52 protein-coding genes and 1 tRNA gene are annotated in these 57,406 nt (G+C 56.9%); 26 read left to right on the forward strand and 27 right to left on the reverse strand.

What is annotated here, in order from left to right; all coding sequences use genetic code 11:
- A partial coding sequence (locus tag IEX44_RS21070; RefSeq protein ID WP_229679060.1) for a hypothetical protein occupies positions 1–204 on the reverse strand: 204 nt, incomplete at its 3' end.
- 554 nt (positions 205–758) lie between these two features.
- Positions 759–3,176, reverse strand: a complete 2,418-nt coding sequence (locus IEX44_RS12890) for an arylsulfatase (protein WP_229679063.1) — start codon at positions 3,174–3,176, stop codon at positions 759–761.
- 523 nt (positions 3,177–3,699) lie between these two features.
- Between IEX44_RS12890 and IEX44_RS12895 the strand changes: the two genes are divergently transcribed.
- Positions 3,700–6,057, forward strand: a complete 2,358-nt coding sequence (locus tag IEX44_RS12895) for a tetratricopeptide repeat protein (protein WP_188694355.1) — start codon at positions 3,700–3,702, stop codon at positions 6,055–6,057.
- A 330-nt stretch (positions 6,058–6,387) separates the two neighbouring features.
- Here the strand turns inward: IEX44_RS12895 and IEX44_RS12900 are convergent, their stop codons facing one another.
- The 10 genes from IEX44_RS12900 to uxuA form a co-directional block, all read right to left on the reverse strand.
- Positions 6,388–6,834: a hypothetical protein gene (locus IEX44_RS12900; RefSeq protein WP_188694357.1), complete on the reverse strand. Its 447-nt coding sequence runs from the start codon at positions 6,832–6,834 to the stop codon at positions 6,388–6,390.
- The gene (locus tag IEX44_RS12905) at positions 6,834–8,894 is read right to left on the reverse strand and encodes an integrase (RefSeq protein ID WP_188694360.1); all 2,061 of its coding nucleotides are present in this window, start codon (positions 8,892–8,894) and stop codon (positions 6,834–6,836) included. Before IEX44_RS12905 ends, IEX44_RS12900 begins: the two co-directional genes overlap by 1 nt.
- Positions 8,884–10,446: a site-specific integrase gene (locus tag IEX44_RS12910; protein ID WP_188694363.1), complete on the reverse strand. Its 1,563-nt coding sequence runs from the start codon at positions 10,444–10,446 to the stop codon at positions 8,884–8,886. Before IEX44_RS12910 ends, IEX44_RS12905 begins: the two co-directional genes overlap by 11 nt.
- Positions 10,439–11,611, reverse strand: a complete 1,173-nt coding sequence (locus IEX44_RS12915; RefSeq protein WP_229679067.1) for a tyrosine-type recombinase/integrase — start codon at positions 11,609–11,611, stop codon at positions 10,439–10,441. The genes IEX44_RS12910 and IEX44_RS12915 overlap by 8 nt, the downstream gene beginning before the upstream one ends.
- 246 nt (positions 11,612–11,857) lie before the next feature.
- A complete protein-coding gene (gene ssb / locus IEX44_RS12920; protein WP_188694368.1) occupies positions 11,858–12,376 on the reverse strand; it encodes a single-stranded DNA-binding protein in 519 nt (172 codons plus the stop codon).
- A gap of 225 nt (positions 12,377–12,601) precedes the next feature.
- A complete protein-coding gene (locus tag IEX44_RS12925; protein WP_188694371.1) occupies positions 12,602–15,010 on the reverse strand; it encodes a glycoside hydrolase family 31 protein in 2,409 nt (802 codons plus the stop codon).
- Positions 15,011–15,058: 48 nt separating this feature from the next.
- Positions 15,059–16,336 (reverse strand): MFS transporter, encoded by a 1,278-nt coding sequence (locus IEX44_RS12930; protein ID WP_229679069.1) that lies wholly within the window; start codon positions 16,334–16,336, stop codon positions 15,059–15,061.
- Between the two features lie 159 nt (positions 16,337–16,495).
- Positions 16,496–18,004 carry a carbohydrate porin gene (locus IEX44_RS12935; RefSeq protein WP_188694377.1) on the reverse strand — a complete coding sequence of 503 codons (1,509 nt, stop codon included), beginning with the start codon at positions 18,002–18,004 and terminating at the stop codon, positions 16,496–16,498.
- Between the two features lie 306 nt (positions 18,005–18,310).
- A complete protein-coding gene (locus IEX44_RS12940; protein ID WP_229679071.1) occupies positions 18,311–19,201 on the reverse strand; it encodes an SDR family oxidoreductase in 891 nt (296 codons plus the stop codon).
- Positions 19,198–20,271 (reverse strand): mannonate dehydratase, encoded by a 1,074-nt coding sequence (gene uxuA, locus IEX44_RS12945; RefSeq protein ID WP_188694380.1) that lies wholly within the window; start codon positions 20,269–20,271, stop codon positions 19,198–19,200. Before uxuA ends, IEX44_RS12940 begins: the two co-directional genes overlap by 4 nt.
- Before the next feature lie 209 nt (positions 20,272–20,480).
- On the opposite strand from uxuA, the gene IEX44_RS12950 reads away from it, so the two are divergent.
- Positions 20,481–21,170: a FadR/GntR family transcriptional regulator gene (locus IEX44_RS12950; protein WP_188694384.1), complete on the forward strand. Its 690-nt coding sequence runs from the start codon at positions 20,481–20,483 to the stop codon at positions 21,168–21,170.
- Here the strand turns inward: IEX44_RS12950 and IEX44_RS12955 are convergent, their stop codons facing one another.
- On the reverse strand, positions 21,171–22,541 hold the full coding sequence (locus IEX44_RS12955) for an MFS transporter (RefSeq protein WP_188694387.1): 1,371 nt from the start codon (positions 22,539–22,541) through the stop codon (positions 21,171–21,173).
- 40 nt (positions 22,542–22,581) lie between these two features.
- On the reverse strand, positions 22,582–23,799 hold the full coding sequence (locus tag IEX44_RS12960; RefSeq protein WP_188694390.1) for an MFS transporter: 1,218 nt from the start codon (positions 23,797–23,799) through the stop codon (positions 22,582–22,584).
- 220 nt (positions 23,800–24,019) lie between these two features.
- Between IEX44_RS12960 and uvrA the strand changes: the two genes are divergently transcribed.
- The gene (uvrA, locus tag IEX44_RS12965; RefSeq protein ID WP_188694392.1) at positions 24,020–26,875 is read left to right on the forward strand and encodes an excinuclease ABC subunit UvrA; all 2,856 of its coding nucleotides are present in this window, start codon (positions 24,020–24,022) and stop codon (positions 26,873–26,875) included.
- 74 nt (positions 26,876–26,949) lie between these two features.
- Here uvrA and IEX44_RS12970 read toward each other — a convergent pair whose 3' ends face one another.
- Together IEX44_RS12970 and gloB are read right to left on the reverse strand one after the other, a co-directional pair.
- Positions 26,950–28,587, reverse strand: a complete 1,638-nt coding sequence (locus tag IEX44_RS12970; protein ID WP_188694395.1) for a lytic transglycosylase — start codon at positions 28,585–28,587, stop codon at positions 26,950–26,952.
- Positions 28,588–28,686: 99 nt separating this feature from the next.
- Positions 28,687–29,448 carry a hydroxyacylglutathione hydrolase gene (gene gloB / locus IEX44_RS12975; protein ID WP_229679073.1) on the reverse strand — a complete coding sequence of 254 codons (762 nt, stop codon included), beginning with the start codon at positions 29,446–29,448 and terminating at the stop codon, positions 28,687–28,689.
- On the opposite strand from gloB, the gene IEX44_RS12980 reads away from it, so the two are divergent.
- Positions 29,441–30,202: a class I SAM-dependent methyltransferase gene (locus IEX44_RS12980; protein ID WP_188694401.1), complete on the forward strand. Its 762-nt coding sequence runs from the start codon at positions 29,441–29,443 to the stop codon at positions 30,200–30,202. The genes gloB and IEX44_RS12980 overlap by 8 nt on opposite strands.
- Positions 30,203–30,207: 5 nt before the next feature.
- Here IEX44_RS12980 and IEX44_RS12985 read toward each other — a convergent pair whose 3' ends face one another.
- A complete protein-coding gene (locus tag IEX44_RS12985) occupies positions 30,208–30,522 on the reverse strand; it encodes a hypothetical protein (protein ID WP_188694404.1) in 315 nt (104 codons plus the stop codon).
- Positions 30,523–30,678: 156 nt separating this feature from the next.
- On the opposite strand from IEX44_RS12985, the gene rnhA reads away from it, so the two are divergent.
- The 6 genes from rnhA to IEX44_RS13015 are packed head-to-tail and all read left to right on the forward strand — an operon-like array spanning position 30,679 to position 34,499.
- Entirely contained in the window at positions 30,679–31,122 is a 444-nt protein-coding gene (rnhA, locus tag IEX44_RS12990) for a ribonuclease HI (protein WP_188694409.1), read from the forward strand.
- Positions 31,123–31,142: 20 nt separating this feature from the next.
- Complete coding sequence (dnaQ, locus tag IEX44_RS12995; RefSeq protein ID WP_188694412.1) at positions 31,143–31,886, forward strand: DNA polymerase III subunit epsilon; 744 nt, start codon at positions 31,143–31,145, stop codon at positions 31,884–31,886.
- On the forward strand, positions 31,883–32,584 hold the full coding sequence (ispD, locus tag IEX44_RS13000; RefSeq protein ID WP_188694413.1) for a 2-C-methyl-D-erythritol 4-phosphate cytidylyltransferase: 702 nt from the start codon (positions 31,883–31,885) through the stop codon (positions 32,582–32,584). The genes dnaQ and ispD overlap by 4 nt, the downstream gene beginning before the upstream one ends.
- An 8-nt stretch (positions 32,585–32,592) precedes the next feature.
- Positions 32,593–33,084: a free L-methionine (R)-S-oxide reductase MsrC gene (gene msrC / locus IEX44_RS13005; protein WP_188694416.1), complete on the forward strand. Its 492-nt coding sequence runs from the start codon at positions 32,593–32,595 to the stop codon at positions 33,082–33,084.
- On the forward strand, positions 33,081–33,557 hold the full coding sequence (ispF, locus tag IEX44_RS13010) for a 2-C-methyl-D-erythritol 2,4-cyclodiphosphate synthase (protein ID WP_188694419.1): 477 nt from the start codon (positions 33,081–33,083) through the stop codon (positions 33,555–33,557). The genes msrC and ispF overlap by 4 nt, the downstream gene beginning before the upstream one ends.
- A 9-nt stretch (positions 33,558–33,566) precedes the next feature.
- A complete protein-coding gene (locus IEX44_RS13015; protein ID WP_229679075.1) occupies positions 33,567–34,499 on the forward strand; it encodes a homocysteine S-methyltransferase family protein in 933 nt (310 codons plus the stop codon).
- Positions 34,500–34,516: 17 nt separating this feature from the next.
- On the opposite strand, the gene IEX44_RS13020 is transcribed toward IEX44_RS13015, so the two are convergent.
- From IEX44_RS13020 to IEX44_RS13030, 3 genes are all read right to left on the reverse strand, one after another.
- The gene (locus tag IEX44_RS13020) at positions 34,517–35,308 is read right to left on the reverse strand and encodes a UDP-2,3-diacylglucosamine diphosphatase (protein ID WP_229679077.1); all 792 of its coding nucleotides are present in this window, start codon (positions 35,306–35,308) and stop codon (positions 34,517–34,519) included.
- Between the two features lie 88 nt (positions 35,309–35,396).
- Entirely contained in the window at positions 35,397–35,900 is a 504-nt protein-coding gene (locus tag IEX44_RS13025) for a peptidylprolyl isomerase (protein ID WP_188694422.1), read from the reverse strand.
- 48 nt (positions 35,901–35,948) lie between these two features.
- Positions 35,949–36,509 carry a peptidylprolyl isomerase gene (locus IEX44_RS13030; protein ID WP_188694425.1) on the reverse strand — a complete coding sequence of 187 codons (561 nt, stop codon included), beginning with the start codon at positions 36,507–36,509 and terminating at the stop codon, positions 35,949–35,951.
- A gap of 113 nt (positions 36,510–36,622) precedes the next feature.
- Between IEX44_RS13030 and coq7 the strand changes: the two genes are divergently transcribed.
- Together coq7 and IEX44_RS13040 are read left to right on the forward strand one after the other, a co-directional pair.
- Entirely contained in the window at positions 36,623–37,276 is a 654-nt protein-coding gene (gene coq7 / locus IEX44_RS13035; protein WP_188694428.1) for a 2-polyprenyl-3-methyl-6-methoxy-1,4-benzoquinone monooxygenase, read from the forward strand.
- 166 nt (positions 37,277–37,442) lie between these two features.
- Positions 37,443–38,300 carry a formate/nitrite transporter family protein gene (locus IEX44_RS13040; protein WP_188694431.1) on the forward strand — a complete coding sequence of 286 codons (858 nt, stop codon included), beginning with the start codon at positions 37,443–37,445 and terminating at the stop codon, positions 38,298–38,300.
- Positions 38,301–38,376: 76 nt separating this feature from the next.
- Here the strand turns inward: IEX44_RS13040 and IEX44_RS13045 are convergent, their stop codons facing one another.
- On the reverse strand, positions 38,377–38,796 hold the full coding sequence (locus IEX44_RS13045; protein ID WP_188695170.1) for an OsmC family protein: 420 nt from the start codon (positions 38,794–38,796) through the stop codon (positions 38,377–38,379).
- A gap of 361 nt (positions 38,797–39,157) precedes the next feature.
- Here IEX44_RS13045 and rplM point away from each other — a divergent pair, with 361 nt between their 5' ends.
- The 10 genes from rplM (at position 39,158) to recQ (ending at position 48,262) form a co-directional block, all read left to right on the forward strand.
- Entirely contained in the window at positions 39,158–39,586 is a 429-nt protein-coding gene (gene rplM, locus IEX44_RS13050; RefSeq protein ID WP_184099901.1) for a 50S ribosomal protein L13, read from the forward strand.
- Positions 39,587–39,597: 11 nt separating this feature from the next.
- On the forward strand, positions 39,598–39,990 hold the full coding sequence (rpsI, locus tag IEX44_RS13055; RefSeq protein WP_188694433.1) for a 30S ribosomal protein S9: 393 nt from the start codon (positions 39,598–39,600) through the stop codon (positions 39,988–39,990).
- Positions 39,991–40,231: 241 nt separating this feature from the next.
- A complete protein-coding gene (gene argC, locus IEX44_RS13060) occupies positions 40,232–41,275 on the forward strand; it encodes an N-acetyl-gamma-glutamyl-phosphate reductase (protein WP_188694436.1) in 1,044 nt (347 codons plus the stop codon).
- A 13-nt stretch (positions 41,276–41,288) separates the two neighbouring features.
- A complete protein-coding gene (locus IEX44_RS13065; protein WP_188694440.1) occupies positions 41,289–41,999 on the forward strand; it encodes a DUF6776 family protein in 711 nt (236 codons plus the stop codon).
- Entirely contained in the window at positions 41,999–42,424 is a 426-nt protein-coding gene (locus IEX44_RS13070; protein WP_188694443.1) for a bactofilin family protein, read from the forward strand. The genes IEX44_RS13065 and IEX44_RS13070 overlap by 1 nt, the downstream gene beginning before the upstream one ends.
- Positions 42,425–42,532: 108 nt before the next feature.
- Positions 42,533–42,883 carry an iron-sulfur cluster insertion protein ErpA gene (erpA, locus tag IEX44_RS13075; protein WP_188694446.1) on the forward strand — a complete coding sequence of 117 codons (351 nt, stop codon included), beginning with the start codon at positions 42,533–42,535 and terminating at the stop codon, positions 42,881–42,883.
- Positions 42,884–42,983: 100 nt separating this feature from the next.
- A complete protein-coding gene (gene pap / locus IEX44_RS13080) occupies positions 42,984–44,501 on the forward strand; it encodes a polyphosphate:AMP phosphotransferase (protein ID WP_188694449.1) in 1,518 nt (505 codons plus the stop codon).
- A 71-nt stretch (positions 44,502–44,572) separates the two neighbouring features.
- On the forward strand, positions 44,573–45,163 hold the full coding sequence (locus IEX44_RS13085; RefSeq protein ID WP_188694451.1) for a malonic semialdehyde reductase: 591 nt from the start codon (positions 44,573–44,575) through the stop codon (positions 45,161–45,163).
- Between the two features lie 151 nt (positions 45,164–45,314).
- Positions 45,315–46,391, forward strand: a complete 1,077-nt coding sequence (locus IEX44_RS13090; protein WP_188694455.1) for a hypothetical protein — start codon at positions 45,315–45,317, stop codon at positions 46,389–46,391.
- Between the two features lie 74 nt (positions 46,392–46,465).
- Complete coding sequence (recQ, locus tag IEX44_RS13095; protein ID WP_188694458.1) at positions 46,466–48,262, forward strand: DNA helicase RecQ; 1,797 nt, start codon at positions 46,466–46,468, stop codon at positions 48,260–48,262.
- Between the two features lie 19 nt (positions 48,263–48,281).
- Here recQ and IEX44_RS13100 read toward each other — a convergent pair whose 3' ends face one another.
- On the reverse strand, positions 48,282–50,747 hold the full coding sequence (locus tag IEX44_RS13100) for an ABC transporter permease (RefSeq protein WP_188694461.1): 2,466 nt from the start codon (positions 50,745–50,747) through the stop codon (positions 48,282–48,284).
- The gene (locus IEX44_RS13105; protein WP_229679079.1) at positions 50,744–51,460 is read right to left on the reverse strand and encodes an ABC transporter ATP-binding protein; all 717 of its coding nucleotides are present in this window, start codon (positions 51,458–51,460) and stop codon (positions 50,744–50,746) included. Before IEX44_RS13105 ends, IEX44_RS13100 begins: the two co-directional genes overlap by 4 nt.
- Between IEX44_RS13105 and IEX44_RS13110 the strand changes: the two genes are divergently transcribed.
- The gene (locus IEX44_RS13110) at positions 51,444–52,058 is read left to right on the forward strand and encodes an arylesterase (RefSeq protein ID WP_229679080.1); all 615 of its coding nucleotides are present in this window, start codon (positions 51,444–51,446) and stop codon (positions 52,056–52,058) included. The genes IEX44_RS13105 and IEX44_RS13110 overlap by 17 nt on opposite strands.
- 69 nt (positions 52,059–52,127) lie before the next feature.
- Here the strand turns inward: IEX44_RS13110 and IEX44_RS13115 are convergent, their stop codons facing one another.
- The 4 genes from IEX44_RS13115 to IEX44_RS13130 are packed head-to-tail and all read right to left on the reverse strand — an operon-like array spanning position 52,128 to position 54,842.
- A complete protein-coding gene (locus IEX44_RS13115; protein ID WP_188694467.1) occupies positions 52,128–52,739 on the reverse strand; it encodes a BON domain-containing protein in 612 nt (203 codons plus the stop codon).
- 3 nt (positions 52,740–52,742) lie between these two features.
- Positions 52,743–53,333, reverse strand: a complete 591-nt coding sequence (locus tag IEX44_RS13120) for a phosphoheptose isomerase (RefSeq protein WP_188694470.1) — start codon at positions 53,331–53,333, stop codon at positions 52,743–52,745.
- A 4-nt stretch (positions 53,334–53,337) separates the two neighbouring features.
- The gene (locus IEX44_RS13125) at positions 53,338–53,685 is read right to left on the reverse strand and encodes a YraN family protein (RefSeq protein WP_188694473.1); all 348 of its coding nucleotides are present in this window, start codon (positions 53,683–53,685) and stop codon (positions 53,338–53,340) included.
- Positions 53,682–54,842 carry a penicillin-binding protein activator gene (locus IEX44_RS13130; RefSeq protein ID WP_229679082.1) on the reverse strand — a complete coding sequence of 387 codons (1,161 nt, stop codon included), beginning with the start codon at positions 54,840–54,842 and terminating at the stop codon, positions 53,682–53,684. Before IEX44_RS13130 ends, IEX44_RS13125 begins: the two co-directional genes overlap by 4 nt.
- 99 nt (positions 54,843–54,941) lie before the next feature.
- Between IEX44_RS13130 and rsmI the strand changes: the two genes are divergently transcribed.
- The 3 genes from rsmI to IEX44_RS13145 all read left to right on the forward strand — a co-directional run bounded on the left by rsmI (position 54,942) and on the right by IEX44_RS13145 (position 57,381).
- On the forward strand, positions 54,942–55,769 hold the full coding sequence (rsmI, locus tag IEX44_RS13135) for a 16S rRNA (cytidine(1402)-2'-O)-methyltransferase (RefSeq protein ID WP_268238907.1): 828 nt from the start codon (positions 54,942–54,944) through the stop codon (positions 55,767–55,769).
- Positions 55,770–55,816: 47 nt separating this feature from the next.
- Positions 55,817–55,901 (forward strand) — tRNA-Leu (locus tag IEX44_RS13140).
- A gap of 175 nt (positions 55,902–56,076) precedes the next feature.
- Positions 56,077–57,381: a tyrosine-type recombinase/integrase gene (locus IEX44_RS13145; protein ID WP_188694478.1), complete on the forward strand. Its 1,305-nt coding sequence runs from the start codon at positions 56,077–56,079 to the stop codon at positions 57,379–57,381.
- Positions 57,382–57,406: the final 25 nt, after the last annotated feature.

Consider the following 57,406-nt stretch of genomic DNA (forward strand, 5'->3'; position numbering starts at 1 on the left):
ATTCAGCAGATATTTGTCGCCATCCCGCGATGGGCCGATGTCATCGTCGTAGTTGAACTGAAGGGGCACGCTGATCAATGCGGCCACCGGGTTGCTCAGTTTCTGGGCGAGGTCTGAATCACTGTCAGACCAGGCCTGGGCAGAAGATAGCGCCAGTACCATGCCGCTCAGGGCAGGCAAGGCAAGTTGAATGCGTGTACGCATCGGTTTCTCCAGAATTTGACAGGGAAGGTGTGCGCAAAACCGGCGACACGACCTGGACTACCGTGTGGGCAGTCCAGGGTGTCCGGTCAGGCAAAAGGCAGGGTGGCCCGCATTCGTGGCGAGCCACTCAAGGGATAAAACGCGAGAGCGCTTTATCCCTGGAACAACGGCAACAACTCAGCTCACCAGTTCAAAATCCGGCATCTCGAAGGCTAGCCCGTGGTGCCGGCGAACCTGAACGCAACAGCAAAGGGCGCTTAATTGTGCCAGGCACTGGCGTTGGTGTACCCGCCAGCAAAAACTTGCGTCTGTCCAATTCGGTCTCCCCGATAGTCATTTGCAAGAAAGTCAAACTCCGCGCCTATGGCGAGGTCGTAAAAGCAATGAGTTATCTTAGGCAGACAAGCTGGGTTATGCCTAAGAGCCAGAGGAGCTGATCGGTAGCGAATGCGCTTAAGTACAAATCAACAACCTCTGCAAGTCCTTGAACGAAAGAAGCACCCAAAGGTGCTTCTTTCGTTTCTGGGGGGGCTAACGGCAGCCTCCCACGTCGATCAATCCGTCAACGACACCGCCGTGGCGGCATCCTTTTTAGCGTTATCGACGGCCTTCTTGTCATTGCCGGGTACTGGGGCCAGTTCAATCACCACCTTTTCCAGTTTGCCGGTATAGGCATAGGGCATCTTGTCCTGGTAATCCGGGAACACCGGGGTGCCTGTGTCTTCACCGACGTCCATGGTTTCATCGAACGAGAAGCGATTCTGGACGGTCTTCTCGATATGACCTTCCGCGACTTTCTTGTCATTGATGAACAAGGTGCCAGTGCCGCCCTTACCTACACCACCGCCGTCGTAGGCAAATTCAAACCGGATCTGCGCCTTGCCTGACGGGAGCTTCTCACTGGATTTGATGGTCGTGAACTGCTCCTTCATCCAGTTGTAGATGAACTGGGGTTGACCATCGACCACCCGCAGCGCCCAGCCAGAGAACAGGCCGCCCTGGGTAATCAGAATGCCGCTAGGGTCGCCATCTTTGGTATCGACGTAGGCCGTGATCTTGAAGGAGCGGTTCTTCATTTCAGGCGCACTCCCTTCCGGCAGACGAACCATACCCGGATAGAACGTGATCTTGTTGATGCCATCCAGCCCGCCGCTTGGGCGACCAGTGAGTTTGGTACTGAACCGTTCTACCGTCCGGTCATCCAGCGGCAGCACCTTGTACTTTTTGGCCTCAACCATGAACGCCGCTTGCAACTCTTTCAGCTTCTTCGGGTTCTGGGCAGAAAGATCATCGTGCTCGGTAAAGTCGTTCTTCAGGTCGTACAGCTCCCATGTGTCCTTATCAAAATTGCCTTTGGATGCAGCATCAGCCCACGGTTTCAGTCCGTGTGTGGTTGCAGCAATCCAGCCGTCTTTGTAAATCGCGCGCGCGCCGCCCATTTCAAAATACTGGACATGGCGGTGACTTGGCGCGTTGGCATTGGCGGGGTTGAAGGTGTACAGCATGCTGATACCAGACATGGGGATCTGCTTGACCCCGTTCACCACCTTGGGCTGCGGGATATGTGCAGCCTCCAGGATGGTCGGCACAATGTCGCTGACATAATGGAACTGCGTGCGGATTTCACCGCCCTGAGGAATACCCTTGGGCCAGGAGATCACAAGGCCATTGCGGGTCCCCCCGAAGTGGGAGGCCTGGCGTTTGGCATACTTGAACGGCGCGTTAGTCGCCAACGCCCAGCCTACAGGGAAGTGGTTGTAGGTGGTCGGTCCGCCAATGGCATCCAGGTCTTTCAAGGCCTCCGGAACCGCATCCGGGCGATAGCTGTTCAGGTCCGCGGCGACTTCATTCAACGTGCCGGAGAACCCGCCTTCCGCGCTGGCACCGTTGTCACCCACGGCGAAAATCACCAGCGTGTTGTCTCTGACGCCCAGTTCATCAATGGCAGCCAGCAAACGCCCAGCTTCTTCATCTGCAAAGGCCAGGTAGGCCGCATAAACCTCCATCATGCGGGCATACACTTTTTTCTGGTCAGCCGTCAGGCTGTCCCAATCACCCACCTCGCCGGGCAGCGGGTTGTATTTGGAGTTGGCAGGAATGATGCCGGCCTTCTTCATCCGCTCAAAGGTTTCTTCGCTGACCTTGTTCCAGCCCTGATCAAACTGGCCTTTGAACTTGGCGATCCATTCTTTGGGCGCGTGATGCGGAGCGTGGGTGGCCCCTGGTGCGTAATAGATAAAGAACGGCTTGTTGGGCGCAATGGTCTTCTGGTTACGAACCCAGGTAATGGCGTGGTCCGTCATATCCGTGAGGAAGTGATAGTTTTTCTGTCCGGCAGGTGGCTCGATCGGGGTCGTGTTTTCGATCAGCGCGGGTGCCCACTGGTTGGTATCACCACCGTTGAAACCGTAGAAATACTCAAACCCCATGCCGGTTGGCCACTGCGTGAACGGGCCAGACTGGCTGGTTTCCGAATCAGGTGTGTTGTGGTTTTTGCCAAACCAGGCCGTGTTGTAACCATTGTCCTTGAGGATCTCGCCAATGGTGACGGAGGTGTCTGGCAGGATGGCATCGTAACCAGGAAAACCAGTCGACATTTCGGCGACGACACCAAAGCCTTCCTCGTGGTGGTTATGCCCGGTCAGCAAGGCTGAACGCGTGGGAGAGCACAACGATGTCGTGTTCCACTGGGTATAGCGCAAGCCGGTTTTGGCAATGCTATCGATGGTGGGGGTTGGAATCGGCCCGCCAAATGTAGAGGCGGCACCAAAACCGACATCATCCAGCAAGATCAGCAGCACGTTGGGCGCGCCGGCTGGTGCTTTTCTGTTGTGCGGAAAATCCGGTTTGGAGTCAGCGAATGACATGCCGATCGTCCCCTTGAATGGCGCAGGGCGACGGTCTGGCAAAACGGTACCCGGTGGAGAAGCATCCTGCGCATAGGCACCCGCAGAGCCTAGCAAGGCAGCCACGATGGCCACTGCAATCAAACCGGACCACCCACGGTGGGTCTGGCCTCTATTTGGCCGCGTACGCTGCAGTATGAGGTTTTTCAATGCCCTGAATTGCAGGCACGCATACTCGGGGAACCGCTTCACGATGAACTCTCCTTGGGCAACACCTGGGACATGACAATTTTCCGACACTGGCAAATACCGCTCCGATGTCGCGCAAATAATGGGACGCCATTTGTTGTGGGCCGCTTTCTTCATTCGCACGCTAACTGTGCCCGGGCAGACAGGTACTACCTGAAAAGAAGAAAGGGTTGCGCAAAAGAAAGGTTAGAATCTGCGACGGGCAATATCAACCAGGCTTGCGGCTTGCGTTTATAGGCCTTGAAAGATCAAGCGCTTGATTAGCACACTCCGTGAACAGACATTTGTTGCGGGCGCTTGGGAATACCGGACAAAAGAACGGGCGTGCCAGGGCGGTTTTGCATTTGCTCAAGGCATTGCCTAGCCTGCAACCACTATAAAATCAGCCTCCCCACCGCTCATGGGTAAAGCCTCTCGCCGAAAGCAGCAACCGCCTGCCGCCGTTGCCGCTGCGCCTGCCGTACCGTCATCACACCCCATTTTCCATAGCCGGCGCTGGTTCATTGCCGCTGCCGTGATGCTGGTTGTGGTGCTGGGGGTGTTCTTGCTGTACCAGTTCCAGGTGCTGGGGCGTCCTGCACCGGCCCGGCTCTCTGCCGTGCATGCCAGGTTTGTCGACGAACAGCGCTGCGTGTCCTGTCATTCTGCCGAGTTTGCCTCCTGGAAAAACTCGCATCACGCCAAAGCCATGGAGACCCCGGCCCCCGATACCGTACTGGGCAATTTCAACAATGCCACCTTCAATTACGCCGGCACCACCAGCCGGTTTTACCGCAAGGGCACCGAGTACTGGGTGGATACCGATGGTGCGGACGGCAAGTTGGGTAGCTACAAGGTGGCCTTCACCTTTGGTGTCGCCCCATTGCAGCAGTATCTGATCGCCATGCCGGGCGGCCATTTGCAGGCACTGGGCATTGCGTGGGATGTCGAGCGCAAAACCTGGTTTCATCTGCACCCCAAGGATCACGTTACGGCCACGGATGAGTTGCACTGGACGAAACTGGCGCAGAACGCCAACTTCATGTGCGCGGAGTGCCATGTCACCGACATGAAGCGGAACTACAGCCCGGCCGACAATTCATTCAAATCCACGTGGCAAGCATTGGGCGTAGGCTGTCAGGCTTGTCATGGGCCAGCATCAGCGCATCTGGAGTGGGCAACCGGGGACAAAAAGCCGTTGACGGGCGCCGGCTTTGAGGTGCCCCTCAAAGGCGCAAGCCAGACCACGGTGCTGGAAACCTGCGCGCGTTGTCACAGCCGCAGAGCACCACTGGCGGATGGCTTTGTCCACACCCACCGGCTGGCAGATGATTACTCGCTCAATCTGCTGACCCAGGCGGCTTATGAAGTGGACGGACACTTCAAGGAAGAGGACTTTGAGTACGGCTCATTTGCGCAGAGCAAGATGTTCATGAAAGGCGTGACCTGCCTGGATTGCCACAATCCGCACACCGGGGAGGTTCGTCTGCAGGGGAATGCGTTATGTCTGCAATGCCACAATGCCACTGCGCCGATTCAGCGGGTGGGGCTGAATACGCAAACGCTCAAGCGCAAAGACTACGACACGCCGGAACACACACATCACCCGCAAGGAAGCCCTGGATCATCCTGCGTGGCCTGCCATATGCCGGGCAAGTACTACATGGAAGTGGATTTCCGCCACGATCACTCGCTGACCATTCCCCGGCCAGACCTGGCGCGGGAACTGGGTACACCGGATGCCTGCACGACCTGCCACAAAGATAAAACGCCAGAATGGGCAGCCTCGAAACTGGAGGCATGGTTTGGCAAACACACCCGCCCGGTCAGCTATGGCCAAATGATGCATAGCCTGCGTACCGGGGGGATTGGTGCCGCCGATATTCTGAATGTGCTGGTGCTGGACCCGTCGATTCCACCTATCCGACGGGCGACGGCACTGGAAGAGGCCGCGCGCTATCCCAGCGAACAGACGGTGAAGACCGTAGTTGTAGCACTCAAAGACACTGACCCGGCCGTGCGCATTGCCGCGATTCATGCCCTGGGCATGCTGCCCCCGGATGCCCGCAAACCCTTGCTGACACCATTGCTGGCCGATGCGGTGCGTGGGGTGCGGATTGAAGCCGCGCGCCAGCTGGTCGATGCCCGTGACCAACTGGGAACAGACCGGGGCCGCTGGGATCAAGCTATCGCGGAGTATCGGCAAGTGCAGCAAGACCTGGCAGAACGGCCAGAATCGCACGTGAATCTGGCCGGTTTGTATCGCGACCTGGATCAGCAAGCGGATGCACAGCGCGAAGTCGATCTTGCGCTGGCACGCGACCCGGATTTCCTGCCGGCCGTGACCATGAAAGCCGACGAGCTTGCTGCCGCAGGCAATGGTGATGACGGCATCAAATTGTTACGTGAAGCGATCGCCCGGCACCCCGATTCCGGCTTGCTCTACCATGCGCTAGGGTTGGCGCAGGTGCGGGCTGGTGACCGTACAGCCGCCGTACAGTCACTCAAGAGCGCCTGGCAAAAAACGCCAGATGATGCGGGCTTTGGGTATGTTTATGCCGTGGCGCTTCATGACACGGGCGACCCCAAAGCCGCGTTGAAAGTACTGGATGCAGTGATGAAGGCGCACCCGGAACACCGCGAGAGTGCCTTGACGGCAGTGCGATATCACACGGAAGCCGGTGACATTGCAGGCGCGCAGATCATCGCAGGCCGATGGTTGAAAATCAGCCCCTCAGAACCGGCGTTGCAACGCGGCCAGACCAGTGGGGCGCAATGACTTTCTTGTATTGCGAAGATGCGAGCGCTCTGGAATTTGCTGGCATGTCTCATAGGGATATCGGAGGGCGATGACACTGGGCAATCTGTTCTGGATTGGGCCTGTTGTTGTAGCCATTACAATGCCCGCTTCACTTCTCATACCAGCCATTTGCTTGCGCAGGTTCTAGTGTGTTGCATCGACCGGTTGAATCCACACCGATAAGCAGTCGAATCACCTCATATGCAGTTGAACCGCATATTGCGCATGTTTGCCCTGCGACGTGATCAGGCTTCGTCAGCAACAGGGCACAAAACACGTGTGCGTGGCCTGTTGAGTTCGGCTAAACGGTCAAGACTTTGTTGTTGGTAGCCTGGTCACCGAACGGTCGATCGATGGAAGCGGCCGACCGAGAAATTCCTTAGTCAGGCCTTTCAAGTGAGCGTTGTATACCCAAGTCACAAACTGCTCCAGAAGCCGTTCATTTTCCAGCTGAAGTCGTCGGTTCTCGGCTTCCAGTCGCTTTAACCGCTCTGTTTGAGCTACTACTTCCGCCTCCGACAGTTTGAGAGGCTCTGCCACTTTGGGGCTATCTGCTAGCCGATCTTTGGTGGTTTGGTAAGCCAACTTGATTCTGGCGTGAGCGTGTAGCGCTTGCCGGGTGTAACGTGTGCGTAGACGGACTTCAATGGCATCAATCAGAAGATCCCAGGTGATCTTCCCGGACCAACCATCAAGGAGTCCGGTTACGAGGTTGATGATTTCGTCATTGAGATTTTTGGCGCGGCGCTTGGACATCATTCACCTTTTGGTAAACGAGGCTGATCAGGCTGCATGAGTAGTGCCCGTAATTCACCATCCCAGTCACTCCTATCCTCAATAGCTTGCTGGGTTTGAGAAATGGTGGGAATGTCAGAAAGCTGAATCATTGCTCCACTTGGCACTGAGTCATCGTCGAGAATTGCTGCCAGCTGGCTCAATCGCGTTACGGTTTTCTCGTGGTGGTCCAGCCATCGATTGGCTCCGTAGTATCCTTCGTCAGATGCGATCTTGGCCCGAGAAAGCAGGTCTTGCGCTTCCTCAAGTCTGCGTCGGACCATCGCTGCTTTGTGAGCATCCCCCTTCACGCAGATATGCTCGTTGCAGTTGATGCAGTCGGCAAACTGCTCACAGGGGGTCATCGTGTAGTCATGAACGCAGAAGCCAAAATCTGTGGTGTGGGCGGTTGGTATTTTAAGGCGGGCGAACTCATCTCTTGAAATGGGGATGTTCTTCGGGAGTTTTGCTAGCGGACCGAACATTTGTGAATCATCCCCTATAGACCGGCGAATCTGCGCCACCATCTGATCTGCGCTCACATGATCGTAGGCATTGTTCTCGCGGATGTTGGTGCGGCCAGACCATTTGGCGATATCCAGCTGGCTCATGCCACCCGCTTGGGCCAGCGTATTCAAATAGTGCCGGAACTGATGAGTTGTAACCTGGATAGGGCTGCCGTCGGGCTCCGTGAATCCAAGCCTTCCAAAAAGCGATACAAACCCGTGCTCCGCTCGTGCTCCCAGCTCGGTATTTACCTGGTTAATGTCGATGGCATTAATGACGGAACGGAAGGTTGCTTTGTTTGGGTGGAGCTCATTTCTTCGCGTGATAAATAGTGCTTCGGAATATCTGATCCCGATTTCCCGGTTCAAATAGGGGAACCCGGGAGGAAGTTGAGTCAACAGCTCTTTCTCAACATCTGCGAATCCGACCTTGGTGGCACGTTGACCGGGCTCTACCCGGGTGGGGATATTGTTGGCTCGGCACCAGGCGAGAGCGGATGTCCTATTTGTACAATCAGTCCAGATGATCTCGTTGAGCTCTTCCATAGACAGCAGATCCTGAGTTCTAAAGTGTTCCTGGTCCTGAGGCAGGAAGAGTTTGTTGGGATTTGAGTCATACCACAGGGCGATTTCACGTGTGTTTGCGGTAACTCGCCTTATTCTCTCGATTGCTTCGGAAATAACCCTGGCCATCGAAGGGATGATCCATTTCACCATTGGATCCGCTCCCTTTGCGGGCCACCATCTCAAGCCATAGGCATCCTGGCCGGAAGCTGTCTTGTCGTGGACTTCGCAGTTTTCGGAAAGCAGTAGCACTTCATTGATGCGGTCGGGGGCAGAACAAAGAATGGCCGCTATCGATGAAAACAGTAAATCCTTTGGATCTTTTGCTATGTAAAACGCTCTAGGCAGTGCCTCCAATGCAGCTTGCGATGGCATTTTCTCGGCGCGGCGTAAGTCGAACTCTTGGCCGACTCGGACGGTGTCGATAGGGCGTTTGATGTGGCTGTGCCAGGCGGGTGGCGTTATCGTCAATCGATGGTCTGCGAGGAACGTTGCGATCAGCTCCAATTGGGCCCCCACACGATAGGCTGTGGCTGGGCTTAGGCGATTAATAAGATGGTTGGCGGCTCGATTCAGGATATCTCCATCGATCTTTGCCGGGTTCGTCTGTTCGCATTCTCTAAGTGCTGCGTCGAGTGCGCGTAGTGCGGTTACACGGAATGCTGGATTCTTTGTTGGGCGCATACCCTGCAGGTAACGAACGCAGGCTTTTGCAAAGGAACAAAATGGTTCTTGCATAGGTGCCGGATTTACTGAGTCTGCAGTTTCAAGTGTGGAAAAAGAAATGCGGACTCGCATGCTTCCATGCCCTTTGAGTTGCACTGCTTCGGTGATATCCCAGACGAACTCATCAAATGGCAAGTCTGCGCCAAAGACCGTAAGCTGCTCTTTGCAGATGGCAATGAAGGCAAAGAGATTTACTGAGGCGTCGACCTCTGCTTTGGGGGTAAACACCAGAATGTTAGAGGTCATCGGTAGGCCCCTCTTTTGTTTCTCGAACGTGTTTCACTACTTCGGCAACAGCGAGAATAGTCCGGTCGTTGATCGTCGCAATACGGGTATCTGTTTTCTTCAAGAGACGTTCACGCTCCGCTAATAAGTATGAGAGAACTTCTTCGTGGGGTCCTTCCACCCATGCTTGAAAACTGGGGCAGGTGTAACAGGCAATGGGGGCAAGGAACCCACATGCACCGTGGCGGCCGCAATTGCCCATTGGTTTTAGTTTGGTGTCAAAGCGCGGATCTGCGATTCGGTATGCATGATCATTGTTGAATACGGCATCGGATTGGTCCTCGATGAAAGTACCCGCAAACGCGCGAGCAAGCGGGGCCATTCGCAGTGCGATTGCTTTGTCAATACGCTCAATAATTTCGGGAGTTGCTTTGACGTAAATTCCAACGTTCTGGGTGTCCGAATGATCCAATAGTTCTGCAATAATTAGTTCGCCGTGTCCCTCACGAGCTGCAACTGTCGCAACGGTATGTCTGAGTCGCTTGGAAGTGATTTCAATTGGTTCACCTGTTCGCTCCGAAATGACCTTTAGATCTTCGAAAATAGAGCTGATTCTATTTCCAATTTCGCGTGGTGATGTATGGTATTGAAAAGCATGGCGATAACTTCGGTTTTTTTTCCTTTGAGGAAATAGTGGAGCATCTGAAGCGGCCCCGACGAAGTTTTTGATTTTCTCGAAGCGAAGTCTAACTTGAGCGGCATATGCAAAAAGCATTGCACCTATTGTCTCTGTTATAAGCCGATCGGTGAATTGCTCCCGGCGCATCATAGCGTTTGCTTGTTTGACACGTGGCACTCTCAAAACGTATTCGTGGCTTCCATCCGCTTTTTGTATTTTCTGTATATCGCAAACCTTTAGCATTGCAATTTGAATATTTCTCTGTCCTAAAAGGAGGCTAAGCCAGGCTAATAGATAATCATCTAGGGCTACCTCTCCATTTGAAAAAAAATGATTTAATGCTCTTTGAATCGCCGACCGTTCAGTGTCTGTCAATGGGCCCAAAGTGGGATTCATTGTGAGTACGGCGGTACCTTTTCTGTTTCCTTTCAGGCGAATTTTACTTAGATATTTTGCTGCATCATCTGTTATTCCGGGGATTCCAAGCTGGTGCCATTTTTTTAAAAATGCCCTCAATGACCCTAATTTCCATTCGGTTTCAGCGTTGAGTGTATTGTGGTAATTTATTAATAAGTATGAATCAATGATGTTCACGGGATTTCCGGTCGTCGTAGCCATTGTCGTTATCATTCGAAGTAGGTGATTGAACGCTCCGACAGATGTTGCGCTTTCCGTATTCTCCAAATACCAGATCAAGGCCGGTTTTGCTTGTTCAATTATATTTTTTGTGCAATACGGTATTAGTCGATCAAAATTTAAGCTAATTGACGCAAGCCCATCATGAAACTTCCAGCATTTTTTATTTGGATCGAATACCGCTCCGCTAAATGTTTCCACGCTTGAAGGTAAGGTCCAAGTGTTTCTTTGGACTAGTTTAGGCGCTTGGCTACTCATCCGTAGTGCCCCCACTAATTTGCTTGCTCTGCATTTCAAGCGAAACCCGTTGTGCTTTGATGCGAATATGCCTTCGGGTATAGCCCGCTGCGGTTTGCGAGGTTGGCGACCAGCCCATCAAGAAAGATCGCATACGCTGTTCATCGGGTTCGGAAATGCGTTGGGTATCCATCGTCTCGGAAAATCGATCATTCCAGGTGTGACGCAGTGCGTGCGGAGTGACCTGTTCGAACCATTCTGGAAAGGCTAACCGCAGTTCAATGAATATGTCGTTTACGGCGCTCAGCGAAAGCGGGGCCCCTGTACCTGAGGCGACGAACAGAAATGGGTGGCGTCTCGCTTTTTCAATTCCCCGACGTGTCTTGGCAATATAGTCGTGGGTGAGCTTGCATAAAGCAGAAGATAGAGGCAATTTCCGATCCCTGGTTTTGACTCGGGGCTCTGTTTTTCTGGGGTCCTCAGGATCATCGGCTCGCCTCGCAATGATGACTTCCTCGGCCTGGAAGTTAATATCGGAAATCTTGATATTAAGAAGCTCGCCCCGCCTCAGCCCAAGGTCATGGAGCCAACGAATAATCAGGTGGTTTCGTAGTCGAACCCCTTCGCTAAGCCAAGGGTTCTCGGTCGACTCGGGCGCGGTCACGGCCAGTAGCCGTTCGCGCACCACGTTGGCCAGTCCTTCACGTTGGCCGACCCGGTTCCAGCTTTTATGCCTTGGGATTCGAGCGCTCAGCCCATCCTTGCACCGTACCCAGGCAGCCCAAAGAACGGATTCTTCATCCCTGCTTGGAGAGGTATGTCCTATGTGATAGCGAACAAGCCAGTCTAGATAATCGCGGATTGCACGGATGCGGTTGGCTGCGGTGTGCCCCTTAACCCCCGGAACTATCGTTTGCGACTGAACAAGGCGGATCGACTCGGATTTGCCCCGCCGTGGGGAGCGAGCTTGGGAGGGGAAATGATCTGTGGATAATTGTTCAACGATTCTCTGCTTGCAATATCGGACAAGATCATCAAGTTCGTTCAGTGAAAGAATGGTGTTCTGACGGAGTCTTTCGTCGAGTTCGATGTTTCGGGCGTGGAGAAATAGATGAAGATGCATGATTGATCTGAGCGTTTGATCAATCGTATTACTGGCTTTGTTGGTGGCACGGAGTTCGCTCAACGAATACACCGTGGGTTCGAACAGGGGTTCGCCCGAAGTGCGTTCAATCAGGACAGGCAGTCGTTCGCCAGAACGGAGAACGAGGGTCCGGACGGAGTATGGATTGACGTACATTTGTTTACACCCATAAGAGGTGAACACTAATACGTCATAGCAGGTCTGCTGGAAAAAACTGTAAACAACAAAAAAGCGGAATCAAATCAATGACTCCGCTCTTGTTGTTAACATTTATGAAAAAGGTACGTCTCAAAACGGGATGTCATCCTCAAAATCATCAAAGCTGCGGGCCGGGGCCGGCTTTTTCGGGGCTGCTGCGGCCGGGGCCGGAGCGGCCATTTGCGGGCGAGCGGCTGGCGCTGGTGCGGCTGCGTATTCCTGGTTGAAGTCTTCGTAACCGCTACCGCCTTGATCACCACCCATGCCGCTACCACCACGGCCAGACAGCATTTGCATCTGGTCGGCGATGATTTCGGTGGTGTAACGATCAGCACCGGTTTGCTTGTCTTGCCACTTGCGCGTCTGGATACGACCCTCGATATACACCGAGCTACCTTTTTTCAGGTACTGACCGGCGATTTCTGCAAGACGGTTGTACATGGTGATGTTATGCCACTCGGTCTTTTCTTGTTGCTGACCTTGTTTGTCCTTGAAGCGTTCCGTAGTGGCAATGCTGAAATTGCATACGGCGCCGCCAGAGGGCAGATAGCGGGTTTCCGGGTCGCGGCCCAGGTTGCCGATCAACAGCACTTTGTTGAGCGATGCCATAGAGTGGTATTTCCTTGAAGATGAATGACAGACGGCGCTGCAAAAGCGCCTGGATAACGGGTGAGTATAACGGGGTAGGCGCGCGGGCGCGAGCCAGGTTTACGCCTTTGATGCGATATATCGGGCTAGCGCGCTGACCGGCTTCTCTAGCGGATTGGGCTGCCGCAAAAAACCGGCACATCAGTGGGGATGTGCCGGTTGGTGCAGACAAGGCGAGGTGCTCAATCACGCATTCAGCGTGATCTGCCGACCCATTGCGCTTTGCCGGTCAGCGCTGATCGTCCAGCCGGCGCAACGCAACGGCCGCATCTCTTTGGCAGGCAGCACGATTGTGACCGCGCGGGTTGGTTTGGCGGCCGGGCAGCGCAAGTGCAGGTCAATTGCGGTGGCGGTGCTTTCCAGACGGACTTGCCACAGGTGCTGGTCTGCATCGTCCATGGCGACCAGTTGTTCGCCGTCGTCATCAAAGCATTGGGTAGAAACTACGCCTGGACCTTGATGCGGGAACAGGGCGAAGCCACGGGCATCCGCAGGACGGTTGAAATGCTGTTCGGCCACGTTCAGGGCAAGTACGGCGCCTTCCCGTACAAACAGCGGCGGCAATTCCTTCAGTGTGGCGGATACAGTCACTTCCTGACCGCCGGTATACAAATTGCCGTCGCGCAGGTCATACCACGCGGTACCTGCAGGCAGGTATACACGCCGCGTGGTCTGGTTTTCTTCAACCACAGCGGCCACGAGCAAGTGATCACCCAGCAAGAACTCATCGTTTTCTTCATAGCAACGCGGGTCATCCGGGAATGCCAGGAACGTTGCCCGGATCACCGGCTCGCATGCCACGTGCGAGCGCCATAACAAGTGGTACAGATGCGGCAGCAGACGATAACGGAAACGGATCAGGTCACGAATCTGCGGCGTCGCTTCCGGGTACATCCATGGTTCGTTGACGATTTCGCCAGGTTTCCAGGAGTGGATAGAGAAACGTGGTAGCAACAGTCCGGCCTGAATCCAGCGGACAAACAATTCTGGCGATGGCACCGGGCCTTCAAAACCACCAATGTCGTGACCGGTATTGGAGACGCCAGACAAAGCCAGGCCTACACCCATCTTGATGTTGTATTTGAGTGTTTCCCAACTGGTGTAGTTATCACCAGACCAGGTCTGGACATAACGCTGCATACCGGTAAACCCGGCGCGCGTGACCAGGAACGGGCGGCGTGCAGGGTCGTGTGCTACTTGTGCGCGGCGGGAAGATTGCACCATCAGCATGGTTTGCAGTGGCTTGGCCTGCGCAGCTGGGCGGGGCGTACCAAACTGATGTGCGCGAGCATGCGAATTCCAGATTTCGTATTCGTTGTTGTCGTTCCACATGGCGGCCATGCCGAAATCCAGCAGCGTGGATTTGATATTGCTTTCCCACCAGGTTGCGGCTTCGGGATTGGTGAAGTCCAGATAAGAGCCAAAGCCGCCCCAGAATTGCGCCATGTTGGGGGTGCCATCCGGATCTTTGACAAACAGCCCGCGCGCTGCCGCTTCTGCGTAGCGGGGATGGTCGTGCAGCAGACAAGGTTTGATGTTGGGAATCAGGCGGATGCCATGGTCCCGGTAGTGTTTTACAAAACGGGCCGGGTCCGGGAACTTGCTCTTGTTCCAGTTAAACACATAGCGTTTGTCGCCAATGGAGGTGTAACCAGAAGAAAGATGGAATGAGTCGCACAGGATGTCGTGCTCTTCGCAATGTGCCAGGAATTCATTCATGCGCTCCTGTGCATCGGGTGCATCGGTATAGGCCATGGTCGAGCCGGAATACCCCAGACCCCAGCGCGGCATCAGCGCCGGGCGACCCGTGAGCCAGGTGTAGCGCTGGACGATATGCAGCAGGCTGGCGCCGCCAATGATGTAGTAATCCAGATCGCCATGTTCAGCCACAAAGGAGCGGAACAAGCCGTTGTAGGCATCAATGGTGCAGCCCATGTCAAAGTGGCAATCTGCCGAGGTATCGTAAAAGATGCCCAGCGGGACTTTGTTGGTGCGGTGCCAGCTCAGATGAAACGGGATGTGTTTATAGAGCGGGTCGGTCGTGCGGGCGTTATAGCTAGGGCAATCTACGTTGATCATGCTGAAGCGACGGCCATGGCGATTGGTATCGCCGGTCCGTTCGCCCAGGCCAAAGTACATATCGTCTGGCGTGCGTTGCAGATAGTGATAGACGCGCTGATCCCACCAGCCGAAGTTGACGGCTTCGGTGACACGATCGGCTGCGGCTGGCAGCCATTGGCTATTCAGGCAGGTTTCCCAGCTGCATTTGAAGCCAGTACGGGTGATGGTCAGGCGCAATTGTGCGGTGGTCAGGACAAATGTGTCTTCACCCTGGCTGAGTGTAAAACCGGGCAGGTTAAATCCTGACAGATCAAACCGGTCACGACCTTGCGGTGGCACGTCGTCCAGCCCCGGCGCAACGGCCCACGTGGCCGGGTGATTGAGTTTGCCGTCGGGCAATACCATGACGCGAATAATGTCTTCTTCCAGCACAAAGACGTGGGCGATATGGTTTTCTGAGGTTGCCGCAAAAGTCAGATGGGCCCCTTCCTGGCGTGCCAGCTCAAAAACAGGGGGGTTGGCAATGGAACTCATTGGTGTCTCCGTTGAACTATGAAAAACAGATGCAATAAACCGTGGTGCTCACGCCATGACCGGCACAGCGGGAGGCATTGAAGGGCGACGATCCCAGATAAAGATGAACATCAGCAGCGCGCCAACCAGATCAAACAGGCCGAGGCAAATAAACACGCCAAAGAAACCGCCTGCGCCATACAGCGTGGTGACGTGGCCAATAACCAGCGTGGAGATCGCCGCCGCCACCCAGGCGAAGGAGCCGCGCAAACCGTTGGCAGTCGCCACTTGCTGGGCCGGGATGGTTTCCATGACCAGTACGCCCAGCATGCTGGAGACCAACTGGTGGCCAAAGCCGCCCATCGAAATCAGCAATACCGCGATATAAGGGTTTTGGGAGAAAGCGGCGGCGGTCAGGCACAACATGCAAAACGCACCTGTTGTTGACGTTAGTACTGCGGCGTTAATCCGGCTCAGGTTGAAGCGTTTGCTCAGCAGCGGCACCATGTAACCACCCAGAACGTTGGAAATATCTGCCAGCAAGAACGGTAGCCAGGCGAACATCGCAATGTCTTTGAGCTTGAACCCATGCACCTGGGCCATATACAGCGGCACCCAGAAACCCAGTGCTTGCCATGCCGGCTCTGACAGAAAGGCGGGCAGGGCAATGCCATAAAAGCGGCGGATTTTCAGTAACTGGCCCAGCGAGGTCCACAGTGCCGGTTTCTTGCCGGTGAACGGCGGGTCTTGATCGGCCAGAATATGCTCGCGCTCTGCCGGGTTGATCAGCTTGCTCTCCCGCGGCGGTGCGTACACCTTCCACCAGATCAGCGCCCAGACAATACCCAGCGCGCCCGGCACGACAAAGGCGGCCTGCCAGCCAAAAACAGAATGCAAGCCATAGATCAGCGGCGGGGCCAGCATGCCCCCCAATGAAAACCCGACACCGCCCCATCCGTTGGCAATGGTGCGTTCTTTCTTGGGAAACCATTCGGTCATGACCTTGGCGTTGGCCGGCGCAGCCGCCGCCTCGGTGGTGCCCATGAAAAAGCGCAGGATGGCCAGGTGAATCCAGTTGGCTGCGCCTGAATGGAAAATACAGGTTATCGACCACAAAACGGCACAAACAGCAAAGCCGATTTTTAATCCGATGACGTCAATCAGCCAGCCGCAAATGGGCTGGGCAATGGTATAGGCTGCCTGAAAAGCGGTGGTGATGTAGCCGTATTGCTCATTGCTCATATTGAACAATGTTTTCAATTCAGGCGCCATAATGCCAAGTGAATTCCGGGTGACGTAATTGAGCGTCACACCTGAAATAAACAAGACAATAATCACCCACCGCATATTTCTGAAACCGGTACTTTTTTGAGATAAAGACGGCGAATCCATATAACACTCCAGCGATGACCCCGGGCAAACCTTGGGCTTGCCCGGGAAAAACGGACGGTGTTGAAAGACAGAACGAAAAGAAATTAAAAAAGGGCGATGATCAGGCGTTATGCCTTACCACCAGGACTCCACCTGGACCCCGAATGAACTGCCGTTGGTGGCGTTTGCATCCACGCTTTGCGTCTTGCCATTGGCTTGATTCATGAAGTTGTTACGATCGTTGCGGGCAGCGTCGTTCCAGCGTGCGTAGGTGTAGAACACACGCATTTCCGGTCTGGCCAGGGCGCTTCTACCCGCCGCGGCGGTCAAGGCAACGGTGGCTTTGCCCAGCGTTTCGGTTTTACCGGTGCTGTCGGGCTTGTAACTCTGGTATCCGAAATCCGTTGCCAGGCCGAACATGTCGTTAAAGTGATATTGCGGATGCAAGCCCGCCGAGAACCACTTGTCGTCACCGTTGTTAGCGTATTTGTACTGATCCTGGCGGTAGACGACGGCGGCCAGTGCAGTCCATTTGCTGTTCGGGATGTCCAGCGCAGCCGTACTGAAGATCTGGAAGGTGGCATCGCTGGCCGTTGCGTTCTGCAACACCTGGCCAAAGTTGCCGTTGGCATTGGCGCCCCGTCCGTACTGGATGCCGACGGTGTTATTGCCCCAGTCTGCAACCGGATGCTTGTACAGGGCGGATAGATACCAGCCACTGGCGGTGGACTTGGTCGGCGTAGTCGTTAAGACGGTGTTTCCGGACGCATCCGTTTGCGCCATGGTCGTGTCATCAGACTTCCAGCCGGCAGTCAGACCCGCGTTGAAAGTAAAGGCGCCGGGGCCTGCTTTCAGTCCGGACAATTTGAACAGGTTTTCCAGCCAGGTCCGGCCATTGTTGTTGCCATCGCGCGGGCGGATCAGGGCGTAGCTGAATTTCGAACCAGCCCAGCCGGTATCTACGTTCTCGATACCGCCGCCGTCACCATCACCTTGTTGATACTTGTAATCCAGCAGATAGATGTCGGGACGATCGTAGTAGCGGCGGCCAACCCACAGCGAGGCGCCCTTGAGCGGGCCGTCGCCCCAACGGGCAACGTCGGTATACATCTCTGCAAAACTGATCTTGTTACCACCCCAATCTGAATAAGGGGCGGTCGCCAGTAATGAGGCGTGGGCGGACCACACTGCGCCGTTTGACTGGTTGTAGATAGGTGAATGAAGACCAATCCGGGCATAGGCATCGCACTCGTTGCCGAAACGGAATTTGGCGTAGCCGACACCAAAACATTCCATGGAGCCGCCTTTGCCTGCCTCGCCAAAGCCCGCACGGAAATAGCCGTTGCTGGTGACCGTCCCCACCGCGCTCTGGTTCGCCGCGCTGGTATTGGCCGGTCCAGCAGCGGGCACTGCGCTGGCTTGGGCCTGGACAGCGGCGGCTTGCGCTTGTGCTGCCGCCTCCTGCGCTTGTGCCGCTGCGGTCTGGGCTTGCGCCAGCGCTTGCTTCAGGGCTTCAACTTGCGTTGCGGCATCCTGGGCTTGCCGGGCTGCTGAATTGGCCTGCGTGGTGGCGTCTGCAGCCCAGGACTGCGTGCCGTATATCAGGCAAATCAATGCGGCAATTCGGGTTGTTTTCAATTTCATCATTATCTCCCCCTCGTTTGTGCAGATCAGGAAATCTGATCAATGCGAAAATCTGTGCAGGAGCTAATGAATCGGGTATTGGGTGGCGGTTTTTTTAATTTTTTTTATTACATTTAGTATTTCTATTTTTTTGTCAATTATCTGGATTTAAATTAAATGGCCAGAAAAAATACCTGAACAAGGTTTTCCTGGATTTGCGACGGCAATATTTCTCCCTCTGGTTAAAAACCAGATCGCATGGATTCACAACATATCTGTGGCTGTAAATGCCGTGCCGGTTTACCCGGCACGGCCTGGGTTGGAGGGTTAGACGCCAGAATAAGCGGAGAAACCGCCATCCACTGGCACGACGACGCCGTTTACAAAGCCGGAGGCTGCGCTGCTGGCTAACCACAACATCGTGCCGGTCAGTTCAGCTGCTTCGCCAAAGCGCCCCATCGGGGTATGGGCCAGAATCTTGCCGGCCCGCGCGGTGGGTTCTCCGCTGGCTTCATCAAACAAGAGTTTGTGGTTTTGCGCAGTCAGAAAGAACCCTGGCGCCAGTGCGTTAACGCGAATACCTACTTTGCAAAAGTGTACGGCCAGCCATTGCGTGAAATTGCTCACGGCCGCTTTGGCTGCGCTGTAGGCCGGAATTTTGGTGAGCGGGCAGAACGCATTCATGGAAGAGACGTTGATCACGCTGCAACCGGGCCTGGCCGTACCGTCTGCTGTGAGCATCTGCTGAGCAAATACTTGTGTGGGCAATAGGGTGCCCAGGAAATTGAGGTTGAACACAAAGCCAATCCCGGCCGGGTCCAGATCAAAAAAACTGGTCAGGGTTTTATCGGTCAGATCGGCGGGTTCCAGCCATTCTTTGGTGGTCGTTCCCTTGGGGTGATTACCGCCCGCGCCGTTCAGCAACACGGAGCACGGCCCCAGTTGTTGCAATACAGCTGCCGCTGCGGTTTCCAGTGATGCGCGTTCAAGTACATCTGCGGCAAGACCAATGGCGTGGCAGCCCTCGTCACGTAAACGCGCGGCCACGGCTTCGGCTGCAGCCAGATTCAAATCCAGTAGGGCGACCTTCATGCCGGCATGGGCCAGTGCCCGGGCCAGTTCACTGCACAACACCCCACCCGCGCCGGTAATAACGGCGACCTGGCCTGCCAGGTCAGCAGGGACAAAGGGCAAGTTCATCGGGGATGCGTGATTCATTGTGTTTGTCCTTGGGTTGCGGTGAGTGCGGCGGCTTCTTTGGCGATGCCCTCCCATAAGCCGTTGAGATACACCGCGCCCAGTGCGCGATCGTACAAACCGTAGCCAGGCTTGCCGGTTTCGCCCCAGATCATGCGGCCATGGTCAGGGCGGATATAACCTTCAAACCCGGCGTCGAAATACGCACGCATGATGTCCGCCATATCCAGCGAGCCATCGGCAGAGCGGTGGCTGGTTTCGTAAAAATCTCCCGCCTCGTTGTTGCGGACATTGCGCATGTGGGCGAAGTGAATCCGGCCCTGACCGGCAAATTCTCGCACCATGGCCACAATATCGTTGTGGCAATCCGCCCCCAGAGAACCTGAACACAAGGTCAGCCCATTGGCCGGGCTATCGACGATTTTCAACAGTCGTGCCAGATCTTCGCGGTTCTTGACGATGCGCGGCAGACCAAAAATCGGACGGGGTGGATCGTCCGGGTGGATCGCCATGTTGATACCGGCTGCTTGCGCCACCGGAATAACGCGCTCCAGGAACCAGGTCAAATTGGCCCAGAGTTGCGCTTCGCCAATGGCGTTGTATTCGGCGAGTAGTGCTTTCAGGGCTTCGGGCTGATAGCTGGCATCCCAACCAGGCAGCTGGATGCCCTGGGATGGATCAATGCGGTTCACCGCCTCTACATCAAATGCGAGGGTGGTCGAACCGTCTTCGAGTTTTTTTTCCAGCGTGGTGCGGGTCCAGTCGAAGACAGGCATGAAGTTGTAACACACCACCTTAAGGCCACACTGCGCCAGGTTCTTCAGCGTCTGGCAATAGTTGGCGACGAGGCGCTCACGTCCTGGTTTGCCCAGCTTGATGTCCTCATGCACGGGCACGCTTTCAATCACGTCAAAGGCCAGCCCATGGGATTCAATCTTCTGTTTGAGCGCCATGATATTGGCGAGGGGCCAGACCTCCCCGACGGGGACGTCATAGACCGCGCTGACGATGCCGTACATGCCTGGAATCTGGCGGATGTGCTCCAGCTTGATGGGGTCACTTTCACCGTACCAGCGAAAAGTCATTTTCATGGGTTACTCCAGTCACGAATGTGGTCATGTGGTATGGTGGTCAGGCCACCTGAAAAGTGATTGAAGTATCAACATGCAAATCAACCTTCGCAAGGTGGTCAGATTGACGTATCGCAAAAGATCCTCAGCAAGCCCGCCCAGTCTTTGACATGACCCCAAAGGGCGCGGCACATTTCGCGATGCAACGCTGATTAACTCAGGAAAACCGTATGGATTTACCCACCCTCAAGGTCGAGCGTCTTTACCGCCAGATCTCCAGTCTGATCATCCAGTACATCAAGGATGGCCGTTTCAAAGTCGGCGAAGCCTTGCCGGCAGAACGTGATCTGGCACGACAGTTGGGAGTAGGGCGCTCATCGGTACGCGAAGCGCTGATTGCGCTGGAGATTGCAGGGTGGGTGGAAATCCGCACGGGGACCGGCGTGTTTGTGCTGGCAGCAGAAGAACCCGTGGTCGCCGTGCAAGGTGCGGATGTCACCAGTGCGACGGCGCTGCTGGAGGCACGCAGCCTGTTTGAGGGTGATCTGGCCGCACTGGCTGCAGAACGCGCCAGCCCGGCGCAAATTGCCGCGCTGGGTCTGCTACTGGATGAAATGGCCCGTGAAGACGAGGAAAACGCGGCATTTCACGATAGTGATCGCCGCTTTCACTGGCTGATTGCCGAAATGACCGGCAATGAGGTTTTGCAGGAAATGTCACAGACGCTGTGGAACAAGCGCTATTCGCCCTTGTTCCAGCAACTGGAAAACCACTATGGCGTGGTGCCGTGGGCGTCGCATGTTGTTGAGGAGCACCGTGCCATTCATGCCGCCATCGCGGCCCACGATCCAGGGGCGGCAAGGGCAGCCATGCAACGACATCTGGATCAGGTGCTGGAAAAGCTGTTCCGCCAGAGTTGATCAGCTCGCATTACGGGTGGCGTCGATGAGGGTTTTGACGCCAGCCTCATCCCAGCCGCTTTGCAGTACCTTCAGCAGCGCAACGCGTTCATCAATCAGCACGACCGCTTCTTTTACACCTGCCAGCGCGGACAATTCGGCCGTGAGATGCGCCGCATCGCCGCGCCAGTGCTCACCGATATGGAACATCTGCGTCTTGACCGGCAAAGGGGGCTGTAACCCGAAGGTGACAATCAGCCAGAACGCCATGAGTACCGCGCACAACCAGAAAACTGGCGCGGCACCGCCATGCTGAAACAGCCAGCCAGCTGCCGCAGAGCCGACGAACATGGCGAGCGACTGGCAGGTGTTGTACACGCCCATGGCCGTACCTTTAGCTGCAGTCGGTGCAATCTTGCTGATCAGGCTGGGCTGGGTGGCCTCAAGAATGTTGAACGCGATGAAATATACGCCCAGCCAGATGCAGATCATGGTCAGATTGGGCATGTACAGTGCCATGCCGGTTTGCGCGATCAACATCAGTGCAATGGCCAGCAGGAACACGCTTTTGAGCTTGTTGCGTTTTTCCGCCACGATCACGGCCGGCACCATGAAAATGAAACCAACAATGACGACCGGCAGGTACACCATCCAGTGATTGGCGACGGGCACGTGGCCTGTGCTGGCCAGCAGCAGCGGCATGACGGTGAACATGGCCATTTGCGCGGCATGAAGCGCAAAGACACCATAGTTGAGACGGCGCAACTGCGGGTGTTTCAGTACGGTGGGCAGGCGTGCCGCGCTGGCCTCAGCGTCTGAATGAAAACGCGACAGGGCCGGGCTGGGAATGATTTTCCAGACCCCAATGATGGCCGCGACGGTCAACCCGGCGGTGAGCAAGAAAATACCGGGCAGGCCAATCCAGTTGGTCAGCTTGGGCGCAGCAACCAGTGAGATCGCAAAGGTCATGGCAATGCTGGCACCAATCATGGCCATAGCCTTGGTGCGGTGTTCTTCACGCGTCAGATCAGCCAGCAATGCGGTAATAGCGGCGGAAATAGCCCCGGCGCCTTGCAGTGCACGGCCCAGAATCATGCCTTCGATACTGGTGACGCTGGCACACACCAGGCTGCCAAGCGCAAACATGACAAGGCCGAAGTAGATCACCTTTTTGCGGCCAACACGGTCTGACCACATGCCAAATGGCAACTGCAACAGCGCTTGGGTAAGACCATATGCGCCAAACGCGAGCCCGACCAGCGCATGATTCTCGCCGCCCGACAAATGTGCTGCGTAAACCGCAAACACGGGCAGAATCAAAAACATGCCCAGCATGCGCAAGGCATACAGCCCGGCGAGCCCGAGCGAAGCGCGAAGTTCCAGAGGTGTCATCAGATCAGTTCAGTCAAGTCGGGCGGCCCTGGGCCACCGTTTATTGTTTTGCGGGTTGTTCCAGATTAGGCAGGAATGCGGTCAACAGGCCAATTAACGGCAGGAATGCGCAGACCTGGTACACAAACTCGATACTGGTTCGGTCTGCCAGCATACCCAGCACGGCAGCGCCAATGCCGCCCATGCCAAAGGCAAAGCCAAAGAACAGGCCAGAGACCATGCCCACCTTGCCCGGGATCAATTCTTGCGCGTACACCAGAATGGCCGAGAACGCCGAAGCCAGAATCACGCCGATGATGGCGGTCAGCACACCGGTCCAGAAGAGGTTGGCGTAGGGCAGGATCAACGTAAAGGGCGCAACGCCCAGAATCGACGCCCAGATGACATATTTGCGGCCGATGCGGTCACCCACCGGGCCACCAATCACTGTGCCCGCCGCGACTGCAAACAGGAACACAAACAGGTGCACCTGCGCGCCTTGTACGGTCAGATTGAATTTGTGCATCAGGTAGAAGGTGAAATAGCTACCGATGCTCGCCATGTAGAAATATTTGGAGAAAATCAGCAGCAACAAAATGCCGATCGAGAAGCTGACTTGCTTGTTGGTCAGATGGTGAATCACCTTGCGACCGCCTTTGCCGCGCGCGCCCAGGTGATGCGCCTTGTACCAGCCGCCCACTTTGACCAGCACTGCAATCGCCACCAGCGCAGCCAGCGAGAACCACGCAATACTGGGCTGACCAAACGGCACGATGATGGCTGCCGCCAGCAAAGGCCCAAGTGATGAACCCAGATTGCCGCCCACCTGGAACAACGATTGCGCCAGACCATGGCGGCCACCGGACGCCATGCGTGCCACGCGACTGGATTCCGGATGGAAGATCGACGAGCCAGTACCCACTAACGCGGCCGCCACTAAAAGCGTGCCGAAGTTCGGGGCCACGGACAGCAGCAGCAAACCGCACAACGTAAAGCCCATGCCCACGGGCAAAGAGTACGGCTGAGGTTTTTTATCCGTATACAAACCCACCAGCGGTTGCAACAGGGATGCGGTGATCTGGTAGGTCAGCGTGATCAGGCCAATCTGGGCAAAAGACAGGTTAAAACCGCCTTTCAGAATGGGGTAAATAGCCAGGATCAACGACTGGATCATGTCGTTGAGCAGGTGCGAGAAACTGATGGCGCCCAGCACCCGGAAAGCGGTGCCCTGTTCACTGGAAGCGGCTGCGTTGGCCGACGTGCTCAGACTGTTCTGCATGCTGTCGCAAGTAACTGTATCAACGGGAAACACATAGTTTATCAGGTTGGCATGATGGACGTGGGCGGCCTTTTCTGGCCTTCAGCGGTCACACTGGTGAACGGGTCATGCGCCTGGCGGGGGCTGGAAATCCCGTAAAAGCCCCATATCTGTTCCGTCATGTTTAACCGACCGATTCTGTTATATTGACGGATTGGCTTTTCCGACTGGCATACGGCGCATGAACTATCGTCCCGCTATCGAGCAAGATATCCCCCTGATCCGTATTCGTGGTGCGCGTACGCACAACCTCAAGAACGTGAATCTGGATTTGCCGCGCGGCAAGCTCGTGGTTATCACCGGGTTGTCTGGCTCGGGCAAGTCGTCCCTGGCGTTTGACACCTTGTATGCCGAAGGCCAGCGCCGGTATGTCGAGTCGCTCTCGGCCTATGCCCGCCAGTTCCTTCAATTGATGGAAAAGCCCGATGTCGATTTGATCGAGGGCTTGAGCCCGGCGATCTCCATCGAGCAAAAAGCCACCAGCCATAACCCGCGCTCTACCGTGGGTACCGTGACAGAAATCCACGATTACCTGCGCTTGCTGTTTGCGCGGGTTGGTACGCCATATTGCCCGGATCACGAACTGCCACTTGAATCGCAAACCGTCAGCCAGATGGTCGACCATGTGCTGGCGCTACCGGAAGACACGCGCCTGATGATCCTGGCGCCGCTGGTGATTGGCCGCAAAGGCGAAAATCTCGAGTTATTCGACGAATTGCGCGCCCAGGGTTTCGTACGGGTACGCGTTGATGGCGAAGCATACGAACTCGACGCTGTTCCCAAGCTGGACAAGAACAAAAAACACACCATTGAGGTGGTGATCGACCGCCTTAAGGTGCGTGATGACGTGAAACAACGCGTCGCGGAGTCGTTCGAGACCGCGCTGCGACACGCCGATGGTCGTGCCATTGCCGTGGAAATGGAAAGCGGCAAAGAGCACTGGTTCTCTGCCAAATTTGCCTGTCCGGTGTGCAGCTTTAGCCTGCCTGAACTGGAGCCACGCCTCTTTTCCTTCAACAACCCGATGGGCGCCTGCCCCAAGTGTGATGGTCTGGGGCAGATCACGTTTTTCGACCCCAAACGTGTGGTGGCCCACCCGGAACTGAGTCTGGCGGCGGGTTGTATCAAGGGTTGGGACAAGCGCAACCAGTTTTACTTCCAGATGCTGACCAATCTGGCCGCGCATTACGACTTCGACACCAATACCGCGTGGGAAGACTTGCCGGAGAACATCCAGCAAGTGGTGCTCTATGGTTCGGGCAAAGAAGAAATCACCTTCGTTTATCTGAACGAACGCGGCAGCCGCTTTGAGCGTGCGCACACCTTTGAAGGGATCATCCCCAATCTGGAGCGCCGCTACCGCGAGACTGATTCCGTGGCCGTACGTGAAGAATTGGCCAAGTACCAGAACAACCAGGCTTGCCCAAGCTGCGGGGGTTCCCGTTTGCGCCGTGAAGCGCGTTACGTGCGTGTGGGCGATGAAACGCTGCACCAGATTTCGCAAATGGCGCTCCGCGATTCCAGCCATTTCTTTACGGCGCTGAGCTTTGAAGGCAACAAGGCGCAAATCGCCGAGAAAATCGTCAAGGAAATCCGCGAGCGACTGGGGTTTCTGGTGAATGTCGGGCTGGACTATCTGAGCCTGGAACGCAGTGCTGATACGTTGTCAGGGGGCGAGGCGCAACGGATTCGTCTGGCGTCGCAGATTGGCTCTGGTCTCACCGGCGTGATGTATGTGCTGGATGAGCCCTCGATCGGCCTGCACCAGCGTGATAACGATCGCTTGATCGCCACCCTGATGCGCTTGCGCGATCTGGATAACACGGTGATCGTGGTCGAACACGATGAAGACGCGATCCGCGCTGCGGATTATCTGGTCGATATGGGCCCCGGCGCGGGTGAGCATGGCGGTCAGGTGATTGCTGAAGGCGTGCCTGAAGTCGTGATGAAGAACCCGGATTCGATCACCGGCCAGTTTCTTTCTGGTACGCGCCGGATCGAACTGCCGGCAGAGCGTCGCCAGCCTGATCCGGACAAATGGTTCACGCTCAAGGGGGCGCACGGCAACAATCTGAAGTTTGTTGATCTGGCGTTGCCGGTGGGTTTGCTGGTGTGCGTGACGGGTGTGTCGGGTTCCGGTAAATCCACGTTGATCAACGACACGCTGTACGCCATTGCCGCGCGTGACCTGAATGGCGCATCGACCGAGCCCGCGCCGTATCACGAAGTGCACGGCATGGATCATTTCGACAAGGTCATTAACGTCGATCAATCCCCGATTGGCCGTACGCCGCGCTCCAATCCGGCGACGTATACCGGTTTGTTTACGCCGATTCGTGAACTGTTTGCCGGCGTGCCGTCATCGCGTGAACGCGGTTATGGGCCTGGTCGCTTCAGTTTCAACGTCAAGGGCGGCCGCTGTGAAGCCTGCCAGGGCGATGGCGTCATCAAGGTGGAAATGCACTTTCTGCCGGACGTCTATGTGCCGTGCGATGTTTGTCATGGCAAGCGCTATAACCGCGAAACACTGGAAGTGCAGTACAAGGGCCAGAACATTACCGAAGTGCTGGAAATGACGGTAGAGCACGCGCTGGAGTTCTTCAGTGCGGTACCTACCGTGGCCCGCAAACTGCAAACGCTGATGGATGTGGGCCTTGGCTACATTCGCCTCGGTCAGTCTGCGACAACGCTGTCTGGTGGTGAAGCACAGCGTGTGAAGCTGGCGCTTGAGCTTTCCAAGCGCGATACCGGTCGCACGCTCTACATTCTGGATGAGCCGACGACAGGTCTGCATTTCCACGACATTGACCTCTTGCTGGGGGTGGTGCGTCGCTTGCGCGAACACGGCAATACCGTGGTGGTGATCGAACATAACCTGGACGTGATCAAAACCGCCGACTGGATTGTTGACCTGGGCCCGGAAGGTGGCGCGGGTGGTGGGGAGATCATCGCCGTCGGTACGCCGGAAGAAGTGGCCAGAAGCACCAAGTCGCATACGGCCAAATACCTCAAGCGCGTACTGGACAGCCACAAGTAACCCGGACTGCCCGATACAAAAAAGCCTCCACATAAGGAGGCTTTTTTTATGGGTGTTACCAGTCTGAACGCAGATTAGCCATTCGGTTGGTAGATCACCAGATGGACACCTGGTGTAAATGACTGCTGCGGGTTCCAGCGCTTGATATCAGCCGTATCGACGTTGTGGCTGCGGGCGATGGAGTTGAGCGTATCCCCGCGCTTGACGACGTACTTCTGTGCAACGGGCGGGGTGTAGCTGATGCGTTTGACACCTGCGGCACCACCGTTGCCATTGCTGGCCAGCTTGAGCGTCTGCCCCAACTGGATATGATTGCTGCGCAGACCGTTCATGGACTTGATCGAGGCCACTGTCACGCCGTAACGCTTGGCGATATTGAACACGGTATCACCCCGTGCCACGCGGTAAGAGATCACGCCATTGCCACTGTCATCACGCATTGCCACGGCTGGCAGACGACGAGCCTGAGGCTTGTCCTGCGCACCGGTATCAACCGGATCTGCAGCGCGGTTTGCAGCCAGTGCGACCAGCGTTTGCTGTTCAGACTCGTTCACGTCCGCATTCTTGGGCACCAGGATCGTCTGACCGCGGGCAACGCGCTCACGCGCGGTGATGTCGTTCACGTCTTTCAGTTCGGCGAGGGACATGCCAAACGAAGAGGCCAGCTTGTCCAGGTTTTCACCAGGATGAGTCACATACGGTTGCCAGTTCAACAACGGCTTGTCGTAGCTGGCCAGATTCTTCTGGAATACATCGACCTTGTCCGCCGGCAGCACCAGCAGGCGCTCATCCTTGTGTGCAATCACCGGACGAATAAAACCCGGGTTCAGACGCAGCAATTCTTCCACTGGCGTTTCAGCCAGTTCGGCTGCCACTTTGACATCCATATGGCGGTCAGGGCTGACCGTCGCGAAGTAAGCGCGGTTGGGGATGTCATTCAGTGCAATACCGTAAGCCGCCGGGTTCTGCACAATATTGCGGATGGCCAGTAGCTTGGGTACGTAATTGCGGGTTTCATCCGGCATGCGCAGGCTGGCAAAGTCGGTCGGCAGACCGGCCGCCTGATTTTTAGCGATCGCACGGGCTACGGCGTTTTCGCCCCAGTTGTAGGAGGCCAGTGCGAGTTGCCAGTCACCGAACATGCCATGCAGTTCTTCCAGGTAGTCCAGCGCGGCTTGCGTGGCCGCGACCACGTCGCGGCGGCCGTCGTACCACCAGGTGCGTTCCAGACCGTAACGCTTGCCCGTATCCGGGATGAACTGCCACATGCCGGCGGCACGGGCGGGAGATTCAGCTTTGGGGTTGTACGCGCTCTCAATCATGGGCAGGAGCGCCAGTTCCATTGGCATGCCGCGTTTTTCGACTTCGCCGGAGACATAGAACAGATAACGCTGACCACGATCCAGAATCCGGTTCAGGTATTCCGGGCGGGCGGCGTAGTAGTTTTCCCACTTGGTGACGAGTGCACTGTCCGGGTCATCCATCGCGAAGCCGGCACGCAGACGATCCCACAAGGAGTTGTAGGCCGCGATGGCTTCGGGCGAGGACTCGCCAAACAGCATCGAGACAGTCAGGCGCGTATCGTCATTGATCTGGAAAGCGGGGTCGTGCAGCTGGTAATCGAGCCGGGTGGTTCCGACTGTTTCTCCTTCAGCAAACGTCGCTGTACTGAGCAGGCCGGCAATAATGCCAGCGAGCAGTCGGTATTTCATGATGCCAAGGCCCTGATTAATTTCAAATTGAACGGATGTTGCCGGGGCATGCCCACACTGTCAACAAGGCATTTCTGAAGTCGGCGGATGACAGGCGGTTCACCCGCGAAACTCGTCTTTCCACCGGCGCAGGGTAGCAAAGACGCTCACCGGGTTTTGTGCGGCTGGATCACGGGTCTGGGCGGCCGCAATGACGGCCGGCTCGTCCGCTCTCAGGAAGGGGTTGGTTGCCAGTTCCAGCCCAATGCTCGAAGGCAAAGTGGGTTGGTTGATCTCGCGTTTTGCGGTCTCGTTGATGATGCGGGCGGCCAGAGGCGCGCTGTCAGGCTCGACTGCGCGGGCAAACCGCAAATTGGATAAGGTGTATTCGTGTGTGCAATAAACCCTGGTGTCTTGCGGCAAGCTGGCCAGCGCGGAGAGTGAGCGGAACATTTGCGCGGGTGTGCCCTCAAAAAGCCGGCCGCAGCCACCAGCAAACAGTGTGTCGCCACAGAACACCCCACCCGCTCCGATATAGCCGATGTGGTCCAGCGTGTGGCCGGGCAGGGCGATAATCCGGAAGTCCGCATCGAGCAGACGGATGGTATCTCCATCTGTGACGGGATTGGTCACACCTGCAATGCTGCCTGGTCCATAGACCGGGCAGGGCGCAGCAGCGGCCAGTTCGGCAAGGCCGCCCACGTGATCGGCGTGGTGATGGGTGGCCAGAATCGCCACCAGATCGAGCTGATTGGCCTTGAGGTAATCCAGCAATGGCGGGGCGCTGCCCGGATCGACGGCGACGGCAGCGGTGCCGTTTTGCAAAAGCCAGATATAATTGTCATCAAAAATGGGAATCGGGGTGATCTTGAACATGGACATGCCCGTCAGCGTGGAAAACACGTTCGACTATTTTGCCGCGTGGCTGCAAAGCCCGCTAGGCAGTTATGTGCTGGCAGAAGAAGCTGGCTGGTTTGACCGCACGACAGCCGATATTTTCGGCTACAAGGCGGTCCAGCTGGAATTGCCGCAAGTGGACTGTCTGCGCAATAACCGGATGCCGTGGCGTGCCATTGCCGGGCAGTCGGCGGGCGTGCGCGTGCGCTGCGTGCCGGAGTTATTGCCATTCGAGAACCAGTCGCTGGACTTGCTGGCCTTGCCGCACGTACTGGACTTCTGCAAAGACCCCCATCAGGTACTGCGTGAGGCTGAGCGAGTGCTGGTGCCAGAAGGTCGTCTTTTGATCACAGGGTTCAATCCGTGGAGTTTATGGGGCATGAAACGCTTGCGGCATCGGCAGCAAAGTGTGCCCTGGCAAGGGCAGTTCATCGCATTGCCGCGACTGAAAGACTGGTTGTCGTTGCTGAATCTGGAGTCCATGCGCGGGGAATACTTGTGCTACAGCCTGCCGGTACAGCAAGAAAAGTGGCTGAATCGCTCGCGCTTCCTGGAAAACGCGGGTGATCGCTGGTGGCCGGCGGCCGGAGGCGTGTATTGTCTGGATCTCGTCAAGCGCGTGCGCGGCGTGCGCATGATCGGCCCCGGCTGGAAGCGCGTACCGGCACCTTCGGGTACGCCGGCAGCGGCCATCGACAAGCTGCGCTTCCAGGCTGAAAAAGATCGCTGCAAGCCCTGAACGGGTCAGCTGCTGCGCTCGTCCCGGTCGCAGGCTTTGGCGGTATCGTTGAGTTCTTTCAGGATTTTCTGCGCTTCATCCCGATTTTTGACCTGAATGTGCAGGTCGTGACCGCTACCCAGGTTGCCGCCACCAAACACGATATGAACATCTGTATCGGTGACGTCGATGTATTGCACCACGGTCAGATTCAACCAGCGATCCGGTTTGCCTGCCATGTCCTTGCCCCAGGGCGCCCGCCACAAGCAAAATGGCGCAGCCTCGGTGGCAGTAGATGTCAGCCCGGCAATCAGGAACGCAACCAGAAAGACAGAACGCATTGTGTTCTTCTCCATAAATCGTGAAGGGCTGCTGATGCAGCCCGGTGCAACGGTGATGGCGAGGCGCGCGAAACGCAGACAGTGCTACCAGTACGGCCAGTGAGCGCAACGCCACCAACCAGGTTGTGGTGGCGGCTACAGGCCATAAGGATTTGAATGCCCATTGTAGAGATGTATACCGACGGTGCCTGCAAGGGCAACCCCGGCCCCGGTGGTTGGGGCGCTTTGTTGCGTTATGGCGATAAAGAAAAAGAACTGTTTGGCGGAGAGCCCCACACGACCAACAACCGTATGGAATTGATGGGTGTGATCAAGGGACTGACGCTCCTGCTGCGTCCCTGCGAAGTCATGGTCTACACCGACTCGCAATATGTGAAGAACGGCATCGAAACCTGGATTCACGGCTGGAAGCGCAATGGCTGGAAGACCGCCGACAAAAAACCGGTGAAGAACGCTGATCTCTGGCAAGAACTGGACACTCAGGTACAGCGCCATCAGGTGACCTGGAAATGGGTGAAAGGTCACTCCGGCCACGAATTCAACGAACGCGCTGACCAGTTGGCCAATCGCGGTGTCGACCAGGTGCTTGGTCGTCTGTAAGTTATTGATATAGAAAATATATGCGTCAAATCATTCTTGATACTGAAACGACCGGCCTGCGCGTTGATGACGGCAACCGCATTCTGGAAATCGCCGCGCTGGAGATGATCGACCGCAAGATTGTGGCCGAACATACCTTGCATCTTTACATCAATCCCGGGCGTGATAGCGAAGAAGGCGCGCTGGGCGTGCACGGGTTGACCACTGAGTTTTTGTCAGACAAGCCCAAATTTGCTGCCATTGTTGATGACTTCCTGAGCTTTGTGGCCGGTTCGGAATTGATCATCCACAACGCGCCATTTGACGTGGGTTTTCTGAACGCCGAACTGGGTTTGCTGGGACGCGGCAAGATCACCGATTACGTCGCTAGCGTGATCGATACGCTGGCCATGGCCAAAGACCAGTTTCCGGGCAAGCGCAATAGTCTGGATGCCCTGTGTGACCGGTTTGAAGTAGACCGCTCTGCGCGGGTGCTGCATGGCGCCCTGATCGACTGTGAACTGCTGGCTGAAGTTTATCTGGCACTGACTCGCGGTCAGGACAGCTTGCTGATCGATTTCCAGCCCGAAACCAGCAGTGGCGGTGCTGCGGGCGTCAGTGCCAGCGGTATCGCGCGCAAACCGCTTAAAGTGTTGCTGCCGACGGAAGACGAACTGGCCGCACACGATACCTACCTGAATGATCTGGACAAAATCGTCAAAGGCCAATGCCTGTGGCATGCCATTGAAAACCCCGCGCCGACTGAAACCGGTACCGCACAATGAGCATCATCGCGCTACTGCCCGCTGCTGGCAGCGGCAGCCGTATGGGCGCGGCAATGCCCAAGCAATATCTCCCGCTGTGCGGCAAAACCGTGATGGAACACACCGTCGCTGCGCTACATGCCGTGCCGGAAATCGACCTGGTTGCCGTGGTGGTTTCGCCCGATGACACCCGCTGGGGTGAACTGGACTGGGGCGGCTTTGACCGCCTCAAGGTGCTGCGTTGCGGTGGCGATAGCCGTGCGGCATCGGTTTGCAATGGCCTTGAGGCTTTGCGTGCCGAAGGCTTTGACGCTCAAAGCTGGGTGCTGGTGCACGATGCTGCCCGGCCATGCGTATCGCCCGATCTGGTGTCTGGCATGATTGCAGCGCTCAAAGATGACCCGGTTGGCGGCATCCTGGCCGTGCCGGTAGCAGATACCCTGAAAGCGGCAGATGCCAGCCAACGGATTGCGGCCACTCGTCCACGGGATGGTTTGTGGCAAGCTCAGACGCCGCAGATGTTCCGCTTGCAGCCGCTCCACGATGCCCTCGTGAGCGGCATGGGGCCGGATATCACCGACGAGGCCAGCGCCATTGAAAAAACCGGGCAGTCCCCAAAACTGATTCACGGTAGCCCGTGGAATCTGAAAGTGACTTACCCGCAGGATCTACACCTGGCCAGCCTGATCCTGGCCAGTGCATCACATGACAAGGATTGAGAAAAAACATGGCAGAAACACTGGTGATCGAGGGTGGCAGCAAGGCAGAACGCTACCAGTCGCTGGAAAAGCAACTGGTGGCCTTGCTGGAAGGTGAACATGACCCCATCGCCCGCATGGCCAATACGGCTGCGGCATTGCAAATGACGTTTGGTTGGCTGTGGATTGGCTTTTACCGCGTAGTTGGCGAGCAACTGGTGCTGGGCCCGTTCCAGGGGCCTATCGCCTGCACTCGTATTGCTTATGGCAAAGGCGTGTGCGGTGGTGCCTGGGCGCAGAACAAAACGCTGGTGGTGCCGGATGTAGACGCCTTCCCCGGCCATATCGCGTGCTCGTCGCTCTCTCGCTCTGAAGTGGTGGTGCCGCTGCACGATGCAGATGGCAAGGTCACTGGCGTGCTGGATGTAGACAGCACCGAGCTAGCCACCTTTGATGATGAAGACGGCTACTGGCTGGAGCGTCTGATGGCCGTAATGACCGACGTGAAGGTGTCAGCATGAGAATCGGCCAGGGCTGGGATGTGCATCGTCTTGTCGAAGGGCGCAAGCTGATCCTCGGTGGCGTAGAGATTCCATTTCATCTCGGCCTGTTGGGCCATTCCGATGCCGACGCGCTTTTGCATGCCATCACCGATGCTGTGCTTGGTGCGGCTGGGCTGGGTGATATTGGCCGGCATTTTCCGGACACCGATCCTGATTTCAAAGGCGCAGACAGTCGTGTGCTGCTGCGCGAAGCCGTACGCCGCGCAGGCGAGGCGGGCTGGGAAGTCGGCAACGTAGACGCCAGTATTCTGATCCAGCAGCCCAAAATGGCGCCGCACATTCCGGCCATGGTTGCCAATATCGCGGCAGATCTGGGTGTGACACCGGCCCAGGTGAATGTCAAAGCCAAAACCTACGAAAAACTGGGCTCGGTTGGCGCATCAGAATCCGTCGAAGCGCAGGCCGTGTGCCTGTTGTTGCCGCGCGATTAAGGAGCGGGTGTGAGCACTGCGCGTGAGTTGGTCCTGCTGGACGGTGGCATGGGGCGCGAACTGGCCCGCATGGGCGCACCATTCCGTCAGCCGGAGTGGTCGGCATTGGCGCTGATGGAAGCCCCCGAGTCTGTCCGGCAGGTGCACGACCGGTTTATTGCTGCGGGCGCACAGGTGATTACCACCAATAGTTACGCGGTTGTGCCGTTTCACGTCGGTGAGGCCGTCTTTGCAGTTGAAGGCAAGCAATTGGCAGCACTGGCAGGGCAATTGGCCCGAGATGCTGCCGCTGCGGCTTCTCACGCGGTGCGGGTGGCGGGATCATTGCCACCAACCTGTGGCTCTTACCGCGCCGATCTGTTTGATCGCAAACAGGCCGATCGCATTCTGGCTTGTCTGGTGAGTGCGCTGGCACCCTCCGTTGATGTCTGGCTGGCAGAAACCCAAAGTACTACCGCAGAAGTGATCGCCGTTCGGGCCGCGCTTGACGCACAGCAGCAGACGCAACCCTTGTGGGTGTCTTATACGCTGGAAGATGAACACCCGGACCCGGCGTGTCCGCGCATCCGCTCGGGAGAGTCTGTGGCAGATGCCGTGAAGGTGGCTGTCGAACTGGATGCTGCTGCGATTCTGTTCAATTGCAGCCAGCCTGAGGTAATGAGTGCTGCCGTGCGCGAAGCGCGCGCCGTGCTCGGCCATCTGGATGTGGATTTACCCGTCGGCGTGTATGCCAATGCTTTTCCGCCGCAAAGCGCAGATGCCGAGGCGAATGGCGAACTTGATGAACTGCGCCCGGATCTTGATCCGTCCGGCTATGCGCGCTGGGCATCACGCTGGCTGGATGAAGGCGTGAGCATCGTCGGTGGCTGCTGCGGCATTGGCCCCGCACACATTGCGTGTGTCCATGAGGTCATCGCTGAACACGATCATCCGCACGGCTGACGGGTCAGGCAGGTAGGTCAGTGAGCGTGAACCGGTAGACGCGTGCCAGGCCGTGGCTGGCCTGCATCGTCCAGTAAAGGCGTCGCGCTGAGCGTCAGCATTGACCACGCACCGTCTTGCCATTGCAGATACCCTCCCGCTCCGGCGTACCAGTCGGGTAATACCCAACGGGTCCCAAAGGGCGCATCGTGTCGTGCAGGCCGGTGGGTATGGCCGTGGATCATCACCCTGGTGCCAGCAGTAACCAGTGCGGTTTCAATGGCAGTGACGTTGACATCCATGATGCTCTGCATCTTTGTCTGGTTGGCGGCACTGGACTGCGCCCTTAACTGCCCGGCTTTGCGATTGCGCCAGCGATAGGGTAGGGCCAGCCAGATCGCCTGCGCCCAGCCACTGCGCACAATGCGGCGAAACTTCATATAGTTCGCGTCATCTGTACAGTAGGCATCGCCGTGTGCCAGTAGTACGGGTGTGTTGTCATCCAGTGAGATGGTCGTGGGGTCGGGCAGGATCGTCAGGCCAGCTTCGCGCGCCAGCCTTTTGCCGCACAGAAAATCCCGGTTGCCGGGCATGAAATACACCGCCACGCCACTGCGGGTGAGTTGCTGGATGTCCTGCGCGATCCCGGCGTAATAAGGCTCTGACAATTGGTCGTCGCCAATCCAGGCGTTGAACAAATCCCCAAGGATATACAGCCGGCTGGCGGCGCTGGCGCGTTCGGCCAGAAAGCGCCGGAATGCCCCGGTGGTGGCCGGGTCTGCCGGTGAAAGGTGCAGATCAGAGATAAACAGGGTCGGTCGGATCATCATGATTGAGGAGCATACAAAAAGCGCGGCCAGATGACCGCGCTTTTTTTGTGTAACGACGTTGGCAGGGTTGTGCCAGCCGCCAGAGTGCTTATTCCAGGACTTCAGCGGTCACGATACTGACATCGTCACGTGGCACATCCTGGTGGAAGCCTTTGTTGCCAGTCTTCACGCCCTTGATCTGGTCAACGACATCCTTGCCTTCGACTACTTTGCCGAACACAGCGTAACCCCAGCCTTGCGGCGTCGGGGACTTGTAGTTCAGGAAGTCGTTATCAGACACGTTGATGAAAAACTGCGCGGAGGCCGAATGCGGTTCCGGCGTGCGGGCCATGGCAACCGTGTAGGCATCGTTCTTCAGGCCGTTGCTGGCTTCGTTCTCGATGTTTTCGCGGGTCGGCTTTTGTTTCAGGCCGGACTCAAAGCCGCCGCCCTGAATCATGAAACCGTCGATGACGCGGTGGAACACCGTACCGTTGTAGTGGCCGTCTTGCACATATTGCACAAAATTGGCGACGGTTTTCGGTGCCTTGGCTTCATCCAGCTCCAGCACGATATCGCCCATGGAGGTGGCAAGCTTCACTTTGGTCGTCATGGTGTCGTGTCCTTTAAAAGGGTCTGCAAATTACAAAAATCAAAAAAATTACTTGCTGCCGCTAGTGCGTGCACTCTTGATCAGGATTGGCGTTGCCGGCACGTCACCGGGCACGGTCGGCGCATCGGCGATGGCGTCAACCACTTCCATACCCTTGATCACCTTGCCAAATACGGCATAGCCATAGCCGTCGCGGCTCGGGTAATTCAGGAAATCGTTGTTCTTGAGGTTGATATAGAACTGGCTGGTGGCCGAGTCTGGATCGCCGGTACGGGCCATTGCCAAGGTGCCGCGGTCATTCTTCAGACCGGCCTTGTAGGCTTTGGCTGCTTCGTTTTTGATCGGCGCACGCGTCGGACGTTCCTTCATGTTGGCGTCCATGCCACCGCCTTGTACCACAAAGTCTTTGACCACCCGATGAAAGATAGTGCCATCGTAGTGTTTGTCTTTTACATATTGCAGAAAGTTGGCGACGGACGCCGGTGCAGCATCCGGATACAACTCGACGGTGATCTGGCCCTTGGATGTATCCAGAACCACTTGCGGATTGGCAGCGGCAGCCACGCCAGCGATCAGTGTCAGGCCCAGTGCCAGCAAGAACTTTTTCATGCGTTATGACTCGATGAGGGGACAAGGCGGCAATGATAGCACGGCAATTTGATGCCTCCTTGCGCTAGAATGGGCGCCAATCTGCCGCTTGAGTGACTACCGGAATCCTTGCCATGTTGCCTGTGCCCCGCCTGCCCGCCCTGCCTTCCGTTGATCGCCTGATTGCTGAATTCGACGTCATGCTGCGTACCCTGGCGGCGCCCGCGATGAGTGAGCGCACTCATCCGGACGCGCACATTGATGAAGCCGAGATGACCGATGCCGACAAATCCCACGCGGCGGGTCTGATGCGGGTGAATCATAGTGGCGAGGTTTGTGCGCAGGCGCTTTATCAGGGGCAAAGCCTTACCGCTCGTGACCCTGCCGCCCGGGACGCTTTGCGGCATGCGGCGCACGAAGAAGTTGAACATCTGGCATGGACCGAGCAACGTCTGCATGAACTGGGGAGTCGCCCTAGCTTGCTCAACCCGTTCTGGTATGCCGGCAGTCTGGCGCTGGGTGTGGCTGCAGGCGTCATTGGTGACAAATGGAACCTCGGGTTTCTGGCGGAAACCGAACGCCAGGTTGGCGAGCATTTGCAGTCGCACCTGCGTGAATTGCCCCCGCAAGATGCCAAGAGTCGTGCGGTGGTCGAACAAATGCATACCGATGAAATGCAACACGCGCATCTGGCCGAAGAAATGGGCGGTGCGCCGTTGCCTCTGCCTGTGGTGCATTTGATGGCGCAAACCTCCAAAGTCATGACGTCGCTGTCTTATCGCTTGTGATGTAAATCCTCCGGATGGCGGAGGATTGGTACTTCGTCACAGCAATTTCTTGATTCGAATCAATTGTTTGTAAAGTGGCATGTTCCAGCGGAACTTGTTCACAGAGAACCCCCCGACGCCCCGCGTATAACTGCATGTCATATCACTTTGACCACGCAGGTGCGGCATGTCACTCCTTCGATCTCCCTCTGAAATTGTCGATTACATGGCGCATCACGGCACCGAAAAAGCCGTGATGCCGGTTTGGCGGCTTGGCCTGATGGCTGTGCTGGGCGGTATGTTTATCGGTCTGGGCACTTTGCTGGCCATGGAAGTCGCCGGTGGCGCCACCGGCCTGGCTGCATCCAACCCCGGGTTGCAGAAATTCTTGTTCGGTGCGGTGTTTCCGCTAGGCTTTATTGCGGTGACGCTCACGGGTGTTGATCTGTTTACATCCAACTGCGCCGGCGGGTTTACCGCCTGGTGGCAAGGTGGCATTGGCGCCAAAACCCTGACGCGCTTCTGGGTTATCTCTTTTGCAGGCAATGCGATTGGTGCAGTGGTAACCGCCTGGTTGTTCGGCCTGGAAACCCATTTGCTGACTTCTGATGCAGCGACCCAGTATCTGATTGCGATTGCCAACGGCAAGGTATCCCACCCGTTCTGGATGACCTTCACCAAGGGTTTGCTGGCGAATATGCTGGTGTGCGTCGCATCGATGCAGGGTTATTCGGCCAAAGACACCTTCGGGCGGATGCTGGGTATCTGGTTCCCGGTGATGGCATTTGTCACACTGGGTATGGAGCACAGTATTGCCAACCTGTTTATCATTCCCGCAGCCATGATGGCTGGGGCTGATATCAGCGTGAGCCAGTTTGTGATTGGCAACCTGATCCCGGCGACACTGGGCAATCTGGTGGGCGGCGCATTGCTGATCGGCCTGCCTTATGCGCTGATTTATCTGCCGGTACGCAAGAAGCCTGTTGCAACTACCAACCATGCGCACCCAGTGGCAGAAGGTTGCGTGCCCGACCTGGTCCCATGATCGGGCTTGTCGGCATGATCCAGAAAAAAAAGGCCGCAATGAGCGGCCTTTTTTACATGCGGTGTGCCCGCAACGCTTAGTCCGCTTCGCGGATTTCGAAGTCGTGTGTGATATCTGCTGTCTTGCCCAGCATGATAGAAGCAGAACAATACTTTTCTGCCGAGAGTTTGATTGCGCGCTCTACCATCTCTGGTTTGAGTGCCTTGCCAGTCACAATGAAGTGAAAATGGATGCGGGTGAAAACCTTCGGGTCTTCAGTGGCGCGGTCTGAATCGACCTCCACCACGCAGTCGCGTACATCGGCGCGGCTCTTTTTCAGAATGTGGATCACATCGTACGTCGTGCAGCCGACGGTGCCCATAAGTACCAGTTCCATCGGGCGCGGGCCCAGATTGCGGCCACCACCTTCAGGTGCACCGTCCATAAGCACTGCATGGCCAGAGCCGGACTCGGCCAGGAAACTGACTGCTTCAACCCATTTCAATCGCGCTTTCATCATCAACCCGCTTGTCTGTCTGAATATAAAGATTATATGTGGAGCCCGATTGTAGCCTTTCAATCCGGCGCCAGACCAGCAGGGGCGGGCTTTGCCTGAATTGCGGCGTTGCAACAATTTTGCTTGAAACGGTTTAGCTGTTTGTCATATACTCAAATCGCAACGTCAAGGTCCGCCTTGATGTTGTCTCCTCCATCCTCCTTCTTTGGTGGAATTCAGCGCAATCCAGACCAGGATTGCGTTTTTTTTGCCACCGTATGTCAGAGTTAACCATTTCCGATGCATTCAGGTTTGACAGAGCCTTGAATACAGGGATAAAATCCGCGACTTTCTCCAAATCGAATTGTGGATACGAGCAGTTATGAAAACTTTTTCTGCCAAGCCGCACGAGGTAAAGCGCGAGTGGTACGTCGTTGACGCCACTGACAAAGTGCTGGGTCGTCTCGCGGCTGAAATCGCCAAGCGTCTGCGTGGCAAGCACAAGGCCGAGTACACCCCTCACGTTGATACGGGCGACTACATCGTAGTGGTTAACGCAGACAAACTGCGCGTAACCGGTGACAAGGCAACGTCCAAGATTTACTACCGTCACTCCGGTTTCCCGGGCGGTATCTATGAACGTACCTTCACTGAACTGCAAAACAAGTTCCCGGGCCGTGTGCTCGAGACCGCAGTGAAAGGCATGCTGCCGAAGGGCCCACTGGGCTACGCCATGCTGAAGAAGCTGAAGGTTTATGCTGGCACTGAGCATCCGCACTCTGCCCAGCTGCCGCAAGTTCTGGATATCTAAGGAAAGCCCAAATGGTAGGTAAATACTATTACGGTACCGGTCGTCGCAAGAGCGCAGTTGCTCGTGTGTTTCTGACCAAGGGCACCGGTAACATCGTTGTTAACGGCAAGCCGCTGGATCAATACTTCGCTCGTGAAACCGGCCGCATGGTCGTTCGCCAGCCGCTGGAACTGACCCAGAACCTCGAATCCTTTGACATTCTGGTCAATGTGGTTGGTGGTGGCGAAACCGGTCAAGCCGGCGCACTGCGTCACGGCATCACCCGCGCTCTGATCGACTTCTCTGCTGAACTGAAGCCGACTCTGAAGGCTGCTGGTCTGGTTACTCGCGATGCGCGTGAAGTTGAACGTAAGAAGGTTGGTCTGCGCAAGGCCCGCCGTCGCAAGCAATTCTCCAAGCGTTAATTCGCTGCGAGTGTTTCTTGCTCAAAAGAACCGCCCCTTGTGGGCGGTTTTTTCATTTTCAGGCTCCGGTCTATGGATGTGTGTCCTGGCTTCATGCTTTTATGTCCGTTTTTTGACCTCTGACGAGTGGCCGGCGTCAGCAGACTTGCGATGGCGTGCGTTACAGAGATCGCAGTAAGGTAGACCGTTTAGTCTGTTATTATCTTCAGTCTGACTTTTTAGCCATGGGAGACAAGCAAACATGATCAACGTGGGTATTGTTGGCGGCACCGGTTACACCGGCGTAGAACTGCTGCGTTTGTTGTCCCGCCATGGTGGCGCCCGGATCAAGGCTGTTACCTCGCGCAAGGAAGCCGGCATGCCGGTTGCTGACATGTTCCCGAGCCTGCGTGGCTGCGTGGATGTCGCGTTTTCCTCGCCGGATGACTCTGACCTCAAGCAATGCGACGTCGTGTTCTTTGCTACTCCGCATGGTGTGGCTATGGCTCAGGCGCGCGAACTGCTTGAAGCGGGCGTCAAGGTGATTGATCTGGCTGCGGATTTCCGGCTGAAAGATCCTGAAGAATTCCAGAAGTGGTATGCCATGGCGCATACCTGTACTGACCTCCTGGCTGAAGCTGTATACGGCTTGCCAGAAGTGAATCGTGAGGCCATCCGCAAGGCCCGTCTGATTGGTATGGCAGGCTGTTACCCGACCTCTGTGCAACTCGGTTTCAAACCTCTGCTGGACGGTGGCAAGAAACTCATCGACACCCAGACGCTGATCGCTGACTGTAAATCCGGCGTGTCCGGCGCCGGCCGCAAGGCTGAAGTGGGTACGTTGTTTGCCGAAGCGGGTGACAATTTCAAAGCTTATGGCGTGAAGGGGCATCGTCACTCGCCGGAAATGATCCAGGGGCTGACTGCTATTCACGGCGCTCCGGTCAATCTGACCTTCGTGCCGCATCTGACGCCGCTGATTCGCGGCATTCATTCCACGTTGTACGCGCGTATCCTGCCCGAGGCGCGCGATACAGATTTCCAGAAGTTGTTTGAAGACTGCTTTGCCAACGAGCCGTTCGTGGATGTGATGCCGGCAGGTGCCACACCGGAAACCCGTTCTGTGCGTGGTTCCAACTACGCCCGGATTGCGGTTCATCGCCCGGGAAATGGCGATCTTCTGATTATTCTGGTGGTGGAAGATAACCTCGTGAAGGGCGCTTCTGGCCAGGCGGTACAAGTGATGAACCTGATGTTCGGCTTGCCGGAACAGCAGGGCCTCGACATTGTCCCGCTGCTGCCCTGAGGTCCGCTGACTCATGCGACGGCGGCTTTACCGTTTGCAAAGGGCGCGGCTGACCGCCGCGCCCTTGTCTGTCAAACCGGCACCAGGTGTCACCGGTCGGCTATTGCAATTGACAACGCTGGTCGGCGTCTTGTCGGTGGCGGTCGTGACGGGGGTATGGTGGGGCTATCAGAATGGTTCGAGGCAGGAAAGTGAGCGCTTGGGGCAAGCCGCCAGAGCGTCACTGGCCAATGCCAGTGCGTTGGCTCAGGTCAGCTTGCAGCTCGCAGAGAAAACCCAGCAATTGCAAATGGCCGATGCAGCACGTGCGGCGCTCGCCGGTGATCTTTCCAGCGCTCAGCAGGAGCTGGCCAGCAGTCGCGAGCGCCTTGCCTTTTTCGAGACATTGCTTACGGCCAATGATCGCGCTCATCAGGTGAGTTTTGCCTCCTGTGAGTTTGAACCGGGCGAGCAGAACAAATGGCATTACCGTCTCACGGTGGTGCAAGGGGTAGATCGCGCCCCGGAGTTTGATGGTGTGCTCAACATCTCTGCCACCAGCAAGGCCAAACCCGCGCGGATCGAATTCGCGCAGCAAACGGTACGGGTCAAGCACTATCAGCGTATCGAAGGGGATGTCACGTTGCCCGATGGCGCACGGCCTGAGCTGTTTGAGGCCACGCTGGGCGTCAAGGATGCCAGGACCACACTGGCGCAATGTCAGAAGAAAGCCGGAGGAATTTGATGTTCAAGAACAAAAAGGGTAGCCAGCGTATCGACAGCCTGATCGGTCAAGGCAGTGCGGTCAGTGGCGATGTCGTGTTTGCCGGTGGCTTGCGGGTTGATGGCACCATTCGTGGCAGTGTGACCGCAGCGGATGAAAAAAATGGCACGCTCGTCGTCTCGGAGAAAGCCAGGGTTGAAGGCAAGGTGCGCTGCAGCCATCTTGTACTGAACGGTGAAGTCGTCGGCCCGATCGAGTGTTCGCAGTTTGTCGAGTTGCAGCCCAAAGCCCGGATCAAGGGTGATCTCACCTACAAGATGCTGGAAATGCATCCGGGTGCAGTGATTGAAGGCCGGTTGATCCCGCTGGCAGGTGCTACGGTCGTCACGCCTGCTGCCGAAAAGACTGCACCGAGTGCGCAAGAGAAAGAAACCGCACACGTCTGAGGGGCGCCGCATGAATGCGATGCCCGCTTTGTCCGTTTGACAGATTGACCGCCCGCCATGCGAGGCGGATAATCCAACTATATTAGTCAACTATTGCAGGAGCATCCCATGAATGCGGTAGCCGAAATGCCGAGCCCGTTCATTTTCACTGATTCCGCGGCCAGCAAGGTACGCGAACTGATCGAGGAAGAAGGTAATCCCGATCTGAAATTGCGCGTATTCGTGACCGGTGGTGGCTGCTCTGGCTTTCAGTACGGCTTCACGTTCGATGAAATCGTCAACGAAGATGACACCCCGGTCGAGAAAAGTGGTGTAACCCTGCTGATCGATCCGATGAGCTACCAGTACCTGGTTGGTGCTGAAATCGACTACGTCGAAAGCCTGGAAGGTTCGCAATTCACCATCAAGAACCCGAACGCTACCTCTACCTGCGGGTGCGGTTCTTCGTTCTCGGTCTGACCGGTCACTACGACCAAATCAAAAAAGGAAGTCTGCGGACTTCCTTTTTTTATGTCTGGGATATCCATAATGAAGCTTTTCCGGTCACGAGGGTGGGTTCATGTTTGAAGCAGCAGAACTGGGTCACCATATCGATAAGGCTACTTACAAGGCCGAAGAGCCCGGCTTGCGTGAGGCGCTGCTCGATCTGCAATACCAGTTGCATGAGCGCGCAGAGCGGTCGGTGGTGATCTTGCTGAGTGGCGTGCCCACGGCCGGCAAGGGCGAAATGGCCAACAAGCTGATGGAGTGGCTCGATCCACGCCATATCGCTACCCACGCTTTTGGTACGCATTCACAAGACGATGCCGGTCGCCCGGAGATGTACCGCTTCTGGCGTAGCCTGCCGCCCAAAGGCCAGATCTCCATCCTGTTTGGTGGTTGGTATGCCGGGCCGATCTGGGAAGGTGAGCAACAACAGGATTTTGCCGCCTGGCAGCGCGAGGCAGAAAAAATTGCACGCTTTGAGCGCATGCTGGCATCGGAAGGTGTGCTGTTGCTCAAGTTCTGGCTGCATTTATCTGCCGATGAACTCAAAAAGCGGATGAAAGCACTCTCTGACAACCCGCTCACGGCCTGGCGGATAGCCGACGAAGACCACGTGTATCTCAAACACTATCAGCGCAACCTGGAGGGCGCCCGCAAGCTCTTGATGGCGACCAATCTGGCTGATGCGCCATGGCGTGTGGTCGAGTGCGTGGATGAAAACTTCCGGGCGCTCACTGTGGGTCGCCAGTTGAAGGACGCGCTGGCGCATCACGTTGCTCAAAGTGGCCAGACAGAAAATCGCGTTGATGCGCCGCCTTTGCTGGCACCGGTGGATGGCTTGCGGCTGCTAGATACACTCAAGCTGGATCAGGATCTCGACAAGAAAGACTATCAGCGCGAACTTGAGCTATTGCAAGGTCGCCTCAATGGGCTCAGCCGCGATCCGGGTTTCAGGAACATGGCAGTTGTTGTGGCATTTGAAGGCATGGATGCCGCAGGCAAGGGCGGTAGCATTCGCCGTATCACCGGTGCGCTGGATGTACGCAGCTATCAGGTCGTGCCCATCGCAGCGCCGACTGATGAAGAAAAAGCCCAGCCCTGGCTATGGCGTTTCTGGCGACATGTCCCCGCGCGTGGCCGCTTTACCGTGTTTGATCGAACCTGGTATGGTCGGGTGCTGGTGGAGCGCATCGAAGGGTTTGCCCGTGTGCCGGAATGGATGCGTGCCTACAACGAGATCAACGATTTTGAAATGCAACTCGATGCCGCGAACGTGATCGTGGTGAAATTCTGGCTGGCCATTGATGACGAAGAACAACTCAAGCGCTTCAAGGCGCGCGAAGAGATTGGCTACAAACGATTCAAGATTACCGATGATGACTGGCGCAACCGCGAAAAATGGAGTCAGTACATTGAAGCGGCAAGCGACATGATTGAGCGCACCAGCACGCCTTATGCGCCCTGGCACCTGATTGGCGCCAATAACAAGTATCATGCGCGGATCAAAGTGCTGCAGACGCTGTGCGAAACCATTGAGGCGCGTCTTGCACGACGGCAGACGGCGGACAAAGCCGCACACAAGAAAAAGTAGCATCCATTCTGAACCTGATGCCGGTCTGCTCTGCGGTCCGTGCGTTTTTTTAGCTTGTCGGAGACTCGAGCATGAAACCTATCCTTGATGCAGCCGTGCTGGATCAACTGTTCGTTAACGCCCGCACCTATAGCCATTTCAAGCCGCAAGAAGTCACCGACGCTACCCTCAAGCGTCTGTACGAACTTTGCCGTTATGCGCCGACGGCTGCCAACTCTAACCCGGCTCGTTTTGTGTTCGTCAAATCACAAACAGCCAAAGAAAAACTCAAGCCGGCGTTGTCGGCAGGTAACGTCGACAAAACGATGGCTGCGCCCGTGACCGTGATCGTCGCGTACGATCTGGAATTCTACGAAAAACTGCCCAAGCTGTTTCCGCATGTCGATGCGCGCGCCTGGTTTGCGGGTAACGATGGCGCCATCCAGAGCACCGCGTTTCGCAACGGTAGCCTGCAGGGTGCATATTTGATCGAAGCCGCGCGTGCATTGGGTCTGGACTGCGGTCCGATGTCCGGGTTTGATAACGCTGCAGTCGATGCGGCGTTTTTTGCAGGAACAAGCTGGAAATCCAACTTCCTCATCAACCTGGGTTATGGGGACGATACGCAACTGCATCCGCGTAATCCGCGCCTGGATTTCGACGAAGCCTGCCGTATCGATTAAGCTTGATGCGGCCGCTTTTCTGCGGCCGGGCTGCGCGCCACCCATCCGGGTGGTGTCGCGGCACGAATAACAATGATAAGCCGTGGTTGCCAGGCCATTGACCTGGCACCGGCCGTGGATGGTCACATCCACTTTGGGGATTGCACGCAACATGAGTGACTGGAGTGTCTGGAAAGCGCTGGAAGACTGGCGCAGCCGCAAGCACGAACTCGACCCGATGTTTGCCGCTGCCGGCGTTGCGCCGGAGCTGGAATCCATGGTGTCGCGCGTGCTGGTGGACATTCGCCGGGCGCCCCCGACCCCACCGCTGGCCAGCGGCAACAAGCCACAAGATGACGACGAATATCGTCGCTACACGGAAGCTTTTTACCGGCATTACGATGACAGCCTGTTCAAGGCGGAGTCTTTGCTGCGTCACCCGTGGGTGCCAGAAGCCGAACCGCTGGCACGTAACGTACGCAATGAGGTCACCCGGTTGCGTCAGGCCATGGAAGCCAATCCAGGCAAGCTGCCTGACTTTGGCCGCCTTGAAACTGCGCTGGGGCATTATCTCAAGCTCGATGACCCCTCGCTGCCGATTAATCCGCAGATGCTGGCAGCACGCAAACAGACGCTGACTGAAGTGGCGGGTTATCCGCTCCTGGTGCAGCATTCTCAAGCGCACCAGTTCAATGATTTGCTGCCACCTATGGCATCCGAATCGTTTGAACTGGATTACAACCAGCACCTGCAAACCTATCTGGACACGCCCTGGTTGCACTCGCGCCTGATTACCCAATGGTACGCCACGGTCTCCATTGAAATCGCCATGGCCAAACGCAAGCGTGATGCGGTGAATGATGAACGCCTGCGCGAGGGGCTAGGCTGGCGTTGGCCCGCACCATCGGTGTGGCTGAAGGATTTCGATCAGGCGGACCAGATGTGGTACCTGGTGCTGGTGATCATCGCCATTGCTGCGCTCTTTATGGAGTGGTGGCTCCTGGCTTTTGCCATCATCATCTGGATGAACCTCTCCTTGGCGGCATTCCGGCGCGAACAAAAAGAAATCGAACGCCGCCGCGCCCACGTGGTTGCCCGGTTGCACTTGCTCAAAAAAGTGCGTGACCGCTTTGCCAATGGCCACACACCACTGGAGCGGCTGGAAACCCAGTTGCATCAACTGGATGAAGGCGATCTATTGAATGATCGTTTCCTGCAGCTTCTGCGGCTGCATCAACACACCGCCTGACACTGTTATGCGCGAAAGCGGGGTGCCGGCAGCGCGGCTGCGGTAAAATCACGCCTTTCTTGCAAGCCGCACTTATGTCCGCCCGTCCCGCTCCCCTGGAAATCCTTCAGCACGTTTTTGGATACCGCGATTTTCGCGGTATGCAGACCGATATCGTCCAGCACGTGACTGAGGGTGGCGATGCGCTGGTACTCATGCCTACCGGCGGCGGCAAATCCCTGTGTTATCAGATTCCTGCTCTGGCGCGGCCCGGTTGCGCCGTGGTGGTGTCGCCATTGATTGCCCTGATGCAAGACCAGGTCGATGCATTGCGCCAACTGGGCGTATCGGCTGCGTTTCTGAATTCCACGCTCAGCCAGGAAGAATCCCGCGAGGTGTCGCAGGCGTTTGTGAATGGTGACCTGCAACTGTTGTACGCCGCACCAGAGCGTCTGGTCACACCCTGGTTCATGTCACTGCTGCAGCAGACACAGATTGCGCTGTTTGCCATTGATGAGGCGCATTGCGTCTCCCAGTGGGGTCATGATTTCCGGCCGGAGTATCTGGGGTTATCGGTGCTGGCTGAGCAATTCCCGGGTGTGCCGCGTATTGCGCTGACCGCCACAGCCGATCACGCCACGCGTGAAGAGATTGTCTCCCGTCTCGCATTGCAAAACGCGCGCCAGTTCGTGACCAGTTTTGATCGGCCTAACATCACCTACACCATCGTCGAAAAAAAGAACGCGCGTGATCAGCTCTTGACGCTATTGCGCCGCGAGCATGAAGGCGATGCCGGCATTGTGTACTGTTTGTCGCGCAAGAAAGTGGAAGAAACTGCGGCATGGCTGCGTGAGCGCGAGATCAAGGCGTTGCCCTATCACGCCGGTCTGGATGCCAGCACTCGCGCCAAACATCAGCAGTTATTCCTGCGGGAAGAAGGCGTTGTGATGGTCGCCACCATTGCGTTTGGCATGGGGATCGACAAGCCCGACGTGCGTTTTGTGGCGCATCTGGATTTACCCAAAAGCATAGAGAACTACTACCAGGAAACTGGCCGGGCCGGGCGCGATGGGCAACCTGCCACGGCCTGGATGGCCTACGGCCTGAATGATGTCGTGCTGCTGGCAGAGATGATCGAACAGGGCAACAGTGGCGATACGCAGAAGCAGGTCGAGCGCCGCAAACTGGATGCCATGCTGGGCTTGTGTGAAGCCACTGGCTGCCGCCGACAGGCATTGTTGGGCTACTTTGGCGAACATACCGCGCCATGCGGTAACTGCGACAACTGTCTGAATCCACCGCAACTGACCGATGTGAGTGAGTCTGCCCGCATGGCATTGTCGTGCGTATTTCGCACGGGGAATCGCTTTGGCGTCGGGCATCTGGTCGATGTCTTGCGTGGCAAACTCAATGACAAGGTCAAAAGCTGGCAACACGACAAAACCAGTACTTTCGGCATTGGGCAGGATGTAGATGAGGCCACCTGGCGCGCCATTTACCGCCAATTGCTGGCCAAAGGCGCGCTGCAAGTCAGTGGTGATGGTCACGGCGCGCTGGCGCTGGGTGATGCGGCCCGGCCTATCTTGCGTGGTGAAGAACCGTTGTTCTTGCGCGCCCGGACTGAGAAGTTCCATGTACGCGATCGTGACAGCAGTGAATTCCTGGAGCCGGAAGACAAACAACTGTGGGCTGCGCTTCGCCGCAAGCGCAAAGAGTTGGCCGATAACCAGAACGTACCGGCGTATGTAATCTTTGCCGATGCCACGCTCAAGGAAATGGTCCGCCTGCGCCCGGCAGACCGTTATGAGATGGCACGGATTTCCGGCGTTGGCGATCGCAAGCTGGAGAAATACGCGGATGACTTCCTGACAGTGATCGCGGAGCGGGGCTGAGGCCCCCTGCCTTTACCGCTCAGGCAGGGTCCCGCAATAGAGCCAGTGCTGTAACCCGACTCAAGCGTCTACGTTCCCATGCGGTGACTGCGCTGGCCAGGAGCACGCCACTGGCTACGCTCACCAGCGGCAGCCAGCCGTTGAAGTGCACCGGCAAGTCCAGCACCTCCTTGCCCAGTGCCCAACCGGCTACGCTGGCGCCCAGCCCGGCAACGAGCCCGGCGACGGCACCAATCGCCAAACCTTCCCAACGCTGGATTGCCGCAATGTGATGCCGCTGCGCACCCAGTGCCCGCAAAATGGCGACCTCCCGCTGCCGCTCGGGTGCCGTCGTTTCCAGTGCGGCCACCAGTACGACCAGTGCGGCGACAAGACAAAACACGAACACCAGGCTCAACGCACTCGTGGCCAATCCGAGCACGCGACGTACTTCAGCCAGCACTTCGCCCACGTCGATAACCGTGACATTGGGGTATGCACTGACAAGTTGGGGTACCAGCGCGGTGTTGTCTGGCGGCAAATAAAAGCTGGTGATCAGGCTGGCGGGCAGATTGCGGAACAATGCACGCGTGCCAGTGACAAAGAAATTGACCCGGAACGAATCCCAGTCAACCTTGCGCAGGTTGAGCACGCGCGCGGTGATGGGTGTGCCGGCGACATCAAAAGTCAGTTCGTCACCCACCTTGATGTGCAAGGTTTCGGCAATGCCACTCTCGACCGAGAACCCCGGTTCGGACTCGCGCAGTGGTACCCCGGCCACAAGGCGGTTATCGTCCCGCAGGGTATCACCCCAGGATAGATTGAACTCACGCTCCGCCAGTTGACGCGCGCGATCCTCCTTGTAGACATCGACTTTGACCGGCTGGCCGTTCTGCGCAGTCCAGCGCCCCCTGATCATGGGTTGCAGTGGCGCGTCGGTAACGCCGCCTGCTTGTAGCGTATGGCCAAAGGCAATAGCTTGGGCCGGCTGGATATTGATCGCAAACTGGTTGGGGGCCCGCTCCGGGATCTTGCTTTGCCAACTGGCCAATAGATCGTGTTCGACAACGGTCAACAACCAGACGCCCAGCAAACCCATGGCCAGGGCCGCCATTTGCGCCATCGATAACCAGCGGCGCCGAATCAGCTGACGCAAGGCAATCCGTGCGGCAAACCCGCGGCTGAATCGCCCGAGCAAGGTCAGACATGCCCATCCCAGCAAAGCGGAAGCCACCAGGGCGCCCCCCATGGCGCCGAGCACAATCAACGTCAGTTTGAGCCGGCCGCCCAACCAGAACATCAATGCAATCGCACAGAGTCCAGCCAGTAACCAGGTCGCCCAGACCGATGCTGGCGCACTGCTATCGTGACGGAGTACGCGTACCGGAGGAGTGCGGGCCAGTTGTAATAGAGCAGGCCCAGCGGTGCCCAGCAGCAAAATGCCACCAAGCCCGGCAGCAATCAGCCAGTGCCACAAGTCACCCGGTGGGAGAGGGGCTGGCAGGCTGTTACGCACCAGCCAGGCCAGCATGGCCTGAGCGGACCACCCGATTGCACCGCCAATGAGTGCCGCCAGTAACCACAGGATCAGCAACTCGGCCCATAACATGCTGGCGATACGACGGCGGGATGCACCGATCGCTACAAACAGCGCAACGGCATCCGTCTGGCGCAGTGCGTGACGGCGTGCGGCCAGTAACACGGCGGCGGAGGCCAGCGCTGCGGCGAGCAGTGTGACAAGGCGCAAGAAGTCTTCGGCGCGCTCCAGTGTGACTTTGACCTCTGGCCGAGCGCTGCGGACGTCTTCCAGTCGCTCGCCACGTTGCAGTTGGGGCCGTGTGGTGGCCTTCCATTGCGTGACGTCTTGTGGCGCGCCCGCGACCAGCAAGCGATAGCGCACGCGGCTGCCAAAGCCAAGCAAACCGGTCGCAGGCAGATCTGCCGCATTCATGGTCAACCGGGGTTGCGTGCTGGAGAAATCCAGCGCGGCATCAGGTTCTTTGTCCAGGAGTGCTGCCACTTTGAACTGACTTAGTCCCAGATCCAGCGTGGAACCCACCTTTAGCCCAAGCAGCACGGCAAGACGTGGATCAATCCAGACCTCGCCCGGGGCAGGGATACCATGGGTTTGGCGCACACCTGCACCGGCTTGCAGCGTGACGGTGCCCCGCAGCGGATAACCGCTGTTTACGGCTTTGATCGCGGCCAGACGGGTTTTGCCGTTGCTACTGACCATGCTGGGAAAACCGGCGGTATGTGTCGCTGTTAAATGCGCGGCGGTGGCACTTTGCTCGTAACGCGCGGGGACAGGATGATCCGCAGACAGCACGGCATCGGCAGCCAGCAAGGTATTGGCCTGTGCATTCAGCAAACTGCCCATGCGCCCGGTCAGAATGCCCACGGCGGTGAGTGCTGCGACGGTCACGATCAACGCGGCCAGCAACGTGCGGTAATCCCCTGCTATCAGCCCTCGCCGGAAGCGGCGCCAGGTCAATCGCCAGATCATGCGGACACCCATTCGAGCATGCGGCCGGCCTCCAGCCGCAGGCGCGCACCACAACGGCCTGCCAGCGTTTCATCGTGCGTCACCAGTACCAGGGTAGCGCCCGTTTCGCGATTCAATTCAAACAGCAAATCGGCCACGTGTTCGCCAGTGTGGCTGTCCAGGCTGCCCGTAGGCTCATCGGCAAACAGGATGTCCGGCTGCGTGGCAAATGCGCGGGCCAGCGCCACCCGTTGCTGTTCGCCGCCAGATAGGGTGCGTGGGGTGTGATCCAGCCGTTTACTTAAACCCACTCGGTCCAGCCAGTGGCGGGCGGTATCGCGCAGTTGTGCGGCAGGGGTTTTATTACCCAGGAGCTCCAGCGGCAGCATGACGTTTTCCAATGCGGACAATTCTGGCAGCAACTGGAATGACTGAAACACAAAGCCGGCATGCGCGCCACGCAGACGGGCCCGACCATCTTCATCCAGTGTTGACAAAGACTGGCCAGCCAGACGAACTTCGCCGTGGCTAGGGGTATCCAGGCCTGCCAGCAGTGACAGAAGGGTAGATTTGCCCGAGCCAGAGGCCCCCACAATGGCCAGGCTCTGACCACCTGTGAGCGTGAACGAGATATCGTGCAGAATGTCGATGGTTTCATCGCCGGCCAAAACGCGCTTGCCCAGCGCATCGGCCGCCAGCATGTCAGGAGAAACAGAATTGCGTAGATCGTTCATTGTGGCTGCTTTGATCCTGTTGATCAGCAAAGTGGCTTTTGCGGCAACGGCCACACCGGTGATGCTGGTGTTTGGCGATAGCCTGTCTGCAGGTTACGGGCTGGCGGCCGATCAAGCGTGGCCCAGCGTGTTGCAACGTGATCTTGCGGGCACCAAAACGCCATACCGCGTCGTGAATGCCAGCGTGTCTGGTGAAACTACTGCGGGCGGATTGACCCGGCTACCCGCGGCGCTTAAAGAGCATCATCCAAAGCTGGTAGTGCTGGAGCTAGGGGCCAACGATGGCCTGCGCGGTTTGCCGGTTGATGCTGCGCAACGCAACCTTGCCCGGATGATTGAACTGGCACAAGCAGCTGGCGCCAAAGTCCACCTGATTGGCATGCAGATGCCACCTAACTTTGGCCCGGATTACACCCGCAGCTTTGCCAATATGTATCCCGCGCTGGCCAAACAGTATCGCACTGGTTTGACGCCATTTTTGCTGGCGCCGGTCATCATGCACCCGGACTTGTTCCAGTCCGATCAACTTCACCCCACAGCCGCTGGCCAGCCCTTGCTGGCGACGCAGATACGCAAAGATCTGGCGCCGCTGCTATGACATGGGCTTCGCTGGCGTAGGACAACAAAAAAGGTGCGAAAATTCGCACCTTTTTTTTCGGGATCGCATTTAATTGCGATCTGCGGGTCCTTGCGGTTGGGTTTCCACCAGCTTGACCACTTGTTCCACCCCGGAAACCACGCTGGCGGCCTGGGCCGCACGGTCAGCCACATCAGGTTTGGCGATGCCCATCAGATAAACCACTTTGCGCTCGGTGATCACCACCAGATGCAGACCGCTGGAATCCATACCGCTTTGGCTGACAATGGACGTCTTCACGCGCGTGGTCAGTTGAGTATCGTTCAGGCGGTCGGTGGTTGAGGACACCGGGCCCACCACGGTGGAGTTATAGACGCGGCGCACGCCGGGCTGGCTTTGCGCGATCTGTTGCACGCGGTCGTGTGCATCGGCGGTCGGCACTTCACCGGTCAACAGGACCACGCCATTGAAGATGTTCACGTTGACGTGCGCCTGGTCTTTCCAGGTATCGTTAATGTTGGCGCCGATACGGTTACCCAGATCGACATCCGTCTTGATGGTATCGGCCTGACGGGGGTCAGTACCAATCAGCACACCCAGCGCTGCGCCACCGGCAAATACCAGCGGCACGCAGCCTTGCAGACCAATCATGACCGCAGCACTGGCCGCAGCCAACAATTTTTTGTTGATCAAACCTTTCATTGCTTATTCGCCCCCTAACAGCAAATAGTCGATGGCGTCACACATCGCATGAATGATGGTGACATGCATTTCCTTGATGCGCGCACTACGTTCCACCGGTACGCACAGCAATGTGTCTTCATTGGAGAGAATGTCCGCCACCTGGCCGCCATCGCGCCCAGTCAACGCAATCACGCTCATCTGGCGATCATGTGCCGCGTGTATGGCAGAAATGACGTTGGCAGAGTTCCCGGAGGTGGAGATCGCCAGCAGGACATCACCAGCGCGGCCAATGGCGTGGACCTGACGTGAGAACACCATGTCAAAGTCGTAATCGTTGGCGATCGCGGTCATGGCAGAGGTATCTGTCGACAAGGCAATCGCTGACAAGCCTGGGCGTTCACGCTCAAAGCGGCCGACCATTTCCGTGGCGAAATACTGCGCATCAGCCGCAGAGCCGCCGTTACCACAGGTCAGAATCTTGCCGTCGGCAATCAGTGTTTGCATCAGGCGTTCAGCCGCCTGCGCAATTTGCGGTGCCAGAATCTCCCGTGTGAGTTCAGCGGCGCTGATCCCGTCGTCAAAGTGCTGGCGCACGCGTTGCATCAAATCCATTCAGTCAATATCCGTCAGAAGCGTCAATACAGTTTTTTAGCCACTCAAGCCGGCTACCTTCGATGATCATTGCATCAAAGCGGCACGGCGGCTGGGGCTGCAATTGGGCCAGATAAAGGGCCGAGGTGGCAAGCAATCTGGCCTGTTTGGCAGGTGTAATACTGAAAGCCGCCCCACCAAAGCGCGTATTGCGGCGCTGGCGTACTTCCACAAATACCAGCGTTTCACCTTCTTGCGCAATCAAGTCGATCTCACCAAAGCGGCAATGCCAGTTGCGGGCAATGATGGTCAGCCCGCGCGCAGTGAGGTAATCCGCCGCGCGCGCCTCAGAGATATCGCCTTGCTGCCTCATGGCGCAGAAGCCGGGGCGGACGCCGTTACGGGTGTTTCTGTGTAGCCCGGCGCTTCGGCATTGGGAATGCTCACGGACAGCGTACCGGAGGTTAACTCTCGCTGGATGACATTGTGTGAGTCCATGCGCAGACGGCCGCTGAGGCCATCAGGAACAGAGATCTGGTCGGGTGGCGTGACTAACAATGCGGCCGCAATTTTCCAGGCATCGACCCCCATTGCAAACAGCCGTTCCAGATCATTGGAAGGTGAGCGGGCATGTTCATAGATCTTGTACTCCGGGTTGTCCGGGTTGATCAGCCAGGGCATGTCCAGATAATGAATGCCCGCCAGGTCCAGCAGCGCCGTGGTCGACTGCTTGCCGGTGTTGATCTGGCTGGTGGCGTAAATGGGCCGACCTGTACCAATAAACGGCCGTACCCGGCGTGCCATACGTTCATCCATCGCCAGGAACACCGCGTCGACATCAGATAGATCCAGCTGAGCCTTCAGTTGCGGCATGTCTTTAGGGCCGAGTTTGATCACCGATGCACCTTCGACGCCCAACGCGCGCCAGCCGTCGGTAAAGCCCTGAGTCATGCGCAAGGGCAGGGCACCATCGACCGACACCACCATCGGATGTGCGTAACCGTCCGCCCGCATTTGCCGGGCCACCTGCGCGGCCTCGGCCTCAATCGACAAACTGAAGCTAAAGAGATGTAACTGGCGCGGGGTTTCGGAGTCGAAGCTATTGAGCGCGAGCACCGGGAAAGAGAACTCGCCACTATCGGCCAGCTTGTTGACTGCGCTCTTGGTCAGCGGCCCGATCACCGCCGCAGCACCCATCTGGCTGGCTCGCTCAAACTGCGCCAGGATGTCTTCATCGGCATCGGTAGTGTCAAAGACACGTAATGGCGGCTGATTGCCATCTGATAATGCGGATTCCGCCGCAAATAAACCGGATTTGATCGCCTCGACTGCCGGGCGCCATGCTTTGGCTTTGGTCGGCAACAACACGGCGATAAAATTGCCGCCCTTTACGGGGGCGGCTTGCGGGCTGGAGGCGGCGGCTGACACAGGCGCACTCGCAGCCTCGCTGGCAGGCTGGCTTGCTGCGGGTGCGGAGGCAATCCGGAACTGCACAACGGGCTCCGCACGCAGCGGACTGGCCGCCAGCATGGTCAAGCCGTATAGTACGGCCGCGACACCGCGCATTACCGCAGGGAGAACCCGAGCGTGCATACAGAGCCTTTAATTGTCAGTAAGTCTTCATTATATGTGGTGGCCACGCCCATCGGGAACCTGCAAGACATGACCTCACGCGCCATAGACGTGCTGCGCGGTGTGGATGTCATCGCCGCAGAAGATACCCGCGTCACCGGCCAGCTGCTCAAGCATTTTGGCATCAATACGCCCATGATCAGCTTGCGTGAGCACAACGAGCGCGCAATGGCAGAAAAACTGGTCCTGCGCCTGCAAGCCGGCGATTCCGTCGCCCAGGTATCAGACGCCGGTACTCCCGCCATTTCTGACCCCGGCGCACAACTTGTCGCCGCCGTTCACGCCGCTGGCCTGCGTGTCGTGCCCGTGCCTGGCGCCTCCGCCTTGACCACAGCATTATCAGGCGCAGGCTTCACCTGCCCGCACACACTGTTCTACGGGTTCTTGCCGCCCAAATCGCGCCAGCGCCAGGACGCGATCGCCCCACTGACCACATTGCCCTACGCCACTGTATTTTATGAAGCGCCGCACCGCATCCTCGACACCCTCAACGATCTGGCCAACGGCTTTGGCCACGACCGCGTCGCCCTCATCGCCCGTGAACTGACCAAAACCTTCGAAACCCTGCGCCGCGCCCCCCTGGGCGAACTGCTGCCGTGGGCCGAGGCGGACAGCAACCAGCAGCGGGGCGAATTCGTCATCGTCATCGACGCAGCCCCGCCCGCAGAACCCGATGAAGCCAACACCCATGACCATGTATTACAGCCTCTCCTGGCAGAATTGCCACTAAAACAAGCGGTTGCGATCGCCCAGAACATCACCGGTGCCCCCCGCAACGCCCTGTACGAGCGAGCGCTGGAACTCAAAAAAGACATGCAAACGTAACAAGCACTTGCCAGGCGGGCCGTATCTGGTTAATAATCCCGCCTCCTGCCCGAGTGGTGGAACTGGTAGACGCGCCGGACTCAAAATCCGGTTCCGAAAGGAGTGTCGGTTCGATTCCGACCTCGGGCACCAGATTCCCTTCCAAAGTTGTCTTAGGAAGGCTCAAAACCCCAGAAGAATCAACGCTTCTGGGGTTTTTTGTTTTTCAGATTGTCCGAAGCGGTCGGGGGTAGATTGCTTGAGTCGGGGGTAACTTGGGGGTAGATTTGGGGGTAACTTCTACCCCCAGAAAGAGGTTCTTACCCCCATGCCGCTTAGCGATCTCGCCTGCCGAAATGCCAAAGGCAAAGACAAGCCCTACAAGCTGACCGACGGCTTCGGCATGTTTTTGTTGGTCAGTACCAACGGATCTCGTTGGTGGCGTTTGAAGTATCGATTTGCAGGCAAGGAGAAGCAGCTCTCGCTTGGCGTGTACCCAGAAGTGAGTCTGGTTGAGGCTCGTCGTTTGCGAGAGGACGCGCGAAAATTGATCGCCGATGGCATTGACCCAGGCTTGATGCGCAAGGATGAAAAAGCGAAGCAAGCTGCTGCCTATAGCAACACCTTCGAATCAGTTGGTCGGGCCTGGCATAAGCGCAATCTGGGAAAATGGTCGAAAGATCACGCAAGTCGCATTTTGACCCGGCTGGAGACAGATGTTTTTCCGCTGATTGGGGAACGACCTGTAGCTGAGCTGAAAACGCGTGATCTGCTGGTGCCACTGCGCAAGGTGGAGGCGCGAGGCACCCTGGATTCTGCCGGGCGTATTCGGCAGTACATTACCGGCATCATGCGCTACGCGGTTCAGAACGATCTGATCGACGCCAATCCTGCCGCTGACATGGCAGGTGCTATCGCCGTCCAGAAAACCAAGCACCGCCCCGCTTTACGACTTGAGCAGATTCCTGAGCTTCTAAGTCGTATTGAAGGCTATAACGGGAGGCCGATCACTACGCTGGCGCTGCGATTTACACTTCTGACTTTCGTGAGATCCAGCGAACTGCGCTTTATGCGATGGGATGAGATTGATTTTGCTCGTGCGGTCTGGACCATTCCGGCCGATCGGGAAGAGATCGAAGGCGTTAAATTCTCCCACCGTGGGGCAAAGATGCGTGAGCCCCATATCGTGCCCCTCTCTCACCAGGCAGTCGAGATTCTGGAAACATTGCGTCAACTGACCGGTAATTTCGATCTCGTATTCGCTGGTGATCATAACCGGGGTAAGCCTATGAGTGAGAACACGGTCAACGCAGCCTTGCGGCGGCTGGGCTATGACACAACCACAGAAGTTTGCGGTCATGGCTTTCGCGCCATGGCATGTAGTGCTTTGCTTGAGTCCGGCCTGTGGAGCTCAGACGCTATTGAGCGGCAAATGAGCCACAAGGAGCGTAACGGCGTTCGCGCAGCCTATACACATCGAGCGGAATTCATTCAACAGCGACAACTCATGGTTGCCTGGTGGGCCGACTGGCTTGATGCTGTAAAACATGGTTATATCCCGCCGCACGATTTTGCGCCCGAATCGAGTGTGAACAACAACGTCGTTTCGCTCGGCAAACGTAAATCCGCGTGATTGTCCTAAGGCGTGGAGTCAGGGA

Origin of the sequence: Silvimonas amylolytica (genome assembly GCF_014645555.1) — a bacterium.
Lineage (GTDB): Bacteria > Pseudomonadota > Gammaproteobacteria > Burkholderiales > Chitinibacteraceae > Silvimonas > Silvimonas amylolytica.

Coding starts and splice junctions, on each gene's coding strand:
- IEX44_RS12895 (WP_188694355.1), top strand. CDS start 3,700: ATGGGTAAAGCCTCTCGCCGAAAGCAGCAACCGCCTGCCGCCGTTGCC.
- IEX44_RS12900 (WP_188694357.1), bottom strand. CDS start 6,834: ATGTCCAAGCGCCGCGCCAAAAATCTCAATGACGAAATCATCAACCTC.
- IEX44_RS12905 (WP_188694360.1), bottom strand. CDS start 8,894: ATGACCTCTAACATTCTGGTGTTTACCCCCAAAGCAGAGGTCGACGCC.
- IEX44_RS12910 (WP_188694363.1), bottom strand. CDS start 10,446: ATGAGTAGCCAAGCGCCTAAACTAGTCCAAAGAAACACTTGGACCTTA.
- ssb (WP_188694368.1), bottom strand. CDS start 12,376: ATGGCATCGCTCAACAAAGTGCTGTTGATCGGCAACCTGGGCCGCGAC.
- IEX44_RS12925 (WP_188694371.1), bottom strand. CDS start 15,010: ATGAGTTCCATTGCCAACCCCCCTGTTTTTGAGCTGGCACGCCAGGAA.
- IEX44_RS12930 (WP_229679069.1), bottom strand. CDS start 16,336: ATGCGGTGGGTGATTATTGTCTTGTTTATTTCAGGTGTGACGCTCAAT.
- IEX44_RS12935 (WP_188694377.1), bottom strand. CDS start 18,004: ATGAAATTGAAAACAACCCGAATTGCCGCATTGATTTGCCTGATATAC.
- IEX44_RS12940 (WP_229679071.1), bottom strand. CDS start 19,201: ATGAATCACGCATCCCCGATGAACTTGCCCTTTGTCCCTGCTGACCTG.
- uxuA (WP_188694380.1), bottom strand. CDS start 20,271: ATGAAAATGACTTTTCGCTGGTACGGTGAAAGTGACCCCATCAAGCTG.
- IEX44_RS12950 (WP_188694384.1), top strand. CDS start 20,481: ATGGATTTACCCACCCTCAAGGTCGAGCGTCTTTACCGCCAGATCTCC.
- IEX44_RS12955 (WP_188694387.1), bottom strand. CDS start 22,541: ATGACACCTCTGGAACTTCGCGCTTCGCTCGGGCTCGCCGGGCTGTAT.
- IEX44_RS12960 (WP_188694390.1), bottom strand. CDS start 23,799: ATGCAGAACAGTCTGAGCACGTCGGCCAACGCAGCCGCTTCCAGTGAA.
- uvrA (WP_188694392.1), top strand. CDS start 24,020: ATGAACTATCGTCCCGCTATCGAGCAAGATATCCCCCTGATCCGTATT.
- IEX44_RS12970 (WP_188694395.1), bottom strand. CDS start 28,587: ATGAAATACCGACTGCTCGCTGGCATTATTGCCGGCCTGCTCAGTACA.
- IEX44_RS12980 (WP_188694401.1), top strand. CDS start 29,441: ATGGACATGCCCGTCAGCGTGGAAAACACGTTCGACTATTTTGCCGCG.
- gloB (WP_229679073.1), bottom strand. CDS start 29,448: ATGTCCATGTTCAAGATCACCCCGATTCCCATTTTTGATGACAATTAT.
- IEX44_RS12985 (WP_188694404.1), bottom strand. CDS start 30,522: ATGCGTTCTGTCTTTCTGGTTGCGTTCCTGATTGCCGGGCTGACATCT.
- rnhA (WP_188694409.1), top strand. CDS start 30,679: ATGCCCATTGTAGAGATGTATACCGACGGTGCCTGCAAGGGCAACCCC.
- dnaQ (WP_188694412.1), top strand. CDS start 31,143: ATGCGTCAAATCATTCTTGATACTGAAACGACCGGCCTGCGCGTTGAT.
- ispD (WP_188694413.1), top strand. CDS start 31,883: ATGAGCATCATCGCGCTACTGCCCGCTGCTGGCAGCGGCAGCCGTATG.
- msrC (WP_188694416.1), top strand. CDS start 32,593: ATGGCAGAAACACTGGTGATCGAGGGTGGCAGCAAGGCAGAACGCTAC.
- ispF (WP_188694419.1), top strand. CDS start 33,081: ATGAGAATCGGCCAGGGCTGGGATGTGCATCGTCTTGTCGAAGGGCGC.
- IEX44_RS13020 (WP_229679077.1), bottom strand. CDS start 35,308: ATGATGATCCGACCGACCCTGTTTATCTCTGATCTGCACCTTTCACCG.
- IEX44_RS13025 (WP_188694422.1), bottom strand. CDS start 35,900: ATGACGACCAAAGTGAAGCTTGCCACCTCCATGGGCGATATCGTGCTG.
- IEX44_RS13030 (WP_188694425.1), bottom strand. CDS start 36,509: ATGAAAAAGTTCTTGCTGGCACTGGGCCTGACACTGATCGCTGGCGTG.
- coq7 (WP_188694428.1), top strand. CDS start 36,623: ATGTTGCCTGTGCCCCGCCTGCCCGCCCTGCCTTCCGTTGATCGCCTG.
- IEX44_RS13040 (WP_188694431.1), top strand. CDS start 37,443: ATGTCACTCCTTCGATCTCCCTCTGAAATTGTCGATTACATGGCGCAT.
- IEX44_RS13045 (WP_188695170.1), bottom strand. CDS start 38,796: ATGAAAGCGCGATTGAAATGGGTTGAAGCAGTCAGTTTCCTGGCCGAG.
- rplM (WP_184099901.1), top strand. CDS start 39,158: ATGAAAACTTTTTCTGCCAAGCCGCACGAGGTAAAGCGCGAGTGGTAC.
- rpsI (WP_188694433.1), top strand. CDS start 39,598: ATGGTAGGTAAATACTATTACGGTACCGGTCGTCGCAAGAGCGCAGTT.
- argC (WP_188694436.1), top strand. CDS start 40,232: ATGATCAACGTGGGTATTGTTGGCGGCACCGGTTACACCGGCGTAGAA.
- IEX44_RS13065 (WP_188694440.1), top strand. CDS start 41,289: ATGCGACGGCGGCTTTACCGTTTGCAAAGGGCGCGGCTGACCGCCGCG.
- IEX44_RS13070 (WP_188694443.1), top strand. CDS start 41,999: ATGTTCAAGAACAAAAAGGGTAGCCAGCGTATCGACAGCCTGATCGGT.
- erpA (WP_188694446.1), top strand. CDS start 42,533: ATGAATGCGGTAGCCGAAATGCCGAGCCCGTTCATTTTCACTGATTCC.
- pap (WP_188694449.1), top strand. CDS start 42,984: ATGTTTGAAGCAGCAGAACTGGGTCACCATATCGATAAGGCTACTTAC.
- IEX44_RS13085 (WP_188694451.1), top strand. CDS start 44,573: ATGAAACCTATCCTTGATGCAGCCGTGCTGGATCAACTGTTCGTTAAC.
- IEX44_RS13090 (WP_188694455.1), top strand. CDS start 45,315: ATGAGTGACTGGAGTGTCTGGAAAGCGCTGGAAGACTGGCGCAGCCGC.
- recQ (WP_188694458.1), top strand. CDS start 46,466: ATGTCCGCCCGTCCCGCTCCCCTGGAAATCCTTCAGCACGTTTTTGGA.
- IEX44_RS13100 (WP_188694461.1), bottom strand. CDS start 50,747: ATGATCTGGCGATTGACCTGGCGCCGCTTCCGGCGAGGGCTGATAGCA.
- IEX44_RS13105 (WP_229679079.1), bottom strand. CDS start 51,460: ATGAACGATCTACGCAATTCTGTTTCTCCTGACATGCTGGCGGCCGAT.
- IEX44_RS13115 (WP_188694467.1), bottom strand. CDS start 52,739: ATGAAAGGTTTGATCAACAAAAAATTGTTGGCTGCGGCCAGTGCTGCG.
- IEX44_RS13120 (WP_188694470.1), bottom strand. CDS start 53,333: ATGGATTTGATGCAACGCGTGCGCCAGCACTTTGACGACGGGATCAGC.
- IEX44_RS13125 (WP_188694473.1), bottom strand. CDS start 53,685: ATGAGGCAGCAAGGCGATATCTCTGAGGCGCGCGCGGCGGATTACCTC.
- IEX44_RS13130 (WP_229679082.1), bottom strand. CDS start 54,842: ATGCTGGCGGCCAGTCCGCTGCGTGCGGAGCCCGTTGTGCAGTTCCGG.
- IEX44_RS13145 (WP_188694478.1), top strand. CDS start 56,077: ATGCCGCTTAGCGATCTCGCCTGCCGAAATGCCAAAGGCAAAGACAAG.